Raw genomic sequence first — 48,256 nt, forward strand, 5'->3', positions numbered from 1 at the left:
CCTTCGTCGGCAGCGTCAGGTGTGTACAAGAGACAGCCCTGGCGGGTGCGGGCCGCCGGCGGGCGCGGCGCCGAGACGCCCGACGGCGCGCTGGCGGGGGCGCTGCTCGGGGCGGTGCAGCCCGCGCTGTTCTGACGCCGGTCCGGGGCGGCCCGACCGCCGGCGGGCCGGGGTCGCGCTGCGCGCCCGGGAGCACGGCGCGGGGCCGCGCGGCGGAGTATCCGCGGGACGGCGCCGGGCCCCGCGGCGGAGTATCCGCGCGACGGCGCCGGGTCGGGCGGCAGTAGACTCGCCGGGCTGCTCGGACGGGCAGCACCCCGACACCGGAGAGGACTCCTCGTGCTGCGCACCCACACCGCCGGCTCGCTGCGGGCCGAGCACATCGGCACCACCGTCACCCTGACCGGGTGGGTGGATCGCCGGCGCGATCACGGTGGGGTCGCCTTCGTGGACCTCCGGGACGCCTCGGGCATCGCCCAGGTCGTCATCCGGGACGAGGCCGTCGCGCACGGCCTGCGCGCCGAGTACGTGCTCCAGGTGACCGGCACCGTCGGTCGCCGCCCCGAGGGCAACGAGAACGCCCACCTGGCGACGGGCGAGGTCGAGGTCACGGCCGACGAGGTCGTGGTGCTCAACGAGTCCGCCCCGCTGCCGTTCCAGGTGTCCTCGTCGCTGGACGAGCCGGTCGGTGAGGAGGCGCGGCTGCGGCACCGCTACCTCGACCTGCGCCGGCCCGAGCCCGCCAAGGCCATCCGGCTGCGCGCCAAGGCCAACCAGGCCGCCCGCCGCGTGCTGGACGCCCAGGACTTCGTCGAGATCGAGACCCCGACGCTGACCCGCTCGACCCCCGAGGGCGCCCGCGACTTCGTCGTTCCGGCCCGCCTCGCGCCGGGCTCCTGGTACGCCCTGCCGCAGTCGCCGCAGCTGTTCAAGCAGCTGCTCATGGTCGGCGGCATGGAGCGGTACTACCAGATCGCCCGCTGCTACCGGGACGAGGACTTCCGCGCCGACCGGCAGCCGGAGTTCACCCAGCTCGACGTCGAGATGTCGTTCGTCGACCAGGAGGACGTGATCGCGCTCGGCGAACAGATCCTCACCGCGCTGTGGGGCCTCATCGACTACGAGATCCCGACCCCGATCGCCCGCATGACCTACGCCGAGGCGATGGCGAAGTACGGCACCGACAAGCCGGACCTGCGGTTCGGCCTGGAGCTCGTCGAGCTCACCGGGTACTTCGCCGACACGCCCTTCCGCGTCTTCCAGGCGCCGTACGTCGGCGCCGTCGTGCAGCCGGGCGGCGCCTCGACGCCCCGCCGCGGGTTCGACGCCTGGCAGGAGTGGGCCAAGCAGCGCGGCGCCAAGGGCCTCGCGTACGTCACGGTCGGCGAGGGCGGCACGCTCGGCGGCCCGGTCGCCAAGAACATCACCGACGCCGAGCGCGAGGGCCTCGCCGCCGCGGTCGGCGCCCAGCCGGGCGACGCGGTGTTCTTCGCCGCGGGCAAGCCGGCCGAGGCGCGCGCGCTGCTCGGCGCGGCCCGCCTCGAGATCGGCCGCCGCGCCGAGCTCCTCGACGAGTCCGCCTGGTCGTTCGTGTGGGTCGTCGACGCGCCGCTGTTCAAGCCCACGGGCGAGGACGACGACGTGGCCGTCGGCGAGGGCGCCTGGACCGCGGTCCACCACGCCTTCACGTCGCCGACGCCGGAGTGGGTCGACCGGTTCGAGGAGGACCCGGGCGAGGCCCTGGCCTACGCCTACGACATCGTGTGCAACGGCAACGAGATCGGCGGCGGCTCGATCCGTATCCACCGCAAGGACGTCCAGGAGCGCGTGTTCGCGGTCATGGGCATCGGCGAGGAGGAGGCCCAGGAGAAGTTCGGCTTCCTGCTCGACGCCTTCCAGTTCGGCGCCCCGCCGCACGGCGGCATCGCGTTCGGCTGGGACCGCATCGTGGCGCTGCTGACCGGCTCCGAGTCGATCCGCGACGTCATCGCGTTCCCGAAGTCGGGCGGCGGCTACGACCCGCTGACCGGCGCGCCGGCCCCGATCACCGCGCAGCAGCGCAAGGAGGCGGGCGTCGACGCCAAGCCGAAGGCGTCCGACCTCGCCCCGCAGGGCACGCCCGCCGAGACCCCGGTCGCGGACGCCTCGGCGGCCGCGCAGCGGTGACGCGCGTCGGCGACCCGGCCGACGGCACCCCGCAGCACCCCGACGGCCCCGGCGCGCGCACCGCGCCGGGGCCGTCGGCCGTGCGCGGGCGAGCCGTGGGCGGGTGGGACGGCGCGGCACCGGGGGACCGGCACGGCGCGGCGCCGGGACGTCCGGCCGGTGCGCCCGCCCTGCCCGCGCGGTGGGCGCAGGACCCGTTCCTCCTCGACGAGCGGCACGGCTGGCGCCCCGCCGAGGTGCACGCCGACGGCGACGCGATGCTGCTCGTGCGGCGCGCGGTGCCCCGTCCCGGCAACCCGCCGGCCCCGGGGGTGGACGACGTCGCGCACGGCGGCGCGACCATGCTGCTCGCGCTCGGCCCGGCGGAGCCCGTCGCGGCGCTCCTGCGCGCCCACGCCCGCCCGGGGCACCGGTTCGCCTGGGTGGACACCGAGGCGTTCGGCCTGCTGCGCGCGGACGAGGTGGCCGCGCTCGGCCTCACCCCGAACCGCACCGGCTGGGAGTGGCTGGTCACCGACGTCGCGCCCGCGCCCGTCGCCGCGGAGTCCCGGGTCCGCGAGCTCGACCCGCGCGGCGACGCCGCCGCGATCCGCGCGTGCCTCGCGGACGCCAACCCGACGACCGACGCCGACCCCGAGGGCCACGGCGAGCGATGGTGGGGCGCCCTCGACGCCTCCGGCCGGCTGGGCGGCGTCATCGGCGCCGGCCCCCGCGCCGGCCGGGTCGGCGGGCGCGGGTCCGCGCACCTGCACGGGCTCGGCGTCCGGCCGGGCGAGCGCGGCCAGGGGCTCGGGGCGGCGCTGACGGCCGGGGCGGTGCGGGCGCTGCTCGCCGACGGCGCCGACTGGGTGTCGCTGGGCATGTGGGACGACAACCACGGCGCCCGGCGGATCTACCACCGCCTGGGCCTGCGCACCCTGCACCGCCTGACGACCCTGCGCCGCCGCGGCGCCTGACCGAGCCCCCGCCCGCCCGCCCGCGGGCGATCACCGAGCGGGTAACCGACACGTCGAGCGAATAGTCGTCGGATGCTCGCTCGACGTGTCGGTTACTCGCTCGCGGGGCACGGCGGACCGGGCGCGGCGCGGGAGCGCTGCCGGGTGGCGCGGACGGGCCGGGCCCGGCCGCGGGGTGCCGACTGCCGCCGCGCCTCCGGGCGCGCGCCCGCCGCCGTCAGTGCGTGAGCGCCAGCCGGGCGTGCAGGCGGCGCAGGGGCGCCGGGGCCCACCAGTTCAGGTCGCCGAGCACGGTCATCGTCGCGGGCACCAGCAGCAGCCGGACCAGCGTCGCGTCGATCAGCACCGCGACGGCCAGCGAGAAGCCGACCTCCTTGATCACCAGCAGCTCGCCGGCGACGAAGCCCGCGAACACCGCGATGATGATCGCCGCGGCGGACGTGATGACCCGCCCCGACCGCTGGAGCCCGAGCCGCACGGCCACGTCGTTGGGCGCCCCGGCGTCGTGCAGCTCCTTGATCCGGGAGAGCAGGAACACCTCGTAGTCCATGGCGAGGCCGAAGGCGAACGCGATGACGAGCGCCAGCACGTAGGTCTCGATGCCGCCGGTCGGGTCGAACTGCAGCAGCCCGGACAGGTGCCCGTCCTGGAACACCCAGACCAGCACGCCGAGGGACGCGCACAGCGACACGACGTTGGTCAGCAGCGCCTTGACCGGCACCAGCACCGATCCGGTCATGAGGAACAGCAGCACGAGGGTCGCCACCGCCACGATGCCGAGCGCCCAGGGTGCGCGGTCCACCAGCGCGTCGGTGAAGTCGATCTGGTTCGCGGCCTGCCCGCCGACGTAGGCCTCGAACGGCAGGTCGAGATCGCGCAGCTCGTGCACGACCGCCTGGGCGTCGGCGCCGCCGGGGTCGTCGGTGTCGGGGCGCACGCCGATCACGACGACCGACCCGCGGGCGACCGGCGCGTCGACGGACGCGACGCCGTCGAGCGCCTCGATCTCGGGGACGGCCGCCTGCGCGTCCGCGACGGAGGTCTGGGCGACGACGGGCACCGCGGCCGACGAGGACGCGGGGTACTGCTCGGCGAGCACCTGGACGTACTCGCGCTGCGGGCTGGACCGGGGGAGCAGCTCGGTGGTGGAGTTGCGCAGCTCGAGGTGCAGCAGCGGGGTCGCGAGGACGAGCAGGACCGCGAGCGAGCCGCCCAGCACCCACCAGGGGCGCCGCTGCACGCGCGCGGCGAGCCGGGAGAACACGCCCTCCTCGTGCTCGACGTCCGCGGTGCGGGCGAGCACGGCGCGCACCCCGGGCACGCGCGACAGCACGCTGGGCCGGGCGAGCCGCCGACCGGCCAGCACCAGCAGCGCGGGCACCAGGGTCAGGGCGGTGGCGACCGCGAACACGATGACGGCGACCGAGCCGGCGCCGAACGCCCGGAGGATGTCCTGTCGGAACACGAGCAGGCCCGCGATCGAGATGGCCACCGTCAGCGCGGAGAACGCGACGGTGCGCCCCGCGGTCGACATGGTGGTGAGCAGCGCGCCGACCACCGCGCCGTCGCCGCGCCGCCGCCGGGCCGAGCGACCCTCGTCGTCGCCCAGCGTCTTGCCGAGCTCCTCGCGGAACCGGGACACGATCAGCAGCCCGTAGTCGATCGACAGCCCGAGGCCGAGCACCGTGACGACGTTCACGACCGACGACTCGAGGTCGTCCATCACGTACGACAGCGCGACCAGCGACCCGAGGCCGCCCGCGATGGACGCGATCGCCCCGGCCAGCGGCATCGCCGCGGCGAGGAACCCGCCGAACACCAGCACCATGATGAGCAGCGCGACCGGCAGGGCGATGGCCTCGCCGGTGGTCAGGTCCCGCTCCACCTGGTCGGTGATCGCCGACACGATGAGCGAGGTGCCGCCGACCAGGCCGGTCGCGTCCGGGGCCACGTCGTGCAGCGCGTCGGGGACGTCCGCGAGCCGCACCTGGAGGTCGCGCAGCGCGGCGGACTCCGCGTCGTCGGACAGCTCGGGGTCCAGCTCGGCGACCAGGAGGAACCCGTCGCCGTCCTGCGCGAGCAGGGGTGCCGCCGCCGGGTTGGCGGGCCCGTCGGGCAGCACGAACGGGTCGATGACCGACAGCACGCCGTCGACGGCCGCGACCTCCTCGCGGGCCGGCGCCAGCGCCTCCGCCAGCCCCTCGGCCGCGGGGTCCACGCCCTGCACCACGAGGCTCAGCGAGGCGCCGGACGTGCTGGTCGCGGCCAGCAGCTCGCTCGCCCGCGCGCTGTCCGAGCCGGGGACGACCGGCTCGCCGGTGCTCAGCCGGTCGAACAGGTTCTGCCCGCCGACCCCGACGAGCGCCACCGCGAAGCAGCCCGCGGCCACGACGGCCCAGACGAGCACCGTGAGGCGGGGGTGGCGGGCGACCAGGCGGCCGAGGCTCTCGAACACGCGGGCCAGCATCGCAGGCCGGACGCCCCTCGCGCACCACCGGTCCCATCCGTCCCACGGCGCGGCGTGTGGGACGGCGCCCGTAGGCTCGTGGGCATGGACCTGTTCGACGCGGTGACCACCTCGGCGCAGGGCACGCCCGCCCCGTCGGCGGGGGCGCCGCTGGCGGTGCGCATGCGCCCGCGCAGCCTGGCGGAGGTCGCCGGGCAGGAGCACCTGCTGGTGCCGGGCTCGCCGCTCCGGCGGTTGGTCGAGCCCGGCGACGCGACCGCGCGGCGGGCGGCGCCGTCGTCGGTCGTGCTCTGGGGCCCGCCCGGCACGGGCAAGACGACGCTCGCCTACCTGGTCGCGACGACCTCCGGCCGCCGGTTCGTCGAGCTGTCCGCGGTCACCGCCGGTGTCAAGGACGTGCGGCAGGTCGTCGACGACGCCCGGCGCCGGCTGGCGTCCGACGGCTCGGAGACGGTGCTGTTCATCGACGAGGTGCACCGGTTCACCAAGGCGCAGCAGGACGCGCTGCTGCCGAGCGTCGAGAACCGCTGGGTGACGCTCGTCGCGGCGACGACGGAGAACCCGAGCTTCTCGGTGAACTCCCCGCTGCTGTCCCGCTCGCTGCTGCTGACGCTCAAGCCGCTCGAGACCGACGACGTCCGGGCGCTGATCCGGCGGGCCGTCGAGGACGAGCGCGGGCTCGGCGGAGCGGTCGTGCTCACCGAGGACGCCGAGGACCACCTGCTCCGGCTGTCCGGCGGCGACGCCCGCAAGGCGCTGACGATCCTCGAGGCGGCCGCGGGCGCGGCGCTGGCGGACCGGGAGGCGCGCCTGGCGGACCCGGACGTCGACCTCGGCGACGACGCGGACGCCCCGGCGGTCGTCGACCTCGCGACCACCGAGCGCGCGATCGACGTCGCCGCCGTCCGGTACGACCGGGACGGGGACCAGCACTACGACGTCATCAGCGCCTTCATCAAGTCGGTGCGGGGCTCCGACGTCGACGCGTCCCTGCACTACCTCGCCCGGATGATCGCGGCGGGGGAGGACCCGCGGTTCATCGCCCGGCGCATCGTCATCTCGGCGTCGGAGGACGTGGGCATGGCCGACCCGAGCGCCCTGCAGACCGCGGTCGCCGCGGCGCAGGCCGTGCAGCTCATCGGCATGCCCGAGGCGCGGATCATCCTGGCCGAGGCCGTCGTGCACCTGGCGACGGCCCCGAAGTCGAACGCCGCCTACAACGGGATCAACGCCGCCCTCGCGGACGTCCAGGCGGGCCGGCTCGGGTCGGTGCCCGCGCACCTGCGGGACGCGCACTACGCCGGCGCCAAGCAGCTGGGGCACGGCAAGGGGTACCTGTACGCCCACGACCACCCGCACGGGATCGCCGCGCAGCAGTACCTCCCGGACGACCTGGTCGGCACCCGCTACTACAGCCCCACGGAGAACGGGTACGAGCGGCAGGTCGGCGAGCGGCTCGGCCGGATCCGGTCCGTGCTGGACCAGGCGCCGCCGCCGCAGGACCGCTGACCGGCCCGCCGACCGACCGCCGGCCGGCCCGCATTAGGCCCAGCGACGCCCACCCGGTAGAGTTGCACGGTCGTCCGCACCCCGGGGTCTCCCGGTGGGTCAGCCGGACGGCCGCCTGGGGTCCTAGCCGCGTCCGCCTCGTACGGACGCACGGAGGTCGGCCCCACGCCCCGCCCGGGTTCGCCGGGCACGGGTGTGCCGTACGAGAAACGACAGGAAGAACCACATGAGCAACGTGACGCGTGCGCGTCGCCAGGTGCGCCTCTCGCGCGCCCTCGGCCTCGCGCTCACCCCGAAGGCCGTCAAGCACTTCGAGAAGCGCCCCTACCCGCCCGGCGAGCACGGCCGCGCCCGCCGCCGCACCGAGTCGGACTACGCGGTGCGTCTGCGCGAGAAGCAGCGGCTGCGCGCCCAGTACGCGCTGCGCGAGAAGCAGCTCGCCCGTGCGTACGAGGACGCCCGCAAGGCCCCGGGCCTGACCGGTGAGGCCCTGGTCGAGGACCTCGAGACCCGTCTCGACGCGCTGGTGCTCCGCGCCGGCTTCGCCCGCACCATCCTGCAGGCGCGCCAGGTCGTGACCCACCGCCACATCCTCGTCGACGGCAAGATCGTGGACCGTCCGTCCTTCCGCGTGAAGGAGGGCCAGACCCTGCAGATCAAGCCGAAGTCGCAGACCACCGTGCCGTTCCAGGTGGCCGCCGCCGGCGCCCACCGCGACGTGCTGCCGGCCGTCCCGGGCTACCTGGACGTCCAGCTCGAGAAGCTGTCGGCCGTGCTGGTGCGCCGCCCGAAGCGCGCCGAGGTCCCCGTGACCTGCGACGTCCAGCTGGTCGTCGAGTACTACGCCCGCTGAGCCACCCGGCTCGCACGTCCGCGACGCCCTCGCACCGCCCCCTCGGGGTCGGCGCCGGGGCGTCGCGGCGTTCCCGGCCCGCGCGCGCGGCCGGTCGCCCGGCGCGACACCGCACGCCGGGTAGGGTTCCGGTGTCGTCGGCGCGGTGCCGGCACGAGCAGAAGGGCTGGCCATGCTGGGAGACATCGCGGGGCTCATCGCGGCCATCGCCTTCGTGCTGCTGGTGGGCGCGCTCGCCGTGCCGCTGGTGAAGCTCGGGCGGGTGCTGGACGAGACCCGGACCTCCGTCAAGGAGATCACCGAGCACACGGTGCCGATCCTGGACGAGGCCGCCACCACGGTGTCGTCGACGAACACCCAGCTCGAGCGGGTGGACGCGATCACGACGTCCGCCGCCCAGATCACGCAGAACGCCTCCGCCCTGACGTCGCTGTTCGCCGCGACCGTCGGCGGCCCGATGATCAAGGTCGCGGCCTTCAGCTACGGCGTGCGGCGCGCGCTGTCCGGCCTGGGCCGCGGGCGGTCCGGGCGATGAGCCGGCTGCTCTGGGTCGCGGTCGGCGTCGCTGCGGCGGTCGCCGGCGCGAAGCGGCTCGGCCTGCTGGACGACCTCACGGGCGCCCCCGCCGGCCACGGCGCGCACGCCGACGGCTCGGCGACCGGCGCGGCCGGGACCGCCCGGGCCACCGCCGGCACGGCCGCCCGCGCCGCGCGCACCGCGTTCCGCGCGGGCGCCACCACGGCCGGCGCCGTCCGGTCGCTGTCCGACGCGCGCCGCGAGTTCCGCACCGGCATGGCCGAGCGCGAGGCTCAGCTGCGGCACGACCTCGTCGGCGACGTCGACGTGGACGCGATCCGCGCCGAGCGCGCCGGGCGCCGCGCCGCGGACCGGGAGGCCGAGCACGACGCGCACGGCGCCGTCCCGCCCGCCTGGCACCGGGACCCCGAGGCCCGGGACGCGGCGCGCGCCGCCCGCGCCCGCCGCGGCTGGGCCGAGGAGCCGACGGACGACCCGGCCGACGGCGACGGCGACCTGCCGTACTCCTTCTACTGACACCGGCCCCGCGGCCCCTAGGCTGCACCCGGTCGCCCGCGCGGGAACACACCCGCCGTCGGCGACGCTGAACCACGAGAACGGGCGAGGGCCCGCGACCCCCGCCACCCGACCCAGACGAGGACACCATGCGCACCGCCGAGATCCGCCAGCGTTGGCTCGACTTCTTCGAGGCCCGCGGCCACGCCGTGGTGCCCTCGGCCCCGCTGATCTCGCCCGACCCGTCGACGCTGTTCGTCATCGCGGGCATGGTGCCGTTCATCCCGTACATGCTCGGCGAGCAGACGGCCCCGTGGCCGCGCGCGACGAGCGTGCAGAAGTGCGTGCGCACCCTCGACATCGAGGAGGTCGGCAAGACGACGCGGCACGGCACGTTCTTCCAGATGAACGGCAACTTCTCCTTCGGCGACTACTTCAAGGAGGGGGCGATCACCCACGCGTGGGAGCTGATCACCACTCCGCAGGACCGGGGCGGCTACGGCTTCGACCCGGAGACGATCTGGGTCACGGTCTACGAGACCGACGACGAGGCGGCCGAGCTCTGGAAGAAGATCGCCGGCCTGCCGGACGAGCGCATCCAGCGCCGCGGCATGAAGGACAACTACTGGTCGACCGGCGCGCGCGGCCCCGCGGGCCCGTGCTCGGAGATCTACGTCGACCGCGGCCCCGAGTACGGCGCCGAGGGCGGCCCGGTCGTGGACGAGGACCGGTACATCGAGATCTGGAACCTCGTGTTCATGCAGTACGAGCGCGGCGACGGGGGCGGCAAGGAGAACTTCCCGATCCTCGGCGAGCTCAAGCAGAAGAACATCGACACCGGCATGGGGCTGGAGCGCGTCGCGTTCCTGCTGCAGGGCGTCGACAACATGTACGAGATCGACGAGGTCTTCCCGGTCATCGAGGCCGCCCAGGCGCTGTCCGGCCGCCGGTACGGCGCGGACCACGAGGACGACGTGCGGATGCGCGTCGTCGCGGACCACGTGCGCTCCGGCCTCATGCTCATGGGCGACGGCGTCGTCCCGTCGAACGAGGGCCGGGGCTACGTGCTGCGCCGCCTGCTGCGCCGTGCCGTCCGCGCGATGCGCCTGCTCGGCGTCGAGACCCCCGCGCTGCCGACGCTGCTGCCCGTCTCCCGCGACGCCATGTCGCCGTCGTACCCGGAGCTGGCGCGCGACTTCGACCGGATCGCCAAGGTCGCGTACGCGGAGGAGGAGGCGTTCCTGCGCACCCTCGTCGCGGGCACCTCGATCCTCGACCTGGCGGTCTCCGAGGTGAAGTCGACCGGCACCGGGACGCCGAGCGCGGCGCCGCTGCTGTCGGGCGAGAAGGCGTTCCAGCTGCACGACACCTACGGCTTCCCGATCGACCTCACCCTCGAGATGGCGGCCGAGCAGGGCGTCTCCGTCGACGAGAAGGCGTTCCGGACGCTCATGCAGGCGCAGCGCGACCGCGCCCGGGCGGACGCGCTGGCCAAGCGCGCGGGCCGCACGGACACCGCCGCGTACCAGGACCTGCACGCGACCCTGAGCGGGTCCGGCGCGCGCCCGGTCGAGTTCGTCGGCTACGACCGCAGCACCTCCCGCTCGCGCGTCGTCGGCCTGCTCGTCGACGGGCAGCCCGCGCCGGCGGCCACCGCGCCGGCCGAGGTCGAGGTCGTCCTGGACGTGACGCCGTTCTACGCCGAGATGGGCGGCCAGCTGGCCGACCACGGCACGATCGTGCTCGACGGCGGCGCGACCATCGAGGTCGACGACGTGCAGGCGCCGGTCAAGGGCCTGCCCGTGCACCGCGGGCGCCTGGTCGAGGGCACCGTCACGCTGGACGAGCCGGGCGTCGCGTCGATCGACACCGCGCGCCGCATCGCGATCAGCCGCGCGCACACCGCGACGCACATGGTGCACAAGGCCATCCAGGAGTCCCTCGGCCCGTCGGCCACCCAGGCGGGCTCCGAGAACGCGCCCAGCCGCGTGCGGTTCGACTTCCGCGCCGGCCAGGCCGTCCCTCAGGGCGTGCTGTCCGAGGTCGAGGAGCGGGTGAACACCCGGCTCCAGGAGAACCTCGAGGTCACCGACGCGGTCATGCCGATCGCCGAGGCCCGCGCGCTCGGCGCGATGGCGCTGTTCGGCGAGAAGTACGGCGACCAGGTGCGCGTCGTGTCGATCGGCGGCGACTGGTCCCGCGAGCTCTGCGGCGGCACGCACGTGCGGCAGTCGGGCGAGCTCGGCCTGGTCACCCTGCTCGGCGAGGCCTCGATCGGCTCCGGCGTCCGCCGGGTCGACGCGCTCGTCGGCGACGGGGCGTACGGCTTCCACGCCAAGGAGCGCGCCCTCGTCGGCCAGATCTCCGGCCTGCTCGGGGCGCGCCCCGACGAGCTCGCCGACCGGGTGTCCTCGCTGATGACCCGGCTCAAGGAGTCCGAGAAGGAGCTCGCCGGGCTGCGCGCCGCGCAGGTCCTCGCGATCGCGGGCACGCTCGCGTCCTCCGCGGCCGAGATCGCCGGCACCCGCGTGGTCACCCACGACGCCGGCGAGGTCGCGGCGGACGACCTGCGCACCCTGGTGCTCGACGTCCGCTCCCGCCTCGGCGAGGCGGCCCCGGCCGTCGTCGCGGTCGGCGGCGTGGCCAAGGGCCGCCCGGTCGTCGTGGTCGCGACGAACGCCGCGGCGCGCGAGAAGGGCGTCCGCGCGGGCGCCCTGGTCAAGACCGCGTCCGGCCTGCTCGGCGGCGGTGGCGGCGGCAAGGACGACCTGGCGCAGGGCGGTGGAGCCGACGCCGCCCGGCTGCCCGAGGCGCTGGCCGGCATCCGCGAGGCGATCGGGGCGGGGGCCTGAGCCCCGTGGCCGGCACCCCGGGCGCGGCCGACGCGCCCGGGGTGCCGGACCCCGACGCCGTCGTGCGCGGGGCCCGGCTCGCCGTGGACGTCGGCTCGGTCCGGGTCGGCCTCGCGGCCAGCGACCCGGACGGCCTCGTGGCCACGCCGGTCGACACGCTGCCCCGCGACACCCGCCCGCCGGCCCCGGGTGCGCTGCCGTCGGACGTCGCCACGATCGTCGCCGAGGTGGCCGAGCGGTTCGCCGCGGCGGTGTACGTCGGCCTCCCGAAGCACCTCTCCGGGACCGAGGGCTCGGCAGCACAGGCCGCACGCGCGTACGCTGGTGCGCTGGCGCAGGCCGTCGCCCCGGTTCCGGTGCGGTTGGTCGACGAGCGGATGAGCACGGTGTCCGCCCATCAGGCGCTGCACGCGTCCGGCCGGTCCGGACGTCGTCACCGGGCGGTCGTCGACCAGGCGGCCGCCGTGGTGATCCTGCAGACCGCGCTCGACGCGGAGCGCTCCTCGGGCCGCAGGCCCGGCGAGCGGGTCACGGCGACCCGCCCGGAGCCTCCCGCGGAGGAGCGCCCGGGGGGTCAGCAGGAGCCTGGACGAGCAGGACACACCGAAGGGACGACCGAGTGAGCGACCTGTTCCTCGGTGCTCCGCAGCAGGAGCACCACGAGGCACCCCCGCCCTCGCGCCGCTCGCGCCGCGACTCGCAGGAGCAGCGCGCCAAGCAGAAGAAGCACCGGCGGCGCCGCAGCGTCGTCGTGCTCCTGCTCGCGCTCGTCCTCGTCGGCGGCGCCGGCTTCGTCGTGTGGAGCGTGTTCGGCGGGCTGTTCTCCGGCGGCGGCAGCACCGACGAGACCGTGCAGGACTTCCCGGGACCGGGCAGCGGCGAGGTCCAGGTGACCGTCGCGTCCGGCGACACCGGCGGCGCGATCGGGCAGACGCTGGTCGACGCCGGCGTCGTCGCGACCGTGAACGCGTTCACCAGCGCGTACGCCGCGAACCCCGCCGCGGTCGGGATCCAGCCCGGTACCTACGGCCTGCAGCTCGAGATGAAGGCCAGCGACGCGGTCGCCGCGCTCCTCGACCCCGCCAACCGCGTGTCGAACCGGGTGACGATCCCGGAGGGCTACACCGCCCAGCAGATCTACCAGCGCGTCTACGAGGTCACCGGCATCACCGTCGAGGACCTCGAGGCCGCCGCGGCCGACCCCGCCGCGATCGGGCTGCCCGCCGAGGCCGGCGGCAACGTCGAGGGCTGGCTGTTCCCGATGACCTACGAGGTCGAGCCCGGCTCGAGCGCCGCGAGCGTGCTGTCCCAGATGGTCGCGCGGACCACGGCCCTGCTCACCGAGAAGGGCGTCGCCCAGGACCAGTGGGAGACGGTGCTCAACCAGGCGTCGATCGTCGAGCGCGAGGGCAAGCTCGACGAGGACCGGGCCAAGATCGCCCGCGCCATCGACAACCGCCTGGCCGCCGAGATGCCGCTGCAGATCGACGCGATCAACGCGTACGGCCTGGGGATCCCCGGCACCGAGCTGACCTACGCCGACACCAGCCAGGCGCAGCCGCCGTACAACCCGTACAACTCGTACAAGATCACCGGCCTGCCGCCGACCCCGATCGCCAACCCGGGCGAGGTGTCGATCGACGCCGTGCTCAACCCTGCGGACGGGCCGTGGCTGTTCTGGGTCACGGTGAACCTCGACACCGGCGAGACGAAGTTCGCCGAGACGTTCGCCGAGCACCAGACCTACGTCGACGAGCTGCGGGAGTGGCAGGCGGCCAACCAGTGACCGGTGCCGCGCGCCGCGCCGCGGTGCTCGGCCACCCGATCGCGCACTCGCTGTCCCCGGTCCTGCACCGGGCCGCCTACCGGTCCCTCGGTCTCGACGGCTGGGCGTACGACGCGGTCGACGTCACCGAGGAGCAGCTGCCGGCGTTCGTCGGCGACCTCGACGCGACCTGGGCCGGGCTCAGCCTGACCATGCCGCTCAAGCAGACGGTGCTGCCGCTGCTCGACCACGTCGAGCCGCTGGCGGCCGTCGTCGGCGCGGTGAACACGGTGCTGGTGCAGGCGGGCGGGTCGGGCCGGCCGGTGCTCACCGGGGCCAACACGGACGTGCACGGCATCGTGGCGGCGCTGTCGGAGGGGCTGGGCGCGGCGGACGCGGCGTCGCCGGGGGAGCGCGCCCCGGCCCGCGCCGCCGTCGTCCTCGGCGCGGGTGCGACCGCCGCGTCCGCCCTCGCCGCGCTGGCCGAGCTCGGCTGCACGACGCCGGTCGTGCTCGCGCGGTCGCTCGGCCGCACGGGAGCGCTCGCGCGTGCGGCGCACCGCATGGGCGTCGAGCCGGCGTTCCGCACGCTCGACGGCGCGCCCGCCGCGCTGGCCGGCGCCGACCTCGTCGTCTCCACGCTGCCGCCGCACGCCGCGGACGACCTGGCGGCCGCGCTGCCCCAGGGACCCGCCCTGCGGCCGGGCGCCGTGCTGCTCGACGTCGCCTACGACCCGCGGCCCACCGCGCTGCACGCCGCCTGGCTCGCCGCCGCCGGCGTCGCCGTGCCGGGGGAGCGGATGCTGCTGCACCAGGCCGCCGAGCAGGTGCGGCTCATGACCGGGCGGCCCGGGCCGCTCGCCGCGATGGACGACGCGCTCGGGGCGGCGCTCGACGGCGACCGGCTGACCGGCTGATTCACCCGGCCGGGACGGTCCCCGGCGCGTCTGAGCGCCCCCGGGTCCTCATCTCGCCGCACCCGCGTGCCGATGGGTCCTACGGGGCCGGTGCACCTGCCTGCCCCGGACGAAAGGGCAACGGGGTGAAGCAGCTCGGCGAGATCCTGCTGGACGAGGGCCTGGTCAGCGAGGCGCAGCTCATGGCCGCGCTGGACGAGCAGATGGCCCGGGGGCAGTCCCTCGGCCGCACGCTGGTCGAGATCGGGGTCCTCACCGAGGGGCAGCTCGTGGCCGCGCTCGCGCGGCAGGTCGGGATGGCGTTCGTCGACCTCGACGAGTACCAGGTGGACCGGTCCGCGGTCTCGATGGTGCCCGCCGCCTTGTGCCGCCGGTACACCGTGCTGCCCGTCGGGTTCCAGGACGGCGCGCTCGTCCTGGCGACCGCCGACCCCGGCAACGTGGTCGCCGTCGACGACGTGCGGACCGTCTCGGGCATGGCGGTCCTGCCGATCGTCGCGACCTACGAGAACCTCAGCCGCGCGATCGAGCGGTTCTGCCGCGCCGACGGCGAGATGGAGGACCTGTCCTCCGCGTTCGAGGAGGAGCAGCAGTCCCAGCAGGCGCAGGTCGACCTGTCGAGCATCGGCAACGCCGTCGAGGACGACGCCCCGATCGTCCGGTACGTGAACCTGCTGGTGACCCAGGCGATCTCCGACCGGGCCTCCGACATCCACATCGAGCCCACCGAGCACGACCTGCGCGTGCGGTACCGCATCGACGGCGTGCTGCACGAGATGCAGCGCTCGCCCAAGCAGATCCAGGGCGGCGTCATCTCGCGCGTCAAGATCATGTCGGACATCGACATCGCGGAGCGCCGCAAGCCCCAGGACGGCCGCATGTCCGTCACCCACAACGGCCGCAAGATCGACCTCCGCGTCGCCACCCTGCCGACGGTGTGGGGCGAGAAGATCGTCATGCGGATCCTGGACAACTCCACGGCCTCGCTCGACCTGCGCGACCTCGCGTTCCTCGAGCACAACTACGAGTCGTACAAGGACGCGTACACCAAGCCGTACGGGATGATCCTGGTCACCGGGCCCACGGGTTCCGGCAAGTCGACCACCCTGTACGCGACGCTGAACGCGGTCTCCAAGCCGGAGATCAACGTCATCACGGTCGAGGACCCGGTCGAGTACCGCCTCGCCGGCATCAACCAGGTGCAGGTGAACCCGAAGGCGGGCCTGACGTTCGCGGGCGCGCTGCGCTCCATCCTGCGGTCCGACCCCGACGTCGTGCTGCTCGGTGAGATCCGCGACCACGAGACCGCGCAGATCGCCATCGAGGCGGCGCTCACCGGCCACCTCGTGCTCTCGACGCTGCACACCAACGACGCGCCGTCCGCGATCACCCGCCTCACCGAGATGGGCATCGAGCCGTTCCTCGTCGGCTCCGCGCTCGACGCGGTGGTCGCACAGCGGCTCGCCCGGCGGCTGTGCGCCAAGTGCTGCGAGCCGTACGTCCCGACCGAGACCGAGCTCATCGGCGCGCGGTTCCCGTGGGTGCCGGGGGAGCCGCTGCCCGAGCTGTTCCGGCCCGTCGGCTGCGTCGCGTGCTCCCGCACCGGGTACCGCGGGCGGGTTGCGCTGCACGAGGTCATGCGGGTGACCGAGGACATCGAGCGCCTGGCCGTGGCGCGGGCGTCGGCCGCGGAGATCGGGGCCACCGCGCGGCAGCAGGGCATGATCACGCTCCGCGACGACGGCTGGCAGAAGGTCGCGCTGGGGCAGACGTCGGTGGAGGAGATCCTGCGGGTCGTCGCGTGACCGGGTGGTCCGCGGAGCGACCGCTCAAGAAGAGCGGTTCTCCGGCCGATGAGAGCCAACGACACGGCGCCGCAGGTCGGCGGGCCGGCGCGCGAGGGGTGGAGCGGTGAGCGAGTACGACACGCCTGAGCCGTGGCAGCAGACGCAGGCGCTGCCGCCGTACGTGCCGGGCGCCGGTGCGCCGGCGGTCTCGCCGGTGCCGGCGGTGGCGCCGCCCGTGGCGACCCAGGCCGCTCATGCGCCGCGTGGGTACGGCCTCCCGGCGCCCGCGATCCCCCCGGGCGCGACGTACCCCGCCGCGCCGCCGACCGGCGCCCCGGTGCCCGGTATCCCGGCGCCCTCCGCCCCGGCTGCCACTGCGCCCGCGGCCGTGCCGCAGGGCGCGGCCGGTGCCCCGGCACGCGCGGCCGCGGCACCCGGCACCCGGGCGGCGCTGCGCTCCGGCGGCGCGCGCGCGGGCATGGGCGAGCAGACCCGCGAGGGGGACCTCGACCTGGAGGGTGCGCTGCACGCGATGGTGGCGGCCGGGGCTTCCGACCTGCACCTCACCTCGGGCGCCGCGCCGACCATCCGGTTGTCCGGCTCGCTCGTCCCGCTCGAGGGCTACGACGTCCTGCAGCCGGAGGCGCTCCGCCGCACGCTGTACTCGGTCCTCACCCAGAAGCAGCGGGAGAAGTTCGAGGCGAACCTCGAGCTGGACCTGTCCTACGCCGTGCGTGGCCTCGCCCGGTTCCGTCTCAACCTGTACCAGCAGCGCGAGTCCATCGGCGCGGCCTTCCGCGTGATCCCGTACGAGATCAAGCCGCTGGAGCAGCTGGGCGTCCCGCCCATCGTGGCGACGTTCGCGGGGCTCCCTCGCGGCCTGGTGCTCGTCACCGGTCCGACCGGCTCCGGCAAGTCGACGACGCTCGCGTCGATCATCGACCTGGCCAACCGCACGCGGCCCGACCACATCATGACCGTCGAGGACCCGATCGAGTTCCTGCACCGGCACAAGAAGGCGCTGGTGAACCAGCGCGAGGTGGGGGAGGACACCCACTCGTTCGCCAACGCGCTCAAGCACGTGCTGCGGCAGGACCCGGACATCATCCTGGTCGGCGAGATGCGCGACCTGGAGACCATCTCCGTCGCCCTGACCGCGGCCGAGACCGGTCACCTCGTGTTCGCGACCCTGCACACGCAGGACGCGGCCCAGACCATCGACCGCATCATCGACGTGTTCCCGTCGGGGCAGCAGGCGCAGGTGCGGACTCAGCTCGCGGGCGCGATCCAGGGCGTCGTCAGCCAGACGCTCTGCAAGCGCGCGAGCGGGGTCGGCCGCTCAGTCGCGACCGAGGTCCTGGTGGCGACCCCCGCGATCCGCAACCTCATCCGCGAGGGCAAGACGCACCAGATCTACTCGGCCATGCAGGCCGGGGCCCAGCAGGGCATGCACACCATGGACCAGCACCTCGCCGAGCTCGTGAAGTCGGGCGCGATCACCCACGAGGTCGGTCTCGAGAAGTGCCACCACATCGAGGACTTCAACCGGCTGACCGGCCGGTTCTCCGGCCAGTCGCAGGGCGCGGCCGGCCTCGGTCCGGACTCGTACGGGATGCAGGGACACTGATGGCCACCACCACCGCACCGGGCGCCTCGGGGGCGCGCACCTACGAGTACGCCGTCCGCGACCGGGAGGGGAAGGTCGTCAAGGGTCGCGTCGACGCGGCCAACGAAGCGGCCGTCGCCAGCCGGCTCCGGGAGATGGGGCTAGCAGCGCTGTCGATCTCGGAGGTCAAGAACACGGGTCTGCAGCGAGAGATCTCGTTCCCCGGGTTCGGCGACCGGATCACGCTCAAGGACCTCGCGGTCGCGGCGCGCCAGCTCGCGACGATGATCAACTCCGGTCTGTCGTTGATCCGCGCGCTGGCGATCCTGGCCGACCAGACCGAGTCGAAGCCGCTCGCTAAGATCGTGGCGCAGGTGCGCAACGACGTGGAGACGGGTGTGGCGTTCTCCGTCGCGCTCGGGCGGCACCCCGAGGTGTTCCCGCCGCTGATGATCAACATGGTGCGCGCGGGTGAGATCGGCGGCTTCCTCGACGAGGTGCTCGTCTCCATCGCCGAGAACTTCGAGTCCGAGGTCAAGCTCCGCGGCAAGGTGCAGAGCGCGATGACCTACCCGGTCGTCGTCTTCGTCATCGCGATCTTGGCCGTCGTCGGCATGCTGCTGTTCATCGTGCCGATCTTCCAGAACATGTTCGCCTCGCTCGGCGGCGAGCTCCCCGCGGCGACGCAGTTCCTCGTGTTCCTCTCCGGAGTCCTCAAGTGGGCGATCGGGCCGATGGTCGCGGCGCTGATCGTTTTCGCGGTGTGGTGGGGCCGGCACAAGAACGACCGCGCGGTCCGGGAGAAGCTCGACCCACTCAAGCTGCGCCTGCCGGTGTTCGGCAAGCTGTTCAAGAAGATCGCGATCGCGCGGTTCACCCGGAACTTCGGCGCGATGATCCACGCCGGTGTCCCGATCCTTCAGGCGCTGGAGATCGTCGGCGAGACGAGCGGCAACGTCGTCGTCGAGCGTGCCACCAAGGCGGTCCAGGAGTCCGTCCGCACCGGCCAGTCGCTCGCCGGCCCGCTGGCCGACCACCCGGTGTTCCCGCCCATGGTCACGCAGATGATGGCCGTCGGCGAGGACACCGGCGCGCTCGACACCATGCTGGGCAAGGTCGCGGACTTCTACGACCAGGAGGTCGAGTCGACCACCGAACAGCTGACCAGCCTCATCGAGCCGCTCATGATCGTGGTCCTCGGCGGTCTCATCGGCGGCATGATCGTCGCCCTCTACATGCCGATCTTCTCGATCTACGAGCTGGTGCAGTAGTCGTTCGGCAGAACCACAGCCGCAGGTCACCCTCACCCGGGTGACCTGCGGCTTCGTTCACCCCGACGGGTGATGAAAGCGCTCCTCGAATGTCCGTTTCTACCGTTTCGCCTGCGTCGAACGGGTGATTGTCGGATCACCCCGGAACCGACCTCAAGTCACGGGTGCTGGCACCCGAAGTCATCTGTGGCGGGGGACCTGCGGGCCCTTTCCGAACTTGACACAGTGGATTCGAAACTGAAACGGGAGATGAGCATGATCGCTCGCATCCAGAAGGCTATGGCGAAGAAGGACCAGGGTTTCACCCTGATCGAGCTCCTCGTCGTCGTCATCATCATCGGCATCCTCGCGGCGATCGCGATCCCGGTGTTCATGAACCAGCGCAAGAGCGCCATGGACGCCGGCGTGAAGTCCGACCTGCGGACCGTCGCCAACGAGGCCGAGATGTACTTCGTGGACAACCAGGAGTACCCGGCCGACGCGACCGGCACCGGTTCGATCACCCTGACCGGCGCCGCTGGTGGCACCGACGTGGACGTCAAGCTGAGCAACGACAAGACCGAGCTGACCTTCACCAACAACTCTGATGGCAGCTACACGATCGTCGCCGACAACCCGGACGGCAAGGACACCGACATCACGTACGACAGCGCCAAGGGCGGCCTCCAGGACTGACGTCCGGCCCCGCTGACGCACTCACGAGCAGGTGGGTCCGAGCCACGCTCGGACCCACCTGCTCGCGCAGGACCCCCTCCGCCGCCCGCGACCCCAGGAGACGCACCCATGGCCCGGCGCCGCCCGATCCGCCCGCTCGACGACGAGGGCTTCACCCTCGTCGAGGTGATCGTCGCCCTCGCCCTGCTCACGGTCACGGCGACGGCGGCCCTCTACTTCTTCGTCGGTGGCACCCGCGCCGTGAGCCACCAGCAGCAGTCCCAGAACGCGGTCGTGGTCGCGAACGAGGCGATGGAGCGGGCGTACGGCGTCGGCGCGAAGCGCGCCGGCGACACGAGCGGCCTGCTGCTCGGTCGGACCAAGGACGACGTCGAGGCCGCCTGGGCCTCCGTCGCGACCGCGGGCCTCGAGGGCTACGCCGACACCTACGCGGCGTGGGACGCGGCCCCGACCGCCGTGCCCGGCAGCACCGACGACGCCGTGCCGCTGGTCGCGACGTCCGAGCTCAACAACCTCGACTACGAGGCGCTGACCCTGATCGGCCCGTGCTACCGGTCCAAGACCGGCGCGGCGGCGGGCTGCAGCAAGGTCGGCCCGACCGCCCCGGACTCGGCACCCTCGGGCTACACCGAGCTCATGCGCGTGATGGTGCGCGTCACCTGGCAGAGCCAGTCCTGCCCCGAGTCCGGCTGCTCGTACCAGGTCACGTCGCTGATCGACCCCAACTCCGACCTCACCTGGAACAACACCACCCGACCGATCGCGGTCGACGACGACGCCGTCGTCAACGTCGGCGAGCAGGTGGTGATCGACGTGCTGAAGAACGACATCCTCGGCGTCGTCGTGACGAACCCCGTCCAGCTGGTGGGGACGGCGAGCGCGGGCAGCGCGTCCGTCCGCGCCGACGGGCAGATCCTCTACACGGCGCCGGCCAACGTGTCCGGCATCAAGACGGTCACCTACAAGCTCAAGGACCAGTCGGGCCGCGAGTCCAACGTGGCGACGGTGCGCATCCGCGTGATGCCGCGAGCCGTCAACGACACCGCGACGACGAGCCAGAACGCGAACATCACGATCCCCGTCACGGCGAACGACCTCGGCACCGCCGCGGCCGTCACGATCACGTCGCCGCCGGGCGCCGGGTGGAGCGCGACCGTCTCCGGCACCTCGATCGTGTTCAAGCCGCAGAACAAGTCCGGCACGGCCACGTTCCGGTACACCTACACCGACGTCGACGGGCTCGCCGCCATCAACGAGGCGACCGTGACGGTCACGGTGACCACGTGGGCGCCGCCCAAGGTCGCCGACCTCACGATCCGGGTCCCGGCGACCGTCAACGGGTCGAAGACCGACCTCAACATGGTCGGCCTGACCGGCAACCCCAACGGGTACCTCTACGAGGTCGTCTCGGTGGCGATGAACCAGGGCAAGCTCTTCGTCGACGGGCGCTCGTACAACGCGGCGGACAACCGGGTCGGCGCGGCGCTGACCTACGAGCAGCAGGGCAACGTGCTCGGCGTCTGGACGTTCCAGTACCGGGTCCTCACCCCGGACCGCTCGGTCGCGTCCGAGGTGAAGACCGTCACGATCCGGCTGATGCCGGTGGCGCAACCCGACAGCTACTCGGCGAAGAAGAGCACCACGGTGTCGCTGAACATCGGGGCGAACGACGCCCCGATGAACTACGGCGGCACGGTGGCGCTCACCCCGACGTTCACGAACCTGACGTGCGGCACGATCCCGACCCAGCAGCCCGACATCCAGAACGGTCGGATCAACTTCACGACGCCCAAGCAGACCGGCACGTGCACCTTCCAGTACACGCTCCGCGGGACGGGCCAGTACGCGGACATCGTGTCCGAGCCGGTGACGGTCACCGTGCGGGTGACCAACTGATGGAGCGGATCCGGGACGCGATCCGTCGGGAGCGCGGCGACGCGGGCATGACCCTGGTCGAGCTGATCGTCGCGATCGGCATCTTCACGCTGGTGCTGGTCGTGTTCATGGGCGGCGTCGTGATGATGACGCGCGGCACGGTGCGCGCCGATGTGACCGCGTCCTCCGGGGACTCCGTGCGCCTGGCGTTCCAGCGGATGGAGCGCCAGGTCCGGTACGCGGAGTCGGTGAACTACCCGGGCACCGGTGCCAGCGGTCGCCGGTACGTCGAGTTCCGGACCGGTGCGGCGGTGTCGAGCACCGGGTACGCCATGTGCACGCAGTGGCGGTGGGACCCGAGCTCGGGCGACCTGCAGAGCCGCACGTGGCGGGACGCGGCGACGCCCTCGGTGCCGGCGTGGTCCACGCTCATCACGGACGTCGAGGGGGATGACGGCTACACCGCGCAGCGGTACCCGTTCGAGGTGCTCGCGGCGGACGCGGCCAAGAACCAGCCGCGGCAGCGGCTCGTGCTGCGCCTCACGGTCGGGAACGAGTCCGCGGACGCCCGCGTGTCGAGCGAGTCGACGTTCGTCGCGCGGAACAGCACGACCGGGTCGGTGAGCAACGCCGACGCGGACAACGACGGTCAGTCGGACACGCAGGTGTGCGTGGCCGCGGTGGGAAGGCCCTGACGATGCGGACCAAGGTGGGGCGCGGACGGCGCCGCGGCGTGCTCGAGGCCCTGGGCCAGGACAGCGGCGTCGCGATGATGAGCTCGATCCTGCTCGTCCTGATCATGGCCTCGCTCAGCATGGTCGTGCTGGCCCTGGTCATGGCCCAGACCAGGCCGACGGAGTTCGCGCGCAAGAACACCCGCACGATCTTCGCCGCGGAGGCCGGTGTCGAGGCGGCCCTGTCGCAGATCCGGTCCGCGGGCGGCACCCCCGACTTCACCGGGACGATCTACGGCGACCTCACCCAGCTCCCCTGCACGCTCGAGGGCAGCGTGGCGGACGCCGCGGGCGACCTGAGCTACCAGGTCCAGGTGCGCTACTACAAGGACGACCCGGCGGGGCAGTCGGAGACCTGGCTGACCGCGAACAAGATGGCGTGCCGGCCGGCCACGCAGCCGATCTACGCCTACATCACCGCCAAGGGCTTCGCCGAGACGACCCCGCGGCTGTCGGCGGACGACGCCGACCGGTCGCTGTCGACGGTGTACCAGTTCAACACCACCAACACGAACATCGCCGGCGGGCGCATCTACACCTTCGGCGACGCCTTCTGCCTCCGGGCCGACGGGCTCTCGGCCGGGTCGACGATCACGTACAAGCCGAAGTCCGAGTGCGGGTCGGACGACGACCACGAGCTCTGGCTGTACGACGTCGACTACAAGCTGAAGCTGGCGGTCACGACACTTCCCGGCAGCACCGCGCTGTGCATCACCGGCCCGGTGACGGCAGGAGGCACCGGTGAGAAGGTCACGCTCCAGCCCTGTAAGACCGATGCCGCGCGCTGGAACCAGCTGTGGAGCTGGGACACCGGCGCCCGCTGGCAGGGGCAGAGGCAGGATCTGACGAACTACTCGGGTGCGTGCCTCTACGCGGGCACCACCAGCAACGCCGCCGTCGGCAACGCCAAGCTGCACGTCGGCTCGTGCGCGAGCGACCAGCCCTGGGGCTCCTTCAACCCGGACCCGGCCGTGGGCGCCGGTGCGGCGAGCGCGGACACGATCCAGATCGTCAACTACCTCGAGTTCGGCCGCTGCTTCGACGTGACCGACCAGCAGGTCGGCAAGGCCTTCATGATCGTCTACCCGTGCAAGCAGGACCCCAGCGGCGGCGCCCGGCTGAACTGGAACCACAAGTGGTACTACTCGGAGCCGGCGACGGGTACCTCCGTGCGGGAGGACCAGCAGATCTACGTCAAGGAGAACAACGCCGACTCGGGCAAGAAGTGCCTGCAGTCGCCGGGGGCCTCCGGCACGTACGTGACGCTCGTCAACTGCAGCGCCTCGGCCCCCAACCAGCAGTGGGACCGCTACAAGGACACCGGCAACGCGGCGACGTCCTACACGTTCGTGGACTACCTGGGGCGCTGCGTGGGCCTGAGCGAGGACAAGTACAACGACTCGTGGTCCAAGATCGTCGTGACGTCGTGCTCCGGCGAGGCGGACCAGAAGTGGAACGCCCCCGCGCAGAAGTCCGACGCGCAGATCGGGGACTACGTCGAGGGTGCCCGCGGATGACGGGCGGCACGGCGTGACGGGGTTCCTGATCGGCTTCAGCACCCTGCTCGGCCTCGTGGTCGGCTCGTTCCTCAACGTCGTGGTCTGGCGCGTCCCGCGCGGCGAGTCGGTGGTGCACCCGCCCTCGGCCTGCCCGCGCTGCGGGCACCGGATCCGGGCGCGGGACAACGTGCCCGTCCTCTCGTGGGTGCTGCTGCGGGGGAGGTGTCGCGACTGCGCCGCGCCGATCGCGGTGCGGTACCCGCTGGTCGAGGCGGGGACCGGACTGCTGTTCGGGCTCACGGCCGCGTTCACCGGGCTCTCCTGGACGCTCCCGGCGCTCCTCTACCTCGCTGCCGTCGCCGTGGCGCTCACGCTGATCGACCTCGACGTGAACCGGCTGCCGGACGCCATCGTGCTGCCGTCCTACGGTGTCGCCGCCGCCCTGCTGCTCCTCGCCGACCTCGCGCCGGACGGGAGCCTGGACATCCCGGCTCTCGTGCGCGCCCTCGTCGGCGCCGCCGCGATGTTCGCGTTCTACTTCGCGCTCATGGTCGCCAAGCCCGGCGGGATGGGGTTCGGGGACGTCAAGCTGGCCGGCCTGCTCGGGCTGTACCTCGGCTGGTTCGGCTGGGGCGCGCTGGTGGTAGGCGCCTTCGGTGCGTTCGTCATCGGCGGGCTGTTCTCGATCGGGCTCATGGCCGCCAGGCGCGCGGGGCGCAAGACGCGGGTGCCCTTCGGCCCGTGGATGTTCGCGGGCGCCATTCTCGGCATCGTCGCGGGCGAGGCCCTCTGGGCGGCGTACCTGTCTGTTCTCTGACGATTTCTGCAATGCACCCGCCGTACCTCTCAAGGGGCCGTCGGGGGTGCCCGATAAGTACGACGACAAACGACGGCGAAGGGACGTGCGGTGGCCTCCTCACGTGTGGTCGGGCTGGACATCGGGACGAGCGCCGTGCGCGCCACCGAGGTGGCCTTCGGGAGCGGCGGACCCGCTGCCGGCAACGGGACGCTGCAGCGTCTCGGTCAGGTGGAGCTCCCGCCCGGGGCGGTCCGGGACGGCGAGGTCGTCGAGCAGGCGATCGTGTCGCACGCGATCAAGCAGCTCTGGCAGCAGGCGGGCTTCTCGACGAAGGACGTCGTGCTCGGGGTGGGCAACCAGCGGGTGATCGTCCGCGAGATGGAGCTGCCCTGGATGCCGCTCCCGCAGCTCAAGGCGTCGCTGCCGTACCAGGTGCAGGAGCTGCTGCCGGTCGCCGCCGGTGACGCCCTGCTGGACTTCTTCCCGACCGGCGAGGAGGTCGGTGAGCGCGGCCGTACGGTCCGCGGCATGCTCGTCGCGGCCCAGCGGGACACCGTCGCCGCGAACGTCCTCGCCGTCGAGGGCGCCGGTCTGCGCCCGGTCATGGTGGATCTCAACGCCTTCGCCCTCGTCCGGGCCCTCGCGCGTGGCGGCGCCGGCAGCGCGGGCACCGTGGCGTTCGTCGACATCGGCGCCCGGGTGACCAACGTGGTCGTCGCGGTCCGGGGCGTTCCGGCGCTCGTCCGCGTGATCCCGCAGGGCGGCGGCCACATCACCGATGCCGTCGCGACAGCGCTCGGCGTCACGGCCCACGAGGCCGAGGGCATCAAGCGCGAGCTCGGGATCGCGTACGGGGCCGGCGCGGGTCAGGAAGCAGCGGCCGAGGCGATCGGAGCCACGACCCGTCAGCTCGTCGAGTCCATCCGCAACACGTTCGTCTACTACGCCGGCAACCACCCGGGCGCCGGGATCGAGGGCGTCCTGCTGACGGGTGGCGGCGCGCACCTGCCCGGGCTCGGCCAGTTCCTCTCGAGCTCGAGCCGCATCCCCGTCGCGCTCGGCGACGCCCTCCAGGGCCTGCGCCTGGCGAAGACCCTCGACCGTTCCCGACTGGCCGGTGCCGAGTCACTCGTCGCCATGCCGGTCGGCCTCGCGCACGGAGCAGCCGCATGACCGCGACCGCGGAGCGCCCGGCCAAGAGCCCGGCGAAGAAGAGCAAGGGGGCCGGCCAGCCGAGCCCGTTCCACCCCGGGCTGCCGCAGGTCAACCTGCTCCCTCCGGAGGTGCGGGCCGCCCGTTCGCTGTCGGTGGTCAAGCGGTGGCTCGCCATCGGCCTCGTGGTCGTCCTGGCGGTCGTCGCGCTCGGCTACGGCGCCGCAGTTCTCGCCCGCGGCGCGGCGGACGCCGAGCTCGCGGCTGCCGAGGACGCGCAGATGGCCCTGCGCACTGAGGAGGCGAAGTACGCCGAGGTGCCGCAGGTGCTCAACGCGATCAAGGAGACCACCGACGCCCGCGAGGTGGGCATGGCCACCGAGATCGGTTGGCGCTCCTACCTGGACGCCCTCTCCGCCGTCCTGCCCGCGGGGATGAGCGTCGACGACTTCACGCTCACCGGGCCCTCGCCGATCGCGGCCGGTGCTGCGTCCGCCGACCCGCTCCAGGGCCTCAGCATCGGAACGCTGTCGCTCCAGCTCCGGTCGACGACCGCGCCGGTGACGTCGGACCTCCTGGACGCGCTCGACGCCCTGCCCGGCATCGACAGCCCGTGGGTGTCGTCCGTCGCCACCGCCGAGGAGGAGGGCACGACGTACTACGCGGTGTCGCTCAACGCCGTGTTCAACGACGCCGCGCTCGCGAACCGCTTCACCGCCGACGCCGGGGCCGCCTCGGGCGAGACCACGACGGACACCACCGCCACCGAAGGGGACGAGTGACATGGGGCGCTCCAAGACGAGCACCTGGGTGGGCGGCACGGTCGTGGTCGCCCTGCTCCTGCTGGTCGCCGGCTGGTTCCTGCTGATCTCGCCCGTCATGGCGACCGCCAGCGAGACGCGGGCGACGGCCGAGGACGTCGAGGCCGACAACGACATGGCCCGCTCCCGCATCGACTCCCTCAAGCAGCAGTTCGCGAGTCTGGACGCCAAGAAGGCCGAGCTCGCGGCGCTGCAGCTGCAGGTCCCGACGACGGGCCAGCTCGCGTCCTACCTGCGCCAGGTCGACGAGCAGGCCGTCGCGCACGGCGTCGCCGTCACGGGCGTCACGCCGAGCACGCCCGAGCTGTTCGCACCGGTCGCGCCCGTCCCTGCGACGACCGCGACGGACGGCACCGCGACCGACGGCACCGCGACCGAGGGCAGTGCGACGACTGACGGCAGCGCGACGACTGACGGCACCACCGCCGTGGGCACGACAGCCGCGCCCGCGGCGAGCAGCGGGGCTCCGGCCGGCATGGTCGACGTGCCCATCACGATGACCGCGGTCGGCAGCTACGCGAACGTCCTCGGGTGGATCCAGGCGATGCAGGAGCAGACGGATCGCCTGCTGCTCGTCACGAGCGTCTCGGGCACCGCGCAGGACGAGGCGGCGCCCGGCGGTGGCAAGCCGGCCACCACGGTCGGCGACGTCGAGCTCACGATCACCGGCTACCTCTACGTGCTGCCGGGGGACGACTCCATCCCCACCGTCACGCCGGAGGAGCAGGAGGCGCAGCTGCCCGCTGCGGACCCGAACCGCAACCCGCTGCTCGGCTGAGCCCTGCCACCCCCGCGCCCCGGCCCACGACGTGGACCGGGGCGCGGTCGTGTCCGCCCGACGTGGGAAGATCCCGTCCATGCTCCGTTGGTTGACGTCCGGTGAGTCGCACGGCCCCGCCCTGGTGGGCGTCCTCGAGGGCCTGCCCGCGGGTGTGCAGGTCGAGTCGGCCCACATCCGCGACGCCCTGGCGCGGCGCCGGCTCGGCTACGGCCGCGGCGCGCGCATGAAGTTCGAGCAGGACGAGGTCCGGATCCTCGGCGGCGTGCGCCTGGGCGAGTCCCAGGGCGGCCCGGTCGCGATCGAGATCGGCAACACCGAGTGGCCCAAGTGGGTCGACGTGATGTCGGCCGACCCGGTGGACGACCCGGAGAAGCTCAACCGCGCCCGCAACGCCCCGCTGACCCGGCCGCGCCCGGGCCACGCCGACCTCGTCGGCATGCGGAAGTACGCGTTCGACGACGCCCGCCCGGTGCTGGAGCGCGCCTCGGCGCGCGAGACCGCCGCCCGCGTGGCGCTCGGCACCGTCGCGGCGCGGTTCCTCGAGCAGGCCGCCGGCATCCGGCTGGTGTCGCACGTGGTCGGCATCGGCCCGGTCGCGACCCCGGACGGCGCGGCGCTGCCGACCCCGGACGACGTGGCGGCGCTGGACGCCGACCCGGTGCGCTGCTTCGACGCGCCGACCTCGGCGGCGATGGTCGCGGAGATCGACGAGTGCCACAAGGACGGCGACACCCTCGGCGGCGTCGTCGAGGTGCTGGTCTACGGCCTGCCGTCCGGGCTCGGCTCGTACGTGCACGCGGACCGGCGGCTCGACGCCCGCCTCGCGGGTGCGCTGATGGGCATCCAGGCGATCAAGGGCGTCGAGGTGGGTGACGGCTTCCGCACCGCGACCCGCCGCGGCTCGCAGGCGCACGACGAGATGGAGCGGGACGCCGACGGCGTGATCCGCCGGCGCAGCAACCGCGCGGGCGGCCTCGAGGGCGGCATGACGAACGGCGAGATCCTGCGCGTGCGCGCGGCGATGAAGCCGATCTCGACCGTGCCGCGCGCGCTCGACACGGTCGACACGTCGAGCGCCGAGCCCGCGAAGGCGCAGCACCAGCGCTCCGACGTGTGCGCGGTGCCGCCGGCGGCGGTCGTGGCCGAGGCGATGGTGGCGCTCGTCGTCGCCGACGCGCTGCTGGAGAAGACCGGCGGCGACTCGGTGGGCGAGGTGCGCCGGAACCTCGACGCGTACGTCACGTCCATCCCCGACCTGCTGCGATGACCGCCCGCCCGCGGGTCGTCCTGGTCGGCCCGCCCGGGTCGGGCAAGTCGACGGTCGCGCACGCGCTGGCCGGCCGCTGGCAGCTCGCGGAGCGGGACACCGACAGCGACGTCGAGGCGGTGGCCGGCAAGCCGGTGACGGACATCTTCGTCGAGGACGGCGAGCCGCGGTTCCGCGAGCTCGAGCACGAGGCGGTCCGCGTCGCGCTCGGCGAGCACGACGGCGTGCTGGCGCTCGGCGGCGGCGCGGTGCTGCACCCGGCGACCCAGGAGGCGCTGGCCGCCTACCGGGAGGCCGGCGGCGTCGTGGTGTTCCTCGACGTGAGCTTGCGGCACGCGGCGCCGCGCGTCGGGTTCAACCAGTCGCGCCCGCTGCTGCTCGGCAACCCCCGGGCGAAGTGGCAGGCGCTGATGGCGGAGCGGCGGCCGGTGTACGAGGCGGTCGCCACGGTGGTGGTGTCGACGGACGGCATCACGCCGGCGGTCGTGGCGGAGCGGATCGAGGCGGCGCTGGCCGACCTCCGGGCGGGCGAGCCCGGGGCCGGCGACGGCGCCGCGACGGGCGAGGACGGGAGCGGGGCATGAGCACGCGCACGGTGCAGGTCAGGGGCGACCAGCCGTACGAGGTGGTGATCGGGCGCAACCTGCTGGGCGAGCTGCCCCGGCTGCTGGGCGACGGCGTCCGCAAGGTGCTGGTCATCCACCCGACGGCGCTGGCGGCGACCGCCGAGGTGGTGCGCGAGGACCTGACGGCGCAGGGCTACGAGGCGCTGCTCGCCGAGGTGCCGGACGCCGAGCCGGCCAAGTCGGCGCAGGTGGCGTCGTTCTGCTGGCAGGTGCTCGGGCAGGCCGACTTCACGCGCAGCGACGCGGTGATCGGCCTCGGCGGCGGGGCGACGACGGACCTCGCGGGGTTCGTCGCGTCGACCTGGCTCCGCGGCGTCAAGGTCGTGCACGTCCCGACGACGCTGCTGGCGATGGTCGACGCGGCCGTCGGCGGCAAGACCGGGATCAACACGGTCGAGGGCAAGAACCTGGTCGGCACGTTCTACCCGCCCGCCGGCGTGCTGTGCGACCTCGCGGCGCTGGAGAGCATGCCGAAGCACGACTACGTCGCCGGGCTGGGCGAGGTCGTGAAGTGCGGGTTCATCGCCGACCCGCGGATCCTCGAGCTGGTCGAGGCGCACGGGCCGGAGATCACCGACCCCGCGCGGGCCGCGTCGTCGGAGGTGCTGGCGGAGCTGGTCGAGCGGTCGGTCGCCGTGAAGGCCCGGGTCGTGGGGGAGGACCTCAAGGAGGCCGGCCTGCGCGAGATCCTCAACTACGGCCACACGCTGGGCCACGCGATCGAGCACGTCGAGCGCTACTCCTGGCGGCACGGCGCGGCCGTGTCGGTCGGGATGGTGTACGCCGCCGAGCTGGCGCGGCTCGCGGGCCGGCTGGACGAGGCGGTCGTCGCCCGGCACCGGTCGATCCTCACGGGGCTCGGCCTGCCGACGGCGTACCGCGGCGACCGGTGGGACCAGCTGCACGCCGCCATGCGCCGGGACAAGAAGACCCGGGGCGACCTGCTGCGGTTCGTGGTGCTCGACGACGTGGCGCGGCCGTCCCGGCTGGAGGGGCCCGACCCGTCGCTGCTGGTGGCCGCGTACGCGGAGATCTCCGAGGGCGTCGCCCCGGTGCGGGGCATCTCGCTCGGGTGAGTCTCACAAAGTCCCAGCTTTGTTCTGAGTCGTACAACCTCTAGAGGTTGTAGCGAGCGTTACCACGTCGTACCGTGGACGCCATGTGGACCCTGACGGTGGACCAGGAGGGCAGCCGGCGCGTGGGCGACCGCGTCGACGCGCTGCTGGCCGACCTCGCGACCGCGTCGCCGCTCGTCGGCGCCGCCCCCGGGGCGGTGGTGCTGCCGTTCGAGCGCACGGTGGGCGACGAGGTGCAGGCGGTCGTCGCGGACGCCGACCTCGTCGTCGCGCTGACCCTGCACCTGGTCCGGGCCGGCGGGTGGAGCATCGGGATCGGCGCCGGAGTCGTCGACACCCCGCTGCCGGCGTCCTCCCGTGCGGGGTCCGGCAGCGCGTTCATCCACGCGCGGGAGGCCGTCGAGGCGGCGAAGTCCCGGCTGCGCAGCGTGCCGCTGGCGGTGCGGGGCACGGACCCGGACCTGGCGGCCGAGGCGGAGGGCGTGCTGACGCTGCTCGGCGCCGTGGTCGCGCGGCGCACCGCCGCGGGGTGGTCGGTCGTCGACCGGGTCGCGCGCCCGGCGGGGGAGCCTCCGGCCCGGCAGGAGGACGTCGCCGCCGCGCTCGGCATCAGCCAGCAGGCCGTCAGCGCCCGCCTGCGTTCCGCGCTGTGGGCCGAGGAGGTCGCGGCCCGGCCCGCGGCGGCGCGCCTGCTGCGGCTCGCGGTCGGGTCCGGCCACGATGGGTCGGCCGGCGGGGGACCCGACCCCGCCGCCGACGACCCGGAGGGACGCGCGTGACGACGCTGTGGGGGACCGTGCTGGTCGTGGGGGCCCTGGCGGTCAGCGTCGGCCTGGGCTGGGTCGCCGCGGCGGGCGTGCTGCGGCTGGCGGACCGGGGAGGCCGGCGCTCGCCCGGCACCCCGCGGCAGCCGGTCGCGGCGGGTGGGTCGGGGCCCGCGGCCGGCCCCGCCAACGACCACCCCCGCGACTACCGCAAGGGCCGGGTCAACCCCGGCGCGGACGGCGACGCGAACGCCCGCGCGCTCGGTGACGGGCCCGACAGCGACCGCGCCCGTGCGAAGCTGCGCGGCGGCACCTGGATCGGGGTGCTGGAGCGCCTGGCCATCACGGGCACGCTGCTGGCCGGCGAGCCGGGTGGGGTCGCGGTCGTCGTCGCCGTCAAGGGCCTCGGCCGGTACCCGGAGCTGCGCGCGGGCGACGACCCCGCGGTGTCCGAGCGGTTCGTGATCGGCACGCTGGCGTCGCTCGTGTGGGCGGCGGGCGTGGGCGTGCTCGGACGCTGGCTGCTGACGCGGTGAGCCGTGGGGCGGCTGCGCCGGCCGGTCCCGAGTCAGCACGCTCCCCGACAGCGGCGTCACCCGATCCAGCGGTCCAGTCACGGGCAGCGCTTCCCGATGGGGACGCATGCGCGGAGACCACGTGGGCCCGGGGGAGGACCGCGACGTCGCCGCGCGCGACCACCTCGCGATCGGCCTGTTCGTCATGGCGCTGGTCACGGCGCTGGGCGGGGTGTGGCCCGCCGACCCGATCTCGCCCGCGCAGTGGTGGCTCGTGGTGTCGGCCGTCGACGTCGTCCTGTGCGGGCTCCTGCTTGTGCTGCCGGTGCACCAGCGCAGCACCCAGGCGGTGGTGATCGCGGGGATCGTCGTCTCCGCGGTCCTCGTCACCAGCTGCCACACCGCCCAGGGCGTCGTGGTGTTCGCGCTGGGGTTCGTCGTGGCCGGGCAGTTCGCGGCCTACTCGCTGGAGCGCCGGCGCGCCGCGGTGGTCGCCGGGGTGGTGATGGCCGCGATCGCCCTGTCGGCGTCGTTCGCGCCCGCCTCGGTGCACCCGGTCATCGTGGTGGCGGCGAGCACCATGGCGCTGCTGTCGGCGTGGCTGATGGCGCAGCAGTCCGAGCGGCTGCGGCGCCAGGCCCGCACGGACCACCTCACCGGGGCGCTCAACCGCGGCGCGTTCTACGAGCGGCTGACGGGCGCACTCCCGCGCGCCCTGCGCACCGGCGCGGCGCTGAGCGTCGTGGCGTTCGACGTCGACGACCTCAAGGTCGTGAACGCCCGGCACGGCCACCTCGGCGCGGACGACCTCCTGGCGGCGCTCGCCGCGGGGTGGCGCGCGGCGCTGCCCCACCGGGCCTTCCTCGGGCGGGTGGGCGGCGACGAGTTCCTGGCGGTGCTGCCGGGCGCGGACGAGGTCGACGCCCGCCGCTGGGCGTCGACCGCGGCGCACGGGAGCACGCTGTCGTCCAGCGCCGGGGTCGCGTCGCTGCGCCCCGAGGACACGGTGCGCAGCCTGCTCGACCGCGCCGACGCCGACCTGTTCGCCGCGAAGGACGCGCGCCGGACGCTCGCGGGAAACCTCTGAGCACGGTCGGGCGGTGCGGCCCTCGTGCGGCCGCTCCGGGCCCGCGTGCGTCGCGCGCCGGAGCAGCGCGGTCGCCGGGCGGTCCCGCGCGCTAGGATGGTCGGCGGCCCAGCCCCGCCCGCGACCCGCGGGAGCGCGTGGCGGCCCCGGCAGACGCACCCAGAACAGGAAGCAGCGACACGTGGCGACGACGAACGACCTGAAGAACGGCACCGTGCTGAGGATCGACGGCCAGCTCTGGACGGTCATCGAGTTCCAGCACGTGAAGCCCGGCAAGGGCGGCGCGTTCGTCCGGACCAAGCTGAAGAACGTCCTGTCCGGCAAGGTCGTGGACCGCACGTTCAACGCCGGCACCAAGGTCGAGACGGCGAACGTCGACAAGCGCGACATGCAGTACCTGTACAAGGACGGCGAGGACTTCGTGTTCATGGACACGGACACCTACGACCAGATCACCGTCCCGGCCGCCACCGTCGGCGACGCCGCGAACTTCATGCTCGAGAGCACCAGCGCGATGGTCGCGACGAACGACGGCGTGCCGCTGTACGTCGAGCTCCCGCCGTCCGTGACCCTCATGGTCACGTACACCGAGCCGGGCCTGCAGGGCGACCGCTCCTCGGCCGGCACCAAGCCCGCGACGCTGGAGACCGGCTACCAGATCCAGGTCCCGCTGTTCCTGGAGTCGGACACCAAGGTCAAGGTCGACACCCGCGACGGCAGCTACCTGGGTCGCGTGAACGACTGAGGTGGGAGCTCGCACCAAGGCCCGCAAGCGGGCCCTCGACGTCCTCTTCGAGGCGGAGCAGCGCCGGCTCGACCCGCTGACCGTGCTCGCGGACCGCATCGCGCAGCCCGGCACCGAGGCGGCCCTGCCGCAGTACTCGGTGGAGCTGGTCGAGGGCGTGCAGGCGCAGCGCGCCCGGATCGACGAGGTCATCGCGACCCACTCGCACGGCTGGACGATCGAGCGGATGCCGGCGGTCGACCGCGAGCTGCTGCGGATCGGCACGTGGGAGATCCTGTTCAACGACGACGTGCCGGACGCGGTCGCCGTGGACGAGGCCGTCGAGCTGGCCCGCAGCCTGTCGACGGACGAGTCCCCGGGCTTCGTCAACGGCCTGCTGGGCCGCCTGGTCGACCTGAAGCCGACCCTCCTGGCCTGACCCGCGCACGCACGGCCCCCGCCGCCCTCCCGGGCGGACGGGGGCCGTCCTGCGTCCGGGGGGGGGGGGGGGGGGGCAACGGCCCGCGCACGGGTCCGTCGGGCTCCATGGGCGGGTGACCACGGACTCGACCGGGCTGCTCGGCGGCGACCTCAGCCCCGTGGGCTGGATGGTCGCGTTCGTGCGGGCGCCGCACGACGCGCTCGTGGCCGACCTGTCCTGGCGGCGTGGCCTGGGGCAGCACGTCGAGGCCGCTTCGGCGGGCCGGTTCCCGAGTGCCTCGCCGCCCTGGAACCGCTCGAGGCGCCGTGGACGACCGAGCTCTTCATCGCGGGAGCCGGGTGGACGGCGTACCTCAACAACGCTCGCGACGGCGGCGACCCGACCTCGGCGTCGATGGTCCTCGCGCAGCGGCTCGGCGTCCGCTGCGTCGTGGCGATGTCGTCGCCCCTGCACGGTCCGGGGCACGGCGGCACCCAGCTCTGGGTGACCGGCCCGGACGGCGAGCCGCCGCTCGGGTACGTGCGGACGCTCGCGGCCGTCGCGACCGACGGTCGGTGGTCGTGGCACGAGAGCGGACGCGCGCTCCCGTTCGAGGACGAAGGCCGCCGCGGAGCGCGCCGTGTCCGCGACCGCCTCGACCAGGGCCTGCTCGTGACGTACCTGGCGGCCCTGGGCATCCGCGTCGACGACCCGGGCTGGTTCGGTGACGCCACCGTGGTGCGGCAGCGCGTCGCGTGGGACACGCACCCCGAGAACGTCGCCGACGCAGCGCGCCGACTCGGACTCGCGTGATCCGGAGGACCCGCCTCGATGTCGTCGAGTGGGCACTAGATGTCCCTTCCGGGCGCTCCGACTGGACATCTACTGCCCGCTCGGCGGTGCGCGCGCGGAGCGGGTGGGCGCGGGCCGCGCGAGGGCGGTCGCAGGGCGGGCGTGGTGCGGGTCACGCGGCCCGCGGCGTGGACAGGGCGGGCCGCGGGCCCGACCGCTGTGTAAGGTGCCGGGGAACGAGCATTCCTTTAACACCGTCCCGTGAGGCGGGGAAGGAGCGGCCCGGATGACCTCCGGTACCCCCGTGCCCGACGACTCGAGAGTCGCGGACACCGCAGCCACCGCAGCGACAGTCGTCCTCGGCGAGCAGGACGTGGCCCGCGCGCTGACGCGCATCGCCCACGAGATCCTCGAGCGCAACAAGGGCGGCGACGACCTCGTCGTCCTCGGCATCCCGACCCGCGGCGTCCCGCTGGCCCACCGCCTCGCCGCGCGGCTCGCGGCCGTGGAGCCCGGCCTGGTGGCCGAGGACCTGGTCGGCAGCCTGGACGTCACGATGTACCGCGACGACCTGGCGCAGCACCCCACCCGCAGCATCGGGGCCACGACGGTCCCGGGCGGCGGCATCGACGGCAAGGTCGTCGTGCTGGTGGACGACGTGCTGTACTCCGGCCGCACGATCCGCGCGGCGCTGGACGCCCTCAACGACCTGGGCCGCCCGCGGGCGGTGCAGCTGGCCGCCCTGGTGGACCGCGGGCACCGCGAGCTGCCGATCCGGGCGGACTTCGTCGGCAAGAACCTCCCGACGTCGACGGCGGAGCGCGTGCGCGTGCTTCTTGCCGAGACCGACGGCCGCACCGAGGTCGTCATCGAGAGCGGCGCGGGCGCCGGCGCGGGAGGCCCCCGATGAGGCACCTGCTCTCGACGGCCGACCTCGACCGCGCCGCCGCGATCCGCGTCCTCGACACGGCCGCGCAGATGGCCGCGACCCAGGGCCGGCAGATCAAGAAGCTGCCGACGCTGCGCGGCCGCACGGTGGTCAACCTGTTCTTCGAGGACTCGACCCGCACGCGCATCTCGTTCGAGACGGCAGCCAAGCGGCTGAGCGCGGACGTCATCAACTTCTCGGCCAAGGGGTCGAGCGTGTCCAAGGGCGAGTCGCTCAAGGACACCGCGCTGACCCTGCAGGCGATGGGCGCGGACGCGATCGTCATCCGGCACCAGGCCAGCGGCGCGCCGCACACGCTCGCGCACGCCGGCTGGACCGAGGCCGCGGTGGTCAACGCCGGGGACGGGATGCACCAGCACCCGACGCAGGCGCTGCTCGACGCGTTCACGATCCGCCGGCACCTGACGGGCAGCGCCACCAACCCCGACGGCGTCGGCAACGACCTCGCCGGACTGCACGTGGCGGTCGTCGGCGACGTCCTGCACAGCCGGGTCGCCCGGTCGAACGTCGACCTGCTGCACACGCTCGGCGCCCGCGTGACGCTCGTCGCCCCGCCGACGCTGCTGCCCGTCGGCGTCGGCCCCTGGCCCGCCGAGGTGTCCTACCGGCTGGACGACGTCCTCGCCCAGGGCCCCGACGCGGTGATGATGCTGCGCGTGCAGCGCGAGCGGATGTCGACGGCGGGCGGCGGGTTCTTCCCGAGCCCGCTGGAGTACACCCGGCTGTACGGCCTGGACGCCCGCCGCCTGGCGACGCTGCCGGACCACAGCATCGTCCTGCACCCCGGGCCGATGAACCGCGGGCTGGAGATCTCCGCGGACGCGGCGGACTCGCCGCGGGCCGTGATCGTCGAGCAGGTCGCGAACGGCGTGGCCGTGCGCATGGCGGTGCTCTACCTGCTGCTCGCGGGCGACGGCGACACCGCCGGCGCGGCTCCCGCGACCGGCGCCGTCCCCGCCCTGACCAGCACCCCCGCCACCACCACCGCCGCGCCCATCACCACCGCCGGAGCCACCGCATGACCGCGCAGTACCTGCTCAAGGACGTCCGCATCCTCGGCGGCGACCCCACCGACGTGCTGGTCGCCGGCGGCCTGGTCGCGGCGATCGGCCCCGAGGCCGGCGATGCGGCCGAGAACGCGCCCGACGACCTCGACGTCATCGACGCGACCGGCATGGTGCTGCTGCCCGGCCTGGTCGACCTGCACACCCACCTGCGCGAGCCCGGCCGGGAGGACGCCGAGACGATCGCGTCCGGCACCCGCGCCGCGGCGGCCGGCGGGTTCACCGCGGTGCACGCGATGGCGAACACCACCCCGACGCAGGACACGGCCGGCGTCGTCGAGCAGGTGTGGCGGCTCGGCGCGCAGGCCGGCTGGACCGACGTCCACCCGGTGGGCGCGGTCAGCGTGGGCCTGGCGGGGGAGCACCTCGCCGAGCTCGGCGCGATGGCCGACTCCGCCGCCCGGGTGCGGGTGTTCAGCGACGACGGCAAGTGCGTGCACGACCCGGTGCTGATGCGCCGCGCGCTGGAGTACGTGAAGGCGTTCGACGGCGTGATCGCGCAGCACGCGCAGGAGCCCCGGCTCACCGAGGGCGCCCAGATGCACGAGGGCGTCGTGTCCGCCGAGATCGGCCTGGCCGGCTGGCCCGCCGTCGCGGAGGAGGCGATCATCGCCCGCGACGTGCTGCTCGCCGAGCACGTCGGCTCGCGGCTGCACGTGTGCCACCTGTCGACGGCCGGCTCGGTGGAGATCGTCCGCTGGGCGAAGTCGCGCGGTATCGACGTCACCGCCGAGGTCACCCCGCACCACCTGGTCCTCACGGACGAGGAGGCCCGCGGCTACGACCCGGTGTTCAAGGTGAACCCGCCGCTGCGCACGCAGGCGGACGTCGACGCGGTCCGCGAGGGCCTGGCCGACGGCACGATCGACATCGTCGCCACCGACCACGCCCCGCACACCCGCGAGGACAAGGACTGCGAGTGGGCGGCGGCCGCGTTCGGCATGACCGGCCTGGAGACCGCGCTGTCGGTCGTGCAGCAGACGATGGTCGACACCGGCCGGATGACCTGGGCCGACGTCGCCCGGGTGCTGTCCACGAACCCCGCGCGGATCGGCCGGGTCGAGGGCCACGGCCGCCCGATCGCGGTGGGGGAGCCGGCCAACCTCGTGCTGGTCGACCCGGAGCAGCGTCGCGTGGTCGAGCCCGAGCGGCAGGCCACCGCGTCCGCGAACTCGCCGCTGCGCGGCCGGGAGCTGCCGGGCCGGGTCGTCGCGACGTTCCTGCGGGGGCGGGCCACGGTGCTCGACGGCGTGCCGCAGGACGACCCGGCCGACCCGCGGTTCGCGGCAGGGCGGGTGACGCCCTGATGCCGCCCTGGCTGTCCGTGACGATCCTCGTCGTGCTCGGCGCGGCGCTGCTGGTGGGCATGACCCGCGGCTGGCGCCGGCTCAGCCGCGGCACCGGCGACGTCCCCGCGCCCCCGGCCGTCCCCGCCGACGACGCCCTGGGCGACGCCCGCACCGGGCCGCTCGACGCCACCTACGTCTCGACGACCCGGGCCGGCGACTGGCTCGACCGCGTGGGGTCGCACGGCCTCGGCGTGCGCTCGGCCGCCACGGTCGCGGTCCACGAGGCCGGCGTGGTGGTGCGACGACGAGGGGCGCCGGACGTGTTCGTCCCGCGCGCGGCGCTGCGCGCGGTGGGCACCTCCGGCGGCATGGCCGGCAAGGTCGTCGGCGGCGAGGGGCTGGTCGTGCTGACCTGGGTCCCCAGCCCGGACGACGACCCCCGCGGCCTCGACACCGGCCTGCGCCTGCGGCACCGCCAGGAGGCGGACGAGCTGCGCGCGGCCACCCAGACACTCATCGGATCGACACCCGCCGCGAGCGGGTCGGAGGAGAGCTCATGACGGACGCACTGCTGGTCCTGGAGGACGGGCGGACGTTCGCCGGCGAGGCCTACGGGGCCACCGGCACCACCTGGGGCGAGATCGTCTTCAACACCGGCATGACCGGGTACCAGGAGACGCTGACCGACCCCAGCTACCACCGCCAGATCGTCGTGATGACCGCGCCGCACATCGGCAACACCGGCGTCAACGACGAGGACCCCGAGTCGGGCCGGATCTGGGTGTCCGGCTACGTGGTCCGGGACCCCGCGCGCCGGGCGTCGAACTGGCGCAGCGACCGGAGCCTGGACGAGGAGCTGGCGGCGCAGGGCGTCGTCGGCATCTCCGGCATCGACACCCGGGCCCTGACCCGGCACCTGCGCGAGCGCGGCGTGATGCGCGCCGCGATCGTGTCCGGCGACGCGCTGCTCGACGCCGCCGGCCGCCGGCGCGCGGCCGAGGACCTGGTCGCCGAGGTGCAGGACCGCCCGCAGATGGCCGGCGCCGACCTGGCGGGCGAGGTGTCGACCGACGCCGCGTACGTGGTCGCCGCGCTCGGCCCCGACGGCACGCCGCTCGCCGAGCCCGTCGCCCGCGTCGCCGCCGTCGACCTCGGCATCAAGTCGATGACCCCGAACCGGATGGCCGAGCGCGGCATCGAGGTGCACGTGCTGCCGGCGCAGTCGTCCATCGACGACGTGCTCGCCACCGCCCCGGACGGCGTGTTCTTCTCCAACGGCCCCGGCGACCCGTCCGCGGCGACCCACGAGGTCGAGCTGCTCCGCGAGGTGCTGGACCGCAGGATCCCGTTCTTCGGCATCTGCTACGGCAACCAGCTGCTCGGGCGGGCGCTCGGCTACGGCACCTACAAGCTCGGCTACGGGCACCGCGGCGTGAACCAGCCGGTGCTCGACCGCGCCACGGGCCGCGTCGAGATCACCGCGCACAACCACGGCTTCGCGGTCGACGCGCCGCTCGACGAGGTGTCGGTCGCCCCGCACGACGGCGGGCGGTACGGCCGCGTGACCGTCTCGCACGTCGACCTCAACGACGACGTCGTCGAGGGCCTGGCCGCCCTCGACCTGCCGGCCTTCTCGGTGCAGTACCACCCCGAGGCCGCGGCCGGCCCGCACGACGCCGCCTACCTGTTCGACCGGTTCCTGGACCTGATGCGCGAGCCCGACAAGGGTGCCGCTGCAGCCGGCCAGGCCACCGACGTCACCGACTCCCCGAAGGGCGCCTGATGCCTCGCCGCACCGACATCCACTCCGTCCTCGTCATCGGCTCCGGCCCGATCGTCATCGGCCAGGCCGCGGAGTTCGACTACTCCGGCACCCAGGCGTGCCGCGTGCTGAAGGAGGAGGGCCTGCGGGTCGTCCTCGTGAACTCCAACCCGGCGACGATCATGACCGACCCGGAGTTCGCCGACGCGACCTACGTCGAGCCGATCACCACCGAGGTGCTGACCTCGATCATCGCCAAGGAGCGCCCGGACGCGATCCTGCCGACGCTGGGCGGCCAGACCGCGCTCAACGCGGCGATCGCCCTGGACGAGGCCGGGGTGCTCGAGGAGTACGGCGTCGAGCTGATCGGCGCCAACATCCCCGCCATCCAGAAGGGCGAGGACCGCGAGCAGTTCAAGCAGGTGGTCGAGGTCTGCGGCGGCGAGTCCGCGCGGTCGGCGATCGTGCACACCGTCGAGGACGCGCTCGGCGCCGTCGAGGACCTGGGCTACCCGGTCGTCGTCCGCCCGTCGTTCACCATGGGCGGCCTCGGCTCCGGCATCGCCTACGACGAGACGGACCTGCGCCGGATCGTCGGCCAGGGCCTGCACTACTCGCCGACCACCGAGGTGCTCCTGGAGGAGTCGATCCTCGGCTGGAAGGAGTACGAGCTCGAGCTCATGCGCGACAAGGCGGACAACGTCGTGGTCGTCTGCTCGATCGAGAACGTCGACCCGGTCGGCGTGCACACCGGCGACTCGGTCACCGTCGCCCCGGCGCTCACGCTGACCGACCGCGAGTACCAGCGGCTGCGGGACATCGGCATCGCCGTGATCCGCGAGGTCGGCGTCGACACCGGCGGCTGCAACATCCAGTTCGCGGTGAACCCGGACACCGGCCGGATCATCGTCATCGAGATGAACCCGCGCGTGTCCCGGTCGTCGGCGCTGGCGTCGAAGGCCACCGGCTTCCCGATCGCGAAGATCGCGGCGCGCCTGGCCGTCGGCTACACGCTGGACGAGATCCCGAACGACATCACCGGCTCCACCCCGGCGTCCTTCGAGCCCACGCTCGACTACGTCGTGGTCAAGGTGCCGCGGTTCGCGTTCGAGAAGTTCCCGGCCGCCGACCCGACGCTGACCACCACGATGAAGTCCGTCGGCGAGGCGATGGCCCTGGGCCGCAACTTCACCGAGGCGCTCGGCAAGGCCATGCGCTCGATCGACCGGAAGGGCACGACGTTCCACTGGGACGGCGAGGCGCTGACCGGCGAGGCGCTGGACGCGCTGGTCGCGACCATCTCCCGGCCGACCGAGCACCGCCTGGTGGACGTGCAGCAGGTGCTCCGCGCCGGCGTGTCCGTCGACGAGGTGTACGCCCGCACCGGCATCGACCCGTGGTTCCTCGACCAGCTGCAGCTGATCAACGAGGTCGCCGCGGAGACCGCCGCCGCGCCCGAGCTGACCGCCGCGGTGCTGCGCAGGGCCAAGCGGCACGGCCTGTCCGACGTCCAGGTCGCGCAGCTGCGCGGGATCGGCGAGGACGTGGCGCGCGAGGTGCGCCAGGCGCTCGGCGTCCGCCCGGTCTACAAGACGGTCGACACCTGCGCCGCCGAGTTCGCGGCCCGGACGCCGTACCACTACTCGTCCTACGACGAGGAGACCGAGGTCGCCCCGCGCGAGCGCCCGGCGGTGCTCATCCTCGGCTCGGGCCCGAACCGCATCGGCCAGGGCATCGAGTTCGACTACTCCTGCGTGCACGCGACGCTGGCGCTCAAGGGCGAGTACGAGACCGTCATGGTCAACTGCAACCCCGAGACCGTGTCGACGGACTACGACACCGCGGACCGGCTGTACTTCGAGCCGCTGACCTTCGAGGACGTCCTCGAGGTCTACGAGGCCGAGAAGGCCGCCGGCCCGGTCGCCGGGATCATCGTGCAGCTCGGCGGCCAGACCCCGCTGTCGCTCGCGCAGCGCCTGGAGGACGCCGGCCTGCCGATCCTCGGCACCCCGCCGGCCGCGATCGACGCCGCGGAGGACCGCGGTGCGTTCGGCGCCGTGCTCGCCGCCGCGGGGCTGCCCGCGCCGGCGTTCGGCACCGCGACCACGCTGCCGGTGGCGCGGGAGACCGCCGCCCGGATCGGCTACCCGGTGCTCGTGCGCCCGTCGTACGTGCTCGGCGGCCGCGGCATGGAGATCGTCTACTCCGACGAGCAGCTGACCGAGTACGTCGAGCGCGCGCTGGCCGAGGCCACCGCCCGCGGCGGCGCGCTGCCCCCGCTGCTCATCGACCGGTTCCTGGACGACGCGATCGAGATCGACGTCGACGCGCTGTACGACGGCACCGAGCTGTTCCTCGGGGGCGTCATGGAGCACATCGAGGAGGCCGGCATCCACTCCGGCGACTCGGCGTGCGTGCTGCCCCCGGTGTCGCTGTCCGAGTCGGAGCTGCAGCGGATCCGCGTGTCGACCGAGGCCATCGCGAAGGGCGTCGGGGTCCGCGGCCTGCTCAACATCCAGTTCGCGCTGGTGTCCGACGTGCTCTACGTCCTCGAGGCGAACCCGCGTGCGTCCCGCACCGTGCCGTTCGTGTCCAAGGCGACGGGCGTGCCGCTGGCCAAGGCGGCGGCGCTGGTGATGACCGGCCGGTCGATCGCCGACCTGCGGGCCTCGGGCGTGCTGCCGGCCGAGGACGCGAGCGTCATCGACCTGGACGCACCGATCGCCGTCAAGGAGGCCGTGCTGCCGTTCAAGCGGTTCCGCACCGCCGACGGCACCGTGGTCGACACCGTGCTCGGTCCGGAGATGCGGTCCACCGGCGAGGTCATGGGCTTCGACACCGACTTCCCGACGGCGTTCGCCAAGTCGCAGTCCGCGGCGTTCGGCGGCCTGCCGACCTCCGGCCGGGCGTTCATCTCGGTCGCCGACCGCGACAAGCGGTCGATCGTGTTCCCGGTCAAGCGCCTGCAGGAGCTGGGCTTCGAGATCCTGGCCACCGACGGGACCGCCGCGGTGCTCAAGCGCAACGGCATCGCCTCGACCGTCGTGCGGAAGTTCTCCTCGGGCCGCGGGCCGGCGGGGGAGCCGACGATCGTCGACCTCATCTCGGCCGGCGAGGTCGACATCGTCGTGAACACGCCGTCGGGCCAGGGCGCGCGCGCCGACGGCTACGAGATCCGCGCGGCCACCACGGCGGCGGACAAGGCGATCGTCACGACCGTGCAGCAGCTCGGCGCCGCGGTGCAGGGCATCGAGGCCGCGCTGGCCGGGCCGTTCGGCGTCGCGAGCCTGCAGGAGCACGACGCCGCGACGGCGGGCCGCCGCGCCGCCGCGGCCGCGGGCGCGTCCGTCGCCGGTGGTGCCGGGGTCGTCGCGTGAGGCCGTTCGGCGCCCGCCTCGCGGCGGCGATGGCCGAGCACGGACCGCTCTGCGTCGGCATCGACCCCCACGCGTCCCTGCTGGACGCGTGGGGGCTGCCGGACAGCGCCGAGGGCGTACGCCGGTTCGCGCTGACCGTCATGGAGGCCGTGGGCGGCCGGGTCGCCGCCGTGAAGCCGCAGGCGGCGTTCTTCGAGCGGCACGGCTCCGCGGGCGTCGCGGCGCTCGAGGAGGTCGTCGCGGCGGGCCGGGACACCGGGACGCTGGTCGTGGTCGACGCCAAGCGCGGCGACATCGGGTCGACCATGGGCGCCTACGCGGACGCGTTCCTCCGGGACGGCTCGCCGCTCGCCGGCGACGCGCTCACGGTGTCGCCGTACCTGGGCTTCGGCTCGCTCGCGCCCGCCGTGGACCTGGCGCTCGCCACCGGGCGGGGGCTGTTCGTGCTCGCGCTCACCTCGAACCCCGAGGGGCCCGAGGTGCAGCACGCGCGGGGCGCCGACGGCGTGGCCGTGGCGGACCGGGTGGCGCGCTCGGCCGCGGAGTCGAACGCGGCGGAGCTCGCGGACGGCGGCGTGGCGGCGGGGGAGGCGCTGGGCTCGATCGGCCTGGTCGTCGGCGCCACCACCGGCGACGCGGCCGCCCGGCTGGGCGTCGACCTGGCGGCCGTGCGCGGGCCGCTGCTGGCCCCCGGCGTGGGGGCGCAGGGCGCCGGGCCCGCGGAGCTGGCCGCGGTGTTCGGCGACGCGCGGTCGGCCGTGCTGGCGTCGTCCTCGCGCGGCGTGCTGGCCGCCGGACCGGGCGTCGGCGCCCTGCGGGACGCCGCCCGCGCGGCCGCGGACGCGGCGGGCGCCGCGCTGCGCTGACGCGCGAGCCGTCGGGGCGCCGCCGGCCCCCGGGGCCGGTGAGGTCGTCACATCGCGACGAGGTCGGCGGGAACGAGTGCCGACCTCGTACCGGTGTGACGACCTCGCGCCCGCGCGCTCCGCGCCCCGGACCCGTTGCCCCGAGCGACGGGTCCGGGGCGTCTTCGGCGCGACACGCTGCCGGGACGTGCCGGTTCGCCCTTCCCGTGCCATCCTCGGGAGATGGGCCCCAGGTCCCGGGGGCGACGTCGCACCGGGGACCGCGGGGATCATGCTTGTTCCATGTCCCTGCCTCCAGACAGTGATGAGAAGGTGACTCACGTGGCACTTCCGACTCTCACCCCCGAGCAGCGCGCAGCGGCGCTCGAGAAGGCCGCCGCCGCGCGCCAGGCCCGCGCGGAGGTCAAGAACCGGCTGAAGTACTCGCAGGGCACGCTGTCCGAGGTGATCGCCCAGGGCCAGAAGGACGAGACCATCGGCAAGCTCAAGGTGCTCGCCCTGCTCGAGTCCCTCCCGGGAGTGGGTAAGGTCAAGGCACGCCAGATCATCTCCGAGATCGGGATCTCGGAGACGCGCCGCGTGCGTGGCCTCGGCCCGCACCAGGTGAAGGCGCTCGTCGACCGGTTCGGGTGACCGGCGGCGCCCCAGACGCCGGCCCCCGGGCCGCACAACTCCAGGAGCACCAGAGCAGCATGACGACGCCTCGCGCCCGGCTGACCGTCCTCGCCGGACCGACCGCCGTCGGCAAGGGCACCGTGTCCGCCGACCTCCGGGCCCGGTACCCGCAGGTCTGGCTCTCCGTCTCGGCCACGACCCGGTCCCCGCGGCCGGGCGAGGTCGACGGCCTGCACTACCACTTCGTCACGCCCGAGGAGTTCGACCGCATGGTCGCCGAGGGCGAGCTGCTCGAGTGGGCGGTGGTGCACGGCCGCAACCGCTACGGCACCCCCCGGCGGCCCGTCGAGGAGCGGCTGGCCGCCGGGGAGCCCGCGCTGCTGGAGATCGACCTGCAGGGCGCGCGCCAGGTCCGGACGACGATGCCCGAGGCCCAGTTCGTGTTCCTCGCCCCGCCGTCGATGGAGGAGCTGGTCCGCCGGCTCGTCGGGCGCGGCACCGAGGACGCGGAGGAGCGCGCGCGCCGGCTCGCGACCGCCGAGGTCGAGATGGCCGCGGAGCCCGAGTTCGACCACGTCGTGGTCAACGACGACGTCCGGCGCGCCACGGACGAGCTGGTCGCGCTGATGGGCCTGCCCGCGGCTGTAGACTGATCGGCAGTCCCCACCCCCTTCGACTACGGGAGCCACCGTGTCCGGAACCGTCGCCGAGCCCATCGGCATCACCGACCCGCCGATCGACCGCCTGCTCGAGCGCGCCGACTCCAAGTACGCGCTGGTCATCTACTCGGCCAAGCGCGCGCGCCAGATCAACGCGTACTACTCGCAGCTCAACGAGGGCCTGCTCGAGTACGTCGGCCCGCTGGTGGAGACCCGCCCGCAGGAGAAGCCGCTGTCCATCGCGATGCGCGAGATCGACGCGGGCCTGCTGACGGTCGCCCCGAACGAGGCCTGAGCCTCCCGCGCTGACGTGCGCATCGTCCTCGGCGTCGCCGGCGGCATCGCCGCGTACAAGGCCGCCCACGTCCTGAGGTCGTTCACCGAGGCGGGGCACGACGTCCGCGTCGTGCCCACCCGGGCGGCCCTGGAGTTCGTCGGGCGCGCCACCTGGGAGGCCCTGTCCGGGCACCCGGTGACGTCCGAGGTGTTCGACGACGTGCCCGAGGTCGCCCACGTGCGGCTCGGGCGCCGGGCCGACCTGGTCGTGGTCGCGCCCGCCACCGCGGACCTGCTGGCCCGCGCGGCCTCGGGACGCGCCGACGACCTGCTCGCGGCGACGCTGCTGACCGCGACGTGCCCGGTGCTCCTGGCGCCGGCGATGCACACCGAGATGTGGCAGCACCCGGCGACCCGGGCCAACGTCGCCACGCTGCGCGAGCGCGGCGTGCACGTGCTCGACCCGGACTCCGGCCGGCTGACCGGCGCCGACAGCGGCCCCGGCCGCCTGCCCGAGCCGGACGCGATCGCCGCGGCCGCGCTCGCCCTGGTCGACCCCGAGGGCAAGCCCCGGCCGCAGGACCTCGCCGGGCGCACCGTCGTCGTGTCCGCGGGCGGGACCCGCGAGCCGCTGGATCCCGTGCGGTTCCTCGGCAACCGGTCCTCGGGCAAGCAGGGCGTCGCCCTGGCCCGGACCGCGCAGGCGCGCGGCGCCCGGGTGACGCTGGTCGCCGCGCACCTCGGCGTGCGGCCGCCGGCGGGGGTGCGGGTCGTCGAGGTCGAGACCACCGCCGAGCTGCAGGACGCCGTGCGCGCCGCGGCGGTCGACGCCGACGTCGTCGTGATGGCCGCCGCCGTCGCCGACTTCCGGCCCGCGACGGGGTCCGCGCACAAGATCAAGAAGCAGGCGGACGGCTCCGTGCCGCCGCTGGAGCTGGTGCAGAACCCCGACGTGCTCGCCGGGCTGGTCGCCGACCCGCCACGGGCGGACGGCGGGCGCCAGGTCGTCGTCGGCTTCGCGGCCGAGACGGGCGACGACACCGGCGGCGTGCTGGACCACGGCCGGGCCAAGGCACGGCGCAAGGGGGCCGACCTGCTCGCGGTGAACGCCGTCGGCGGGGGCCTCGGGTTCGGCGCCGAGCACAACGCCGTGACGGTCCTGGACGCCGCGGGCGAGGTCGTCGCGACCGCCGAGGGCAGCAAGGACGTCGTGGCCGACGGGCTCTGGGACGCCGTCGTCCGCGTGCTGCCCGCCTGACCCGGGTTGTCCCCGCGCCCCGCTAGCCTGTGCGCATGACGATCGCCGACATGCGCCTCTTCACGTCCGAGTCCGTCACGGAGGGGCACCCGGACAAGGTCTGCGACCAGATCTCCGACGCGATCCTCGACGCGATCCTGGAGCAGGACCCCACCGCCCGCGTGGCGGTCGAGACCATGGTCACCACCGGCCTGGTGCACGTCGCGGGCGAGGTCACCACGACCGCCTACGTCGAGATCCCGCAGATCATCCGGCAGGTCGTCCGGGGCATCGGCTACACGTCCTCCGACATCGGCTTCGACGGCGACTCCTGCGGCGTGTCCGTGTCGATCGGCCAGCAGTCGCCCGACATCGCCCAGGGCGTCGACAAGGCGTGGGAGTCCCGCCAGGACGCGTCCGACCACGACCCGCTGGACCTGCAGGGCGCGGGTGACCAGGGCCTGATGTTCGGCTACGCCTCGGACGACACCGAGAGCCTGCTGCCGCTGCCGATCTGGCTGTCGCACCGGCTCGCGGAGCGCCTCGCGCTCGTCCGCAAGGAGGGCGTGGTCCCGAACCTCCGCCCCGACGGCAAGACCCAGGTGACCGTGGGCTACGACGGCGACCGCGCCGTGCGGCTCGACACCGTCGTGCTGTCGACCCAGCACGGCCCGGGCGTGCACCTGGAGACCGAGCTCGCACCGGCCATCGCGGAGCACGTCGTCGCGCCGGTGCTCGAGTCCGCCGGCCTGGACCTGGACGTCAGCGACTACCGGCTGCTCGTGAACCCGACCGGGCAGTTCGTCGTCGGCGGGCCCCAGGGCGACGCCGGTCTGACCGGCCGCAAGATCATCGTCGACACCTACGGCGGCATGGCCCGGCACGGCGGCGGCGCGTTCTCCGGCAAGGACCCGTCGAAGGTCGACCGCTCCGCCGCGTACGCGATGCGCTGGGTCGCCAAGAACGTCGTCGCCGCGGGCCTGGCCCGCCGCTGCGAGGTCCAGGTCGCGTACGCGATCGGCAAGGCGCACCCCGTCGGCCTGTACGTGGAGACCTTCGGCACCGAGACGGTGCCGGTCGACCGCCTGACCGCGGCGATCCGCGAGGTGTTCGACCTGCGCCCCGCCGCGATCATCCGGGACCTCGACCTTCTGCGGCCGATCTACCGGAAGACCGCCGCCTACGGCCACTTCGGCCGGGCCCTGCCCGAGTTCACCTGGGAGCGCACCGACCGCGTGGACGCCCTGCGCTCCGCCCTGTCCTGAGCGACCGCGTGGCGGACGGACCCGACCCGGCGGCCGCCGGTCCCGTGCCCGAGCAGCCGACGCTGCTCCTGTCTCTTCTCCACATCTGACGCTGCCGACGAAGGACGT

Annotated in this window: 43 protein-coding genes; 42 read left to right on the top strand and 1 reads right to left on the bottom strand. The window is 74.0% G+C overall.

Annotated elements, in window-relative coordinates:
- Positions 1-339 precede the first annotated feature (339 nt).
- Entirely contained in the window at positions 340-2,166 is a 1,827-nt protein-coding gene (gene aspS, locus AC3WUG_RS07170; RefSeq protein ID WP_492327049.1) for an aspartate--tRNA ligase, read from the top strand.
- A complete protein-coding gene (locus AC3WUG_RS07175; RefSeq protein ID WP_492327050.1) occupies positions 2,163-3,122 on the top strand; it encodes a GNAT family N-acetyltransferase in 960 nt (319 codons plus the stop codon). The genes aspS and AC3WUG_RS07175 overlap by 4 nt, the downstream gene beginning before the upstream one ends.
- Positions 3,123-3,339: 217 nt before the next feature.
- Here the strand turns inward: AC3WUG_RS07175 and AC3WUG_RS07180 are convergent, their stop codons facing one another.
- Positions 3,340-5,577: an MMPL family transporter gene (locus AC3WUG_RS07180; RefSeq protein WP_492327051.1), complete on the bottom strand. Its 2,238-nt coding sequence runs from the start codon at positions 5,575-5,577 to the stop codon at positions 3,340-3,342.
- Positions 5,578-5,673: 96 nt separating this feature from the next.
- On the opposite strand from AC3WUG_RS07180, the gene AC3WUG_RS07185 reads away from it, so the two are divergent.
- From AC3WUG_RS07185 to metK, 40 genes are all read left to right on the top strand, one after another.
- Complete coding sequence (locus tag AC3WUG_RS07185; RefSeq protein WP_492327052.1) at positions 5,674-7,098, top strand: replication-associated recombination protein A; 1,425 nt, start codon at positions 5,674-5,676, stop codon at positions 7,096-7,098.
- 226 nt (positions 7,099-7,324) lie between these two features.
- Positions 7,325-7,951, top strand: coding sequence for a 30S ribosomal protein S4 (gene rpsD, locus AC3WUG_RS07190; protein WP_147793637.1), 627 nt, complete (start codon positions 7,325-7,327; stop codon positions 7,949-7,951).
- Between the two features lie 172 nt (positions 7,952-8,123).
- Positions 8,124-8,486 carry a DUF948 domain-containing protein gene (locus AC3WUG_RS07195; RefSeq protein WP_147793636.1) on the top strand — a complete coding sequence of 121 codons (363 nt, stop codon included), beginning with the start codon at positions 8,124-8,126 and terminating at the stop codon, positions 8,484-8,486.
- Positions 8,483-9,004 carry a hypothetical protein gene (locus AC3WUG_RS07200; RefSeq protein ID WP_492327053.1) on the top strand — a complete coding sequence of 174 codons (522 nt, stop codon included), beginning with the start codon at positions 8,483-8,485 and terminating at the stop codon, positions 9,002-9,004. Before AC3WUG_RS07195 ends, AC3WUG_RS07200 begins: the two co-directional genes overlap by 4 nt.
- Before the next feature lie 128 nt (positions 9,005-9,132).
- Positions 9,133-11,835 (top strand): alanine--tRNA ligase, encoded by a 2,703-nt coding sequence (gene alaS / locus AC3WUG_RS07205; protein ID WP_492327054.1) that lies wholly within the window; start codon positions 9,133-9,135, stop codon positions 11,833-11,835.
- Positions 11,836-11,840: 5 nt separating this feature from the next.
- On the top strand, positions 11,841-12,458 hold the full coding sequence (gene ruvX, locus AC3WUG_RS07210; RefSeq protein ID WP_492327055.1) for a Holliday junction resolvase RuvX: 618 nt from the start codon (positions 11,841-11,843) through the stop codon (positions 12,456-12,458).
- On the top strand, positions 12,455-13,621 hold the full coding sequence (gene mltG / locus AC3WUG_RS07215; RefSeq protein WP_492327056.1) for an endolytic transglycosylase MltG: 1,167 nt from the start codon (positions 12,455-12,457) through the stop codon (positions 13,619-13,621). Before ruvX ends, mltG begins: the two co-directional genes overlap by 4 nt.
- Positions 13,618-14,517 carry a shikimate dehydrogenase gene (locus AC3WUG_RS07220; RefSeq protein ID WP_492327057.1) on the top strand — a complete coding sequence of 300 codons (900 nt, stop codon included), beginning with the start codon at positions 13,618-13,620 and terminating at the stop codon, positions 14,515-14,517. The genes mltG and AC3WUG_RS07220 overlap by 4 nt, the downstream gene beginning before the upstream one ends.
- A gap of 125 nt (positions 14,518-14,642) precedes the next feature.
- Entirely contained in the window at positions 14,643-16,322 is a 1,680-nt protein-coding gene (locus AC3WUG_RS07225) for a GspE/PulE family protein (protein WP_217615285.1), read from the top strand.
- Positions 16,323-16,428: 106 nt separating this feature from the next.
- The gene (locus tag AC3WUG_RS07230; protein ID WP_492327058.1) at positions 16,429-17,931 is read left to right on the top strand and encodes a type IV pilus twitching motility protein PilT; all 1,503 of its coding nucleotides are present in this window, start codon (positions 16,429-16,431) and stop codon (positions 17,929-17,931) included.
- The gene (locus AC3WUG_RS07235) at positions 17,931-19,181 is read left to right on the top strand and encodes a type II secretion system F family protein (protein ID WP_492327059.1); all 1,251 of its coding nucleotides are present in this window, start codon (positions 17,931-17,933) and stop codon (positions 19,179-19,181) included. Before AC3WUG_RS07230 ends, AC3WUG_RS07235 begins: the two co-directional genes overlap by 1 nt.
- Positions 19,182-19,436: 255 nt before the next feature.
- On the top strand, positions 19,437-19,856 hold the full coding sequence (locus AC3WUG_RS07240) for a type IV pilin protein (protein WP_492327060.1): 420 nt from the start codon (positions 19,437-19,439) through the stop codon (positions 19,854-19,856).
- Positions 19,857-19,964: 108 nt separating this feature from the next.
- Positions 19,965-21,752 (top strand): Ig-like domain-containing protein, encoded by a 1,788-nt coding sequence (locus AC3WUG_RS07245; protein WP_492327061.1) that lies wholly within the window; start codon positions 19,965-19,967, stop codon positions 21,750-21,752.
- Positions 21,752-22,426 carry a PulJ/GspJ family protein gene (locus AC3WUG_RS07250; RefSeq protein ID WP_492327062.1) on the top strand — a complete coding sequence of 225 codons (675 nt, stop codon included), beginning with the start codon at positions 21,752-21,754 and terminating at the stop codon, positions 22,424-22,426. The genes AC3WUG_RS07245 and AC3WUG_RS07250 overlap by 1 nt, the downstream gene beginning before the upstream one ends.
- 2 nt (positions 22,427-22,428) lie before the next feature.
- On the top strand, positions 22,429-23,982 hold the full coding sequence (locus tag AC3WUG_RS07255; protein WP_492327063.1) for a ricin-type beta-trefoil lectin domain protein: 1,554 nt from the start codon (positions 22,429-22,431) through the stop codon (positions 23,980-23,982).
- A gap of 13 nt (positions 23,983-23,995) precedes the next feature.
- Positions 23,996-24,781 carry a prepilin peptidase gene (locus tag AC3WUG_RS07260; RefSeq protein ID WP_492327064.1) on the top strand — a complete coding sequence of 262 codons (786 nt, stop codon included), beginning with the start codon at positions 23,996-23,998 and terminating at the stop codon, positions 24,779-24,781.
- Between the two features lie 90 nt (positions 24,782-24,871).
- Positions 24,872-25,936, top strand: coding sequence for a type IV pilus assembly protein PilM (gene pilM / locus AC3WUG_RS07265; RefSeq protein ID WP_492327065.1), 1,065 nt, complete (start codon positions 24,872-24,874; stop codon positions 25,934-25,936).
- A complete protein-coding gene (locus AC3WUG_RS07270; protein WP_492327066.1) occupies positions 25,933-26,697 on the top strand; it encodes a PilN domain-containing protein in 765 nt (254 codons plus the stop codon). The genes pilM and AC3WUG_RS07270 overlap by 4 nt, the downstream gene beginning before the upstream one ends.
- Position 26,698: 1 nt before the next feature.
- Positions 26,699-27,514 carry a hypothetical protein gene (locus tag AC3WUG_RS07275; protein WP_492327067.1) on the top strand — a complete coding sequence of 272 codons (816 nt, stop codon included), beginning with the start codon at positions 26,699-26,701 and terminating at the stop codon, positions 27,512-27,514.
- 79 nt (positions 27,515-27,593) lie between these two features.
- A complete protein-coding gene (gene aroC, locus AC3WUG_RS07280; protein WP_492327068.1) occupies positions 27,594-28,784 on the top strand; it encodes a chorismate synthase in 1,191 nt (396 codons plus the stop codon).
- Positions 28,781-29,368 carry a shikimate kinase gene (locus AC3WUG_RS07285; RefSeq protein ID WP_492327069.1) on the top strand — a complete coding sequence of 196 codons (588 nt, stop codon included), beginning with the start codon at positions 28,781-28,783 and terminating at the stop codon, positions 29,366-29,368. The genes aroC and AC3WUG_RS07285 overlap by 4 nt, the downstream gene beginning before the upstream one ends.
- Positions 29,365-30,486 (top strand): 3-dehydroquinate synthase, encoded by a 1,122-nt coding sequence (gene aroB / locus AC3WUG_RS07290; protein ID WP_492327070.1) that lies wholly within the window; start codon positions 29,365-29,367, stop codon positions 30,484-30,486. The genes AC3WUG_RS07285 and aroB overlap by 4 nt, the downstream gene beginning before the upstream one ends.
- 83 nt (positions 30,487-30,569) lie before the next feature.
- On the top strand, positions 30,570-31,265 hold the full coding sequence (locus AC3WUG_RS07295) for a hypothetical protein (protein WP_492327071.1): 696 nt from the start codon (positions 30,570-30,572) through the stop codon (positions 31,263-31,265).
- On the top strand, positions 31,262-31,786 hold the full coding sequence (locus AC3WUG_RS07300; RefSeq protein WP_492327072.1) for a hypothetical protein: 525 nt from the start codon (positions 31,262-31,264) through the stop codon (positions 31,784-31,786). Before AC3WUG_RS07295 ends, AC3WUG_RS07300 begins: the two co-directional genes overlap by 4 nt.
- A gap of 106 nt (positions 31,787-31,892) precedes the next feature.
- Positions 31,893-32,852, top strand: coding sequence for a GGDEF domain-containing protein (locus AC3WUG_RS07305; protein ID WP_492327073.1), 960 nt, complete (start codon positions 31,893-31,895; stop codon positions 32,850-32,852).
- A gap of 181 nt (positions 32,853-33,033) precedes the next feature.
- Positions 33,034-33,597: an elongation factor P gene (gene efp / locus AC3WUG_RS07310; protein ID WP_147793617.1), complete on the top strand. Its 564-nt coding sequence runs from the start codon at positions 33,034-33,036 to the stop codon at positions 33,595-33,597.
- 1 nt (position 33,598) lies between these two features.
- On the top strand, positions 33,599-34,015 hold the full coding sequence (gene nusB, locus AC3WUG_RS07315) for a transcription antitermination factor NusB (protein ID WP_147793616.1): 417 nt from the start codon (positions 33,599-33,601) through the stop codon (positions 34,013-34,015).
- A gap of 396 nt (positions 34,016-34,411) precedes the next feature.
- A complete protein-coding gene (locus AC3WUG_RS07320; RefSeq protein ID WP_492327074.1) occupies positions 34,412-34,810 on the top strand; it encodes a hypothetical protein in 399 nt (132 codons plus the stop codon).
- Positions 34,811-35,075: 265 nt separating this feature from the next.
- Complete coding sequence (gene pyrR, locus AC3WUG_RS07325; protein WP_492327075.1) at positions 35,076-35,699, top strand: bifunctional pyr operon transcriptional regulator/uracil phosphoribosyltransferase PyrR; 624 nt, start codon at positions 35,076-35,078, stop codon at positions 35,697-35,699.
- The gene (locus tag AC3WUG_RS07330) at positions 35,696-36,760 is read left to right on the top strand and encodes an aspartate carbamoyltransferase catalytic subunit (RefSeq protein ID WP_492327076.1); all 1,065 of its coding nucleotides are present in this window, start codon (positions 35,696-35,698) and stop codon (positions 36,758-36,760) included. The genes pyrR and AC3WUG_RS07330 overlap by 4 nt, the downstream gene beginning before the upstream one ends.
- Positions 36,757-38,109 (top strand): dihydroorotase, encoded by a 1,353-nt coding sequence (locus tag AC3WUG_RS07335; protein WP_492327077.1) that lies wholly within the window; start codon positions 36,757-36,759, stop codon positions 38,107-38,109. The genes AC3WUG_RS07330 and AC3WUG_RS07335 overlap by 4 nt, the downstream gene beginning before the upstream one ends.
- Positions 38,109-38,651 carry a PH-like domain-containing protein gene (locus AC3WUG_RS07340; RefSeq protein ID WP_492327078.1) on the top strand — a complete coding sequence of 181 codons (543 nt, stop codon included), beginning with the start codon at positions 38,109-38,111 and terminating at the stop codon, positions 38,649-38,651. The genes AC3WUG_RS07335 and AC3WUG_RS07340 overlap by 1 nt, the downstream gene beginning before the upstream one ends.
- Entirely contained in the window at positions 38,648-39,874 is a 1,227-nt protein-coding gene (gene carA / locus AC3WUG_RS07345; protein WP_492327079.1) for a glutamine-hydrolyzing carbamoyl-phosphate synthase small subunit, read from the top strand. Before AC3WUG_RS07340 ends, carA begins: the two co-directional genes overlap by 4 nt.
- On the top strand, positions 39,874-43,230 hold the full coding sequence (gene carB / locus AC3WUG_RS07350; protein WP_492327080.1) for a carbamoyl-phosphate synthase large subunit: 3,357 nt from the start codon (positions 39,874-39,876) through the stop codon (positions 43,228-43,230). Before carA ends, carB begins: the two co-directional genes overlap by 1 nt.
- A gap of 29 nt (positions 43,231-43,259) precedes the next feature.
- Positions 43,260-44,096, top strand: coding sequence for an orotidine-5'-phosphate decarboxylase (pyrF, locus tag AC3WUG_RS07355; RefSeq protein ID WP_492327084.1), 837 nt, complete (start codon positions 43,260-43,262; stop codon positions 44,094-44,096).
- Between the two features lie 321 nt (positions 44,097-44,417).
- Complete coding sequence (gene mihF, locus AC3WUG_RS07360) at positions 44,418-44,729, top strand: integration host factor, actinobacterial type (RefSeq protein WP_324845308.1); 312 nt, start codon at positions 44,418-44,420, stop codon at positions 44,727-44,729.
- A 59-nt stretch (positions 44,730-44,788) separates the two neighbouring features.
- Positions 44,789-45,364 (top strand): guanylate kinase, encoded by a 576-nt coding sequence (gmk, locus tag AC3WUG_RS07365; protein WP_492327081.1) that lies wholly within the window; start codon positions 44,789-44,791, stop codon positions 45,362-45,364.
- Between the two features lie 37 nt (positions 45,365-45,401).
- Positions 45,402-45,665 carry a DNA-directed RNA polymerase subunit omega gene (rpoZ, locus tag AC3WUG_RS07370; RefSeq protein ID WP_147793607.1) on the top strand — a complete coding sequence of 88 codons (264 nt, stop codon included), beginning with the start codon at positions 45,402-45,404 and terminating at the stop codon, positions 45,663-45,665.
- A 15-nt stretch (positions 45,666-45,680) separates the two neighbouring features.
- The gene (gene coaBC, locus AC3WUG_RS07375; RefSeq protein ID WP_492327082.1) at positions 45,681-46,904 is read left to right on the top strand and encodes a bifunctional phosphopantothenoylcysteine decarboxylase/phosphopantothenate--cysteine ligase CoaBC; all 1,224 of its coding nucleotides are present in this window, start codon (positions 45,681-45,683) and stop codon (positions 46,902-46,904) included.
- A 35-nt stretch (positions 46,905-46,939) separates the two neighbouring features.
- A complete protein-coding gene (gene metK / locus AC3WUG_RS07380; RefSeq protein WP_492327083.1) occupies positions 46,940-48,148 on the top strand; it encodes a methionine adenosyltransferase in 1,209 nt (402 codons plus the stop codon).
- The last annotated feature ends 108 nt before the right edge of the window (positions 48,149-48,256 follow it).

It is taken from the genome of Cellulomonas sp. EB106-03-03-XG116 (assembly GCF_058792015.1).

What these genes read in the sequence shown, in the direction of transcription:
- alaS (WP_492327054.1), top strand. Translation starts at nt 9,133, where the DNA reads ATGCGCACCGCCGAGATCCGCCAGCGTTGGCTCGACTTCTTCGAGGCC.
- carA (WP_492327079.1), top strand. Translation starts at nt 38,648, where the DNA reads ATGACGGACGCACTGCTGGTCCTGGAGGACGGGCGGACGTTCGCCGGC.
- AC3WUG_RS07240 (WP_492327060.1), top strand. Translation starts at nt 19,437, where the DNA reads ATGATCGCTCGCATCCAGAAGGCTATGGCGAAGAAGGACCAGGGTTTC.
- AC3WUG_RS07330 (WP_492327076.1), top strand. Translation starts at nt 35,696, where the DNA reads ATGAGGCACCTGCTCTCGACGGCCGACCTCGACCGCGCCGCCGCGATC.
- AC3WUG_RS07200 (WP_492327053.1), top strand. Translation starts at nt 8,483, where the DNA reads ATGAGCCGGCTGCTCTGGGTCGCGGTCGGCGTCGCTGCGGCGGTCGCC.
- AC3WUG_RS07270 (WP_492327066.1), top strand. Translation starts at nt 25,933, where the DNA reads ATGACCGCGACCGCGGAGCGCCCGGCCAAGAGCCCGGCGAAGAAGAGC.
- AC3WUG_RS07340 (WP_492327078.1), top strand. Translation starts at nt 38,109, where the DNA reads ATGCCGCCCTGGCTGTCCGTGACGATCCTCGTCGTGCTCGGCGCGGCG.
- AC3WUG_RS07245 (WP_492327061.1), top strand. Translation starts at nt 19,965, where the DNA reads ATGGCCCGGCGCCGCCCGATCCGCCCGCTCGACGACGAGGGCTTCACC.
- pyrF (WP_492327084.1), top strand. Translation starts at nt 43,260, where the DNA reads ATGGCCGAGCACGGACCGCTCTGCGTCGGCATCGACCCCCACGCGTCC.
- AC3WUG_RS07185 (WP_492327052.1), top strand. Translation starts at nt 5,674, where the DNA reads ATGGACCTGTTCGACGCGGTGACCACCTCGGCGCAGGGCACGCCCGCC.
- aroC (WP_492327068.1), top strand. Translation starts at nt 27,594, where the DNA reads ATGCTCCGTTGGTTGACGTCCGGTGAGTCGCACGGCCCCGCCCTGGTG.
- aroB (WP_492327070.1), top strand. Translation starts at nt 29,365, where the DNA reads ATGAGCACGCGCACGGTGCAGGTCAGGGGCGACCAGCCGTACGAGGTG.
- rpsD (WP_147793637.1), top strand. Translation starts at nt 7,325, where the DNA reads ATGAGCAACGTGACGCGTGCGCGTCGCCAGGTGCGCCTCTCGCGCGCC.
- AC3WUG_RS07285 (WP_492327069.1), top strand. Translation starts at nt 28,781, where the DNA reads ATGACCGCCCGCCCGCGGGTCGTCCTGGTCGGCCCGCCCGGGTCGGGC.
- metK (WP_492327083.1), top strand. Translation starts at nt 46,940, where the DNA reads ATGACGATCGCCGACATGCGCCTCTTCACGTCCGAGTCCGTCACGGAG.
- AC3WUG_RS07250 (WP_492327062.1), top strand. Translation starts at nt 21,752, where the DNA reads ATGGAGCGGATCCGGGACGCGATCCGTCGGGAGCGCGGCGACGCGGGC.
- AC3WUG_RS07335 (WP_492327077.1), top strand. Translation starts at nt 36,757, where the DNA reads ATGACCGCGCAGTACCTGCTCAAGGACGTCCGCATCCTCGGCGGCGAC.
- pyrR (WP_492327075.1), top strand. Translation starts at nt 35,076, where the DNA reads ATGACCTCCGGTACCCCCGTGCCCGACGACTCGAGAGTCGCGGACACC.
- AC3WUG_RS07295 (WP_492327071.1), top strand. Translation starts at nt 30,570, where the DNA reads ATGTGGACCCTGACGGTGGACCAGGAGGGCAGCCGGCGCGTGGGCGAC.
- gmk (WP_492327081.1), top strand. Translation starts at nt 44,789, where the DNA reads ATGACGACGCCTCGCGCCCGGCTGACCGTCCTCGCCGGACCGACCGCC.
- AC3WUG_RS07195 (WP_147793636.1), top strand. Translation starts at nt 8,124, where the DNA reads ATGCTGGGAGACATCGCGGGGCTCATCGCGGCCATCGCCTTCGTGCTG.
- AC3WUG_RS07275 (WP_492327067.1), top strand. Translation starts at nt 26,699, where the DNA reads ATGGGGCGCTCCAAGACGAGCACCTGGGTGGGCGGCACGGTCGTGGTC.
- AC3WUG_RS07320 (WP_492327074.1), top strand. Translation starts at nt 34,412, where the DNA reads ATGGTCCTCGCGCAGCGGCTCGGCGTCCGCTGCGTCGTGGCGATGTCG.
- AC3WUG_RS07235 (WP_492327059.1), top strand. Translation starts at nt 17,931, where the DNA reads ATGGCCACCACCACCGCACCGGGCGCCTCGGGGGCGCGCACCTACGAG.
- AC3WUG_RS07305 (WP_492327073.1), top strand. Translation starts at nt 31,893, where the DNA reads ATGCGCGGAGACCACGTGGGCCCGGGGGAGGACCGCGACGTCGCCGCG.
- AC3WUG_RS07255 (WP_492327063.1), top strand. Translation starts at nt 22,429, where the DNA reads ATGCGGACCAAGGTGGGGCGCGGACGGCGCCGCGGCGTGCTCGAGGCC.
- carB (WP_492327080.1), top strand. Translation starts at nt 39,874, where the DNA reads ATGCCTCGCCGCACCGACATCCACTCCGTCCTCGTCATCGGCTCCGGC.